Below are 56,904 nucleotides of genomic sequence, written 5' to 3' on the forward strand. Positions count from 1 at the left end.
CTCGGCGCGATGGTGGGCTGCGCGACCTACTTCGTGATCTCGGCCGACGAGGACAACGGCCTGCCCCCGCTGACGCTGGCCGCCGGTGGCCTGGTGGTGGGCACCGTGGTCCTCGGCGCGCTCGCGCTGGTCGGCCTGCTGCCGATGCGCGCCGCCACGACCTCGGTGGCGTACGCCGGCCACGAGGTCGCCTGGTGGTGGCCGTTGCTCGGCCTCGGGCTGGTCACCGCGGCCCTGTCCTACACCACGGGCATCGCCGCCGGCCGTCGGCTGGGCTCGCGCCTCGCGTCGTTCGTGGCGCTCAGCGAGGTGCTCGCCGGCATCTTCTGGGCGTGGCTGCTGGTCGCGCAGCTGCCCAAGCCGGTGCAGCTCCTCGGCGGCGTGCTGATCCTCGCCGGCGTGGTGGCGGTGAAGATGGGGGAGCGGACCGTGGGTCGTACCGAGCCGGTGCTCGGCTAGGACCTGCCACCGGAACCGCCGGGCCCCGTGCCGCGTCCCACCGGCATGACCTCCCGCTCCCTCCTCGTCCGTGTCCTGCTCCTCGTCGGGCTCCTGGTCCCGCTCGGCGCCTGCGGGACCGACGACACGCCCGGCTCGGTGGGTGGACCGTCCGGGACCCCGGGAACCACGGTCCCCGAGGGGTGGCGCACCGAGGTCTGGCACGACGCCTCGGTCCGGGTGCCCGCCGACTGGGGATGGGGCGCTGCGCCGGTGCGCATCGGCAACGACGTCGTCACCTGCGGTGACGGTCCGGCGGGCGGCGCGGCGTACGTCGGTCGCCCGATCATGCTCAGCGACCTGTGCCTGGGCGACCCCCTCGACGGGCCGCAGCCGACGGCCCCGTCCGTCTGGCTGGGGGCAGCGCTGGACCCCGGCACCGAGGACCTCGGCGGCGGCTGGGTGCGCGAGACGGTCGCGCAGGGAAGCACGACCGTGACGGTGACCAGCGACGACCCCGCCCTGCGTGAGCAGGTCCTGGGGTCGGTCGGCGGCCCGCTCGACTGCAAGCCGGTGCTCCACCGGCCCAGCCACCCCGACTCGATCGTCACCGAGGGGTACGGCGACCCGGTGAGCCTCGACGTCTGCCTCTACCGCAGCCTGCGCGACGACGACCCGCTCGAGCTCGTCTACGGCACGACGCTGGGCCAGGGCGCCGCGCGCGCGTTCGCGGACGCGCTCGCCGCCGCCGCACCCGCCGAGCCCGACTGCGGGCGTGACCTGCCGTTCGAGTGGGCGACCCTGCACCTGACCGGGCAGCCCCGGGGCGACCAGGACCTCGGCGGCGGCACCCAGGAGATGGCGATCGGCTGCGGGGTCGTCGAGTCCTCGCCGGGCGAGTTCCACGCTCTCGACGAGCAGGTGCTCGACGCGCTCCGGGTGCAGGGCCTCCCGTCGACGATGTTCGCCCTGATCGGGATGCTGGGCTGAGAGCGGCTAGCGGTCGTCCTGCTTCTTGACCACGATCTCGCGGGTGAGCATCAGGATCGCCGCGGCCGTCGGGATCGCCAGCAGGGCGCCGACGACGCCGAGCAGGGCAGCACCGACCAGGGCGGCGATCACCGTCACCGCTCCCGGCACGTCGACCGAGCGCGACATCACCCGCGGGTAGATCACGTAGTTCTCCACCTGCTGGTAGATCACGTAGAAGATCACGCAGAACAGGCCCATCTTCGGGTCCTCGGCGAAGGCGATCGCCGACACCACGACCGCGCCGAGGGTGGCGCCGATCATCGGGATGATGTCGAGCAGCGCCACCACGAAGGCGAGCGCCACGGCGTACTGGCCGAGGCCGATCGCGAAGAGGAAGACCAGCGAGCTGAGTCCGGCGCAGGTCGCGACGACGAACGCGCCGGAGACGTAGCCGCCCACGCTCTCGATGACCCGGTCGCCGAGCTCGCGCACCCGCTCGCGGCGCGTGGCCGGGGCGAGGCGGTAGAACGCGGTCTTGGTCGCCTCGAGGGAGGAGAGGAAGTAGAGCGTGAGCACGGTGACGATGAAGGCGTTGGCCAGCGCCGAGACCACGGCCAGGCCGACGCCGACCACCCCACCGAAGACCGAGCTGGCGTAGTCACCGGAGGAGACGTAGTCCTTGGCCTTGTCGACGATGTGGTACTTGTTGTCGAGGTCCTGGACCTGCCGGTTGTTCTGGAGGCGGTCGAACCACCCCGGTGCCTGGTCGGTGAGTGCGGCGATCTGGTCGCTGATCACCGGCACGATCGCGATGCCGAAGAGCGTGAGCCCGATCAGCACGCCGACGATCACCGTCAGCAAGGCGTAGCCGCGCCGAATGCCGCGACGTTGCAGGAACTCCACGACCGGGTTGAGCCCGGCCGCCAGGAACATCGCGACGACGATCAGGACCAGCACCCCGCTGATGCGGAGCACCTGCGAGCCGAGCCACCACGCGAGCAGGGCGCCGAGACCCGCGAAGAAGCCGAAGGCGAACGGCGAGTGGCGCAGCAGCGCCGGCACGGGGGCCGCACCGCCGGGCACGGCCAGCCCGGCGGCGCCGCCTGGCGCGCCGGGGGCTTCTCCGTCGTTGCCCTCCCGGCGGCCCGCGGCAGGAGCCCTGGAGGACCGGCGGGTCAACTCTCGTCCCCGAACCCGGCGACCACGTCGCGCAGCGAGGCCAGCTGGGCGGTGATCGCGTCGCGGCGCTTGGCCATCCGCTCGACCTCCGCCTTGATCGCGCTCAGCTCCCGCTTGGCGTCGGCCTGGCCGGACGCCGTGATCGAGTCGGCCTGCGTGCGGGCCGAGGCGACGATCTGCTCCGCCTCGCGGCGCGCCCGGTTGAGCGTGGCCTCCGCCTCGGACTGCGACTGCTGCCGGTGTGCGGTGGCCTGGCTGAGCGCCTCGCGGGCGCGGGTCTCGGCGGCGGCGGCCCGCTCCTCGGCCTCCTCGACCAACCGCTTCGTCTCCGCCATGGAGGTGGTGTGGTGCTCGACGGCCTCCTTGGCCAGCCGCTCCTTCTCCACCGCGAGCGTGCGACGCGCCTCCTGGACCTCGCGGTCGGCGGCGGCGCGGGCCTGCTCGGCCTCGCGCGTGGCGGTCACGCGCAGGTCGTTGGCCTCCTGCTGGGCGGCCAGCCGGACCTGGTCGGCCTCGCGCTTGGCCGCGGCGAGGAGGTCGTCGGCCTCGGCCTTGGCCATGGCCCGCTCCTGCTCGGCGTCGGCGATCATGCGGGCGCGGGTGTCGTCGAGCTCCTGGAGCTGCACGAGGCGCATGTCCTCGGCCTCGCGGCTGGCGTCGGCGCGGATCCCCGCGGCGTCGCGGGTGGCCTGCTCGCGGATCTCGTCGGCGTCGCGGTGCGCCGCCTCGCGGACGTCGGCGGACTCCTCCTCGGCGAGTCGCAGCATCGCGCTGGCGCGGCCGCCCAGGCCGGCGTAGGACGGCGCCTGCGCCTCCTTCATCTCCTGCTGGGCCTGCTCGAGCTGCTGCTGGAGCGCGGCGACCTGTCGCTCCGACTCGGTGAGGCTGCGCGAGAGGCCGGCCTTCTCGGAGGACAGCTGCTGGAACCGGGCGTCGACCGCGGCCTTGTCGTAGCCGCCGCGGCGCACCTGCGGGAAGGCCACGCCCGGCGAGGCCGGCGGCAGCGGGGGCCGGCCGGAGGCGGGGGCCGGGGCGGGGGCCGGGGCGGGCGCCGGGTTGGCGGCGGCCGGAGCGGTCGGCGCCGGCCGGACGGGTGCCGGAGCGGGTGCCGGGGCAGGTGCCGGGGCAGGCGCCGGAGCCGGGGCGCGGGTGGGTGGGGGTGCCGGAGTGGGCGCCGGGGCGGGCGCCGGGGCGGCCACGACCGGCTGCGCCCGCGTCTCGTCGTCCGCGCCGCCCGCCGGGGGCGCCGGGGGCGCCGGGGTCGCCGGGGTCGCCGGGGCGGCCTGCTGCTTCACCGCGGGCATCACCTGGGTCTTCGCCGCGTCGGCCGCGGGCACCGGCGGCACCGGCTGCCGGGCCGGCTTCCTGGCCGGCCGCTTGGCGGTCGGCGGGGCCGGTGCCTCGGTCGTCTCCTCGTTCGGCTCGTCGTCGAAGATGGACAGACCCTCGTCGCTCATGTGGCGGCACACCTTTCCCGGGATGAGGCTGGTTGTCGGGTCCAGTGTTGCACCGTCCGGGGAGGGCCGCGCCCCCCGGCTCGTCAGACCCCGCGGAAGCGGTTGATCGCGTCCACGTGCTGGCTGCGCATCTCCTCGTCGCGCACGCCGAGGCCCTCCTCCGGCGCGAGGCAGAGCACGCCGACCTTGCCCTGGTGGGCGTTCTGGTGGACGTCGAGGGCGGCCTGGCCGACCTGGTCGAGCGGGTAGGTGCCGGAGAGCGTCGGGTGGATCTTGCCCTTGGCGATCAGGCGGTTGGCCTCCCACGACTCGCGGTAGTTGGCGAAGTGCGAGGAGATGATCCGCTTGAGGTTCATCCACAGGTACCGGTTGTCGTACTCGTGCATGTAGCCCGAGGTCGAGGCGCAGGTGGTGATGGTGCCGCCCTTGCGGGTCACGTACACGCTGGCGCCGAAAGTCTCACGGCCCGGGTGCTCGAAGACGATGTCGATGTCCTCGCCGCCGGTCAGCTCGCGGATCCGGGCGCCGAAGCGCTTCCACTCCTTCGGGTCCTGGGTGTGGGGGTCCTTCCAGAACCGGTAGCCCTCCTCGTTGCGGTTGATCACCAGCTCGGCGCCCATCGAGCGGCAGATCTCGGCCTTGTCCTCGCTGGAGACCACGCACACCGGGGTGGCGCCGCCGTTGAGGGCGTACTGCGTGGCGAAGCCGCCGAGGCCGCCGGACGCGCCCCAGATCAGCACGTTGTCGCCCTGCTTCATGTCGCCGCCGTTCTTGCTGACCAGCTGGCGGTACGCCGTGCAGTTGACGAGGCCGGGGGAGGCGGCCTCCTCCCACGTGAGGTGCGCGGGCTTGGGCATGAGCTGGTTGGCCTTGACCAGGGCGATGTGCGCGAGGCCGCCGAAGTTGGTCTCGAAGCCCCAGATCCGCTGCTGCGGGTCGAGCATCGTGTCGTCGTGGCCGTCGGGGTCCTCGAGCTCCACCGAGAGGCAGTGGGCGACGACCTCGGTGCCGGGCTTCCACTTCGTCACGCCGGGCCCGGTGCGCAGCACCACGCCGGAGAGGTCGGAGCCGACCACGTGGTAGGGCAGGTCGTGCCGCTTGGTCAGCGGGGAGAGGCGGCCGTAGCGCTCGAGGAAGCCGAAGGTGGAGACCGGCTCGAAGATCGAGGTCCACACGGTGTTGTAGTTGATGGCGCTCGCCATCACCGCGACCAGCGCCTCGCCCGGGCCGAGCTCGGGCAGCGCGACGTCCTCGACGTGGAGCGACTTGCGCGGGTCCTTCTCCCTGGCCGCCATCCCCTCGAACATGTCCACCTCGTCCTTGTGGACGGTGGCGGCCCGGTAGTGGTCGGGGATGTCGAGGTGGGCGAAGTCGTCGGCCGGGGTGTCGCCGGCCAGGATCGCGTCGAGGATGTGCTGCACGTCGGCTCCTGTGTCGCAGGGTCGGGGGCTGGGACGGAGATTACCGACCGGTAACTCGGTCGGGGCGAGTCTGTGACGCGTCCCTCAGTGGGTGTCCGCACCCCGGGCGGGCTCGACGAGCTCGACCAGGACGCCGCCGGCGTCCTTGGGGTGGATGAAGTTCACCCGCGAGTCGGAGGTGCCGCGACGGGGTGCGTCGTACAGCAGGCGCAGGCCGCGCTCGCGCAGGATCCGGGCGACCTCCTCGACGTCGGTGACCCGGTAGGCCATCTGCTGGATGCCGGGCCCGCTGCGGTCGAGGAACTTCGCGATCGTGGAGGACTCGTCGAGCGGGGCGAGCAGCTGGACGCACGAGCCGGAGTCGCCGACGGCCATCATCGCCTCGGCCACGCCCTGCTCCTCGTTGACCTCCCGGTGGGCCAGGCGCATGCCGTAGGTGCCCTCGTAGAAGGCGATGGCCGCGTCGAGGTCCGCGACGGCGATGCCGACGTGGTCGATGGCGGTGAAGAGGTGCGCAGCGGGGGCGAGTCCGGGGTCCGGGGTCATGGCCACATCGTCGTACGGCGGCGTCCGTGGCCGCGACCCCGTGTGACATGTTCCACCCTCCCCCGCGCCGGACCCGGTGGGTAGGGTCGTCCCCAGATCCACCCCGTCGCTCAACTGGAGGCAGTCCCATGTCCGGATCCGTGATCGTCGCCGGAGCCCGCACCCCGATCGGCCGTCTGCTCGGGGGCCTCAAGAGCCTCTCGGCCGCCGACCTCGGCGGCGTCGCCATCAAGGGCGCTCTCGACAAGGCCGGGGTCAGCCCCGACCAGGTCGACTACCTGATCATGGGCCAGGTCATCCTCGCCGGCGCGGGCCAGAACCCCGCCCGCAGCGCGGGCATCGCCGCGGGTCTCCCGATGAGCGTTCCCTCGATCACCATCAACAAGGTCTGCCTCTCCGGCCTCAACGCGATCGCGATGGCCGACCAGATGATCCGCGCGGGCGAGGTCGAGATCGTGGTCGCCGGCGGCATGGAGTCGATGACCAACGCCCCGCACCTGCTGCCCAAGTCGCGCGAGGGCTTCAAGTACGGCGACACCACCCTCGTCGACTCGATGGCCTACGACGCGCTCTACGACCAGCTCACCCAGCAGGCGATGGGCGGCCTCACGGAGGACTTCAACGCCAACGGGACCAAGCTGACCCGCGAGGAGCAGGACGAGTTCTCCGCCCGCTCCCACCAGCGCGCCGCCGAGGCCTGGAAGAACGGCGTCTTCGACGACGAGGTGGTCCCGGTCGAGATCCCGCAGCGCCGGGGCGACGCCGTCGTCGTCTCGGCCGACGAGGGCGTGCGTGGCGACACCACGGCCGAGTCGCTCGGCAAGCTGCGTCCGGCGTTCAGGAAGGACGGCACCATCACCGCCGGCTCGGCCTCCCAGATCTCCGACGGCGCCGCCGCGGTCGTGGTGATGAGCAAGGCCAAGGCCGAGGAGCTCGGCCTCGAGTGGCTCGCCGAGATCGGCGCCCACGGCCAGGTCGCCGGCCCCGACTCGTCGCTGCAGATGCAGCCGGCCAACGCGATCCGCAAGGCCGCGGCCAAGGAAGGCATCGACGTCGCCGACCTCGACCTGCTCGAGCTCAACGAGGCCTTCGCGGCTGTGGGCATCGAGTCGGCCCGCGAGCTCGGGGTCTCCGAGGACAAGGTCAACGTCAACGGCGGCGCGATCGCGCTCGGCCACCCGGTCGGCATGTCCGGCACCCGCGTGGTGCTGCACCTCGCCCTCGAGCTCAAGCGCCGCGGCGGCGGCGTCGGCGCGGCCGCCCTGTGCGGTGGCGGCGGCCAGGGTGACGCACTGATCGTGCGCGTCCCCGGGGCGTGAGCAGGCGCAGCACCGGCAACGTCCCCGAGCTGGTCGAGCGCGCCCGCACGGGTGACGCCCGGGCGGTCGCCCGGCTGATCTCGCTGGTCGAGGACGAGTCCCCGCTGCTGCGGGAGGTGATGGCGGCGCTGGCCCCGCACGCGGGGCACGCGCACGTCGTCGGGCTGACGGGCTCGCCCGGCGTCGGCAAGTCGACCTCGACGTCGGCGCTGGTGACCGAGCTGCGCCGGGCCGGCAAGCGCGTCGGTGTGCTCGCGGTCGACCCGTCCTCGCCGTTCTCGGGCGGCGCGCTGCTCGGCGACCGGGTGCGGATGCAGGACCACGCCCTCGACCGCGACGTCTTCATCCGCTCGATGGCCTCGCGCGGCCACCTCGGAGGCCTGTCGTGGACGACGCCGCAGGCGCTGCGCGTGCTCGACGCGGCGGGGTGCGACGTGGTGCTGATCGAGACCGTGGGCGTCGGCCAGAGCGAGGTCGAGATCGCCGGGCTCGCCGACACCACGGTGGTGCTGCTGGCGCCCGGCATGGGTGACGGCATCCAGGCCGCCAAGGCCGGCATCCTGGAGATCGGCGACCTCTACGTCGTGAACAAGGCCGACCGCGACGGCGCCGACCAGGTGCGCCGTGAGCTGCGCTCCATGCTGGCCCTGGCCGAGCGGGCCGAGGGGGCGTGGCGCCCGCCGATCGTGAAGACGGTCGCCGTCCGGGGCGAGGGCCTCGACGAGGTCGTCGCCGAGCTCGACCGGCACCGCGCCTGGCTCGAGGAGTCCGGGGAGCTCGCCGAGCGGCGCACCCGGCGGGCCCGCGACGAGGTCGAGGCGATCGCGGTCACCGCGCTGCGCGCGCGGTGGGGTGACGTGCACGGCCGCAGCGAGCTCGACGAGCTGGCCGGGGCCGTGGTGCGCGGCCAGAGCGACCCGTACGCCGCCGCGGACGCCCTCCTGGAGGCCTTCACCGAGTGATCCTCGTCGGGCCGGCGCGCCGGGGCGCGTCGGGGTGCGCGGCGTGGTCCAGACCTGCTAGACACGGGGGTCGGAAACGTTCCTGATCGGGCAGAGGACGGAAGCTGGTGGCTGCCATCAACGCCAAGAGGGTGACCTTGTGGGTCCTGGTCGTCTTTCTCGGGTTCTGGATGTTCACCGACCCCCACGGTCTCGCCGAGGCCGCCAAGGCGGGCGGTAGCCAGACCTGGGACCTGACCCAGCAGCTGTTCGAGGCGGTCATCCGCTTCTTCGGCGCGCTGGACTGAGGGTCCTCGTGGGGAGGGCACGGTGAGGCGGCCCCAGCCGGCCACCGACCGCGACATCCGCAAGCACCTGCTGCGCGACGAGGGCGAGGTGGTGGTCGACGTCGTGCACCACCACTGGGCGGCCTACACGGTGCCGGTGCTGGAGGGGCTCGGCGCCTTCCTCCTGCTGCTGGCGACGGCGGTGGTGCCGGTGCAGCTCTCGACCGCGGTCTTCGTGATCGCGCTGGTGGTGGCGGCCGTCGCGGCGTGGGGCTTCGCGCGCGAGCGCCGCGACCGTTTCGTGGTGACCAACATGCGGGTCTTCCGGATCCACGGCGTGCTCGCCCAGCACCTGGCCACGATGCCGCTGAGCCGGATCCTCGACATCACGGTCAACAAGCCGCTGCACGGGAGGGTGCTCGGCTTCGGGCACTTCGTCTTCGAGTCGGCGGCGCAGGAGCAGGGCCTCCGCGAGATCCGCTACGTCGGGCGACCCGACGACCGCGACCTCGCCATCCAGCGGGTGGTCCAGCGGTCGGGCCTGCGCGGGCCGCGCGTCATCAACTAGACGCTGCCGCGACCGGGGCGGGGTCGTCCCCGGCCCTCGGTAGGGTGCCCGCATGCCCGGATCTGGGAGGCCTGGAGCCCGCCTGCCGTTCGACCCCATCGACGAGGCGGCCCGGCAGTGGGGACTGCGCTGGCCCGGGGTGCCGGCCATGCACGCGGTCACCTCCCTGATGCGCGTCCAGCAGCTGGTGATCGGCCAGCTCGACGCGCTGCTGAGGCCGCACGGGCTGACCTTCGCCCGCTACGAGGCCCTGGTGCTGCTCGTCTTCTCCTCGCGGGGCTCGCTGCCCCTGGGCAAGATGGGGGAGCGGCTGCAGGTCCACCCCACCTCGGTCACCTCGATCGTCCAGCGGCTCGACGCCGCGGGGCTCGTCGTACGACGTCGGCACCCGGAGGACGGCCGCGCGGTGCTGGCCGAGATCACCGAGGAGGGTCGGCGGCTCGTCGAGACGGCCACCCGCGACCTGGTCTCGGCCGACTTCGGCCTCGGCTCCCTCTCCGACGACCAGCTCGCCGCGCTGTCGACGCTGCTCGCGCCCGTCCGGCACGCGGCCGGCGACTTCTAGACGGTCGTCGTGGTCTCGGCCGACGACGTGCGCGAGGTGGGGCTGGCGCTGCCGCGCACGTACGAGGCGCAGGTCCGCGGGCGCTGGAAGCTGCGCGTGGGCCAGATCGTGTACGTCGCCTTCAGCCGCGACGAGCGCGACATGGGGTTCGGCTTCCCGCGGGCCGAGCGCGACGGCCTGGTGGAGTCCGATCCCGCGACGTTCTTCCTGCCCCGCACCGGCGACCTGCGCTACCCGTGGGTGTGCGCGCACCTCGACCGGCTCGACCACGACGAGATGCGCGAGCTGGTGACCGATGCGTGGCGCTTGTGCACGCCGAAGATGCTGCACGACCTGCCCGAGCTGCCCGCGCCCACGGCCGTGGTCTGGCACCTCGTCGAGCGGCGGGAGTGGGCCGAGGTGCGCGACCTGCTGCATCCCTACGTCCAGCTCACCGACGGCGACGTCGCGATCCGCGGGCGCGCCCGGCTGCTGGCCCATCTCAAGGACCACCCGACCCCGCGCCCGCCGCGCGCGGCCGAGGTCCGGGACGGGCAGCTCTACCGCTGGGTCCGCTGAGCCCCGCCGCCGGCTTGGTCCAGATAGTTGGACGTCCTACTATCTCGGTATGGTCCCGACAAGCCCGACCGACGCCCAGGACTCCACCGACGGGCAGACCGCCCGCCAGCGCTGGCAGGCCCGCTACGAGCAGTCGCGGGTGCGCGAGGCCGACTTCACGACGCTCAGCGGCGTCGAGGTCGACCCGGCGTACGGCACCGACGACTCCGAGTGGCCGGGCGACTTCCCGTTCACCCGCGGTCTCTACCCCACGGGCTACCGCGGCCGGACCTGGACGATCCGGCAGTTCGCCGGCTTCGGCAACGCCCAGCAGACCAACGAGCGCTACCACATGATCCTCGGGCGCGGCGGCGGCGGGCTCTCGGTGGCCTTCGACATGCCGACCCTGATGGGTCGCGACTCCGACGACCCGAAGGCGCTCGGCGAGGTCGGTCACTGCGGCGTCGCGGTCGACAGCGTCGCCGACATGGAGACGCTCTTCGCGGGCATCGACCTCGGTGAGGTCACCACCTCGATGACGATCAGCGGCCCGGCGGTGCCGGTCTTCTGCATGATGCTGGTGGCGGCCGAGCGGGCCGGCGTCGACACCTCCACGATCAACGGCACGCTGCAGACCGACATCTTCAAGGAGTACATCGCGCAGAAGGAGTGGCTCTTCACCCCCGAGCCCCACCTGCGCCTGATCGGTGACCTGATCGAGCACTGCGCCGAGCACATCCCGGCGTACAAGCCGCTCTCGGTCTCCGGCTACCACATCCGCGAGGCCGGCTCCACGGCCGCGCAGGAGCTCGCCTTCACGCTCGCCGACGGCTTCGGGTACGTCGAGCTCGGCCTCTCCCGCGGCCTCGACGTCGACGTGTTCGCCCCCGGCCTGTCGTTCTTCTTCGACGCCCACATCGACTTCTTCGAGGAGATCGCGAAGTTCCGGGCCGCCCGCCGGATCTGGGCGCGCTGGATGCGCGACGTCTACGGCGCCACGAGCGAGAAGGCGCAGTGGCTGCGGTTCCACACCCAGACCGCCGGTGTCTCGCTCACCGCGCAGCAGCCCTACAACAACGTCGTCCGCACCGGCGTCGAGGCGCTGTCGGCCGTGCTCGGCGGCACCAACTCGCTGCACACCAACGCCCTCGACGAGACCCTGGCGCTGCCCTCGGAGCAGGCCGCGGAGATCGCGCTGCGCACGCAGCAGGTGATCATGGAGGAGACCGGCGTCGTCAACGTCGCCGACCCGCTCGGCGGCTCGTGGTACGTCGAGGCCCTCACCGACCGGATCGAGGCCGAGGCCAACGCGATCTTCGACCGGATCCTGGCCATGGGCGGCTCGACGCTGACCCACGCCGACACCGAGGAGCTGGCCGCGACCATGCGCCGCTCCACGGGCCGGCGTGACGGCGGCGACTGGCCGGTCACCCAGGGCCTCCTGCGCGGCATCGAGGAGGGCTGGTTCATGTCCGAGATCGCCGAGGCCGCGTTCCAGTACCAGACCGCGCTGGAGAAGGGCGCGAAGAAGATCGTCGGCGTCAACTGCCACGAGGACTCCGTGACCCACGACCTCGAGATCCTGCGGGTCAGCCACGAGGTCGAGGTCGAGCAGGTGCGGGCGCTGGCCGCCCGGCGCCAGGCGCGCGACGAGGACGCCGCCCGCGCCGCGGTCGCCCGGATGGTCGAGGTCTCGCGCACCGAGGAGAACATGATCGAGGCGATGCTCGACGCGTGCCGTGCCGAGGCCACCCTGGGCGAGATCTGCGACGCCCTGCGCGCCGAGTGGGGCGAGTACCGGGAGCCCGCGCGCTTCTGAGCTCCACCCGCCACGGGAGGCGGCAGGAGCCGCTCGCGCGGGGGTTCCTAGGATGGGCGCCATGACCCAGCAGCCGTTCAGCCGCCCCGGAGCCGTCGACCTGTCGGGGCTCAAGCGCACCGCTCCCGCCACCACCGGCGGCGCCCCCGCGCCCGCGTCCGCGGGAGGTGCGCCGGCCGGGTCCTCGGCGTACGCCGTCGACGTCGACCAGACCAACCTGCAGGCGACCGTGGAGGCCTCGGTCACGGCGCCGGTGCTGCTGGTCTTCTTCTCGCGGACGCGGATGCCGGAGAGCGGCCAGCTCGCCGACGACGTCGTCACGCTGTCGACGGAGTTCGAGGGCCGGTTCCTGGCCGGGCTGGTCGACATCGACGCGGCACCCGAGGTGGCGCAGGCGATGCAGATCCCCTCGATCCCGCTCGTGGTCGCGGTGCTCGACGGCCGTCCGATGCCCCTGCTGCAGGACGTCGTCCCGCTGGAGGAGCTGCGCACGGCGCTGACCCAGGTGATGCAGCAGCTCACCGTGCAGGGCGTGACCGGCCGGCACCAGCCGCGGCACGGGCAGGTGGTCGAGAGTGACGGCGTCGAGGAGGTCGTCGACCCGCGCTACGCACCCGCGGAGGACGCGCTCGCGGCCGGCGACCTGCCGCGCGCGATCGCGGAGTACCAGAAGCTGGTCGACGCCAACCCTGCCGACGTCGAGGCCGCGGCCGGCCTGGCCCGCGCGCGCCTGATCGAGCGCACCCAGGACGCCGACCTGAACGCCGCCCGCGCGGCGGCCGCCGCGGCGCCCGACGACGTGGACGCGCAGATCCTCGTCGCCGACCTCGACCTCCTCGGCGGCCACGTCGACGACGCCTTCGACCGGCTGGTCGAGCTCGTGCGCCGCTCTGCCGGCGACGACCGGGACCGCGCCCGCGAGCACCTGCTCGGCCTCTTCGGCGCCGTCGGCAACGACGACCCGCGCGTCCTCCGGGGCCGCCAGAAGCTCGCGTCCGCCCTCTTCTGACGCTGACCCGCCGTTGGTTGACGGCGGGGTCAGCGGCCGGACTCGGTGTACGCCGGGCCGGCGCCGCCGACGTTGGCGAGCGCGGAGACGATCCGGCGGGCGGTGAAGTCGGCGCAGCGCTCCTCGACCTCCGTCAGGGTGCAGAAGGCGGCGTGCCGGATCTCGCGCTCCTGGCGCACGAGCTCGTCGAGCACGGCCTCGGGGTGGACGCCGCCGTCGAAGACCAGGCACAGCGCGTCGTCCCAGCCGCTCCATGGCGGGAGCCAGTCGGTGAGGAGCAGCGGTCCGGCCTCGAGGGAGAGGCCGAGCTCCTCGCGCACCTCGCGGGTCACGGCCAGCTGCGGTGACTCGCCGACCTCCACCACGCCGCCGGGGAGGTCCCAGTCGTTCTTGTAGGTGAGCTGGCAGAGCAGCACCCGCTCGTCGTCGTCGCGCACCAGCATCTGGCTGATCGCGCGCTTGCGGGGGAGGAAGGAGTTGAGCAGCGCCCGGAAGCCCTGCGGCTCGTGCACGGGCTCGTCGGTGACCAGGCGCGCGTAGACGATCCGGTCGACCGCCTCGCCCGACACCGTCACCCCGCGCATCACGCCCTCGCGGCGCATGCCCGACCAGGTCGCGACCCGCTGGGCGGTCTCGTCGTCGGGCGCCACCAGCGTCTCCACGCGCACGTGGGCGTCGAGGGCCTCCTCGACCACGCGTCGTACGACGTCCACGGCGGCGGGCAGGCCCTGGTGCTGCACCTCGTCGGCCCAGCTGACCCGGGCCACGCCCTCCGCCACCGTGGTCACGGTGGTGGGCTGCTCGGTCACACCAGTCACCCTAGCGAGCACGCGGTCAGGCCGCGGTGGCCGAGGTCGCCAGCGATGCGACGTGGTGCTCGAGTGCCGACACGGCCTCCTCCGGCGTCAGCCTGCCCAGGCAGGCGTGGAGTGTGAGGCCGTCCAGCAGCGCCAGCGTCCGGCGTCGTTCCTGCACCTCCTCGACCCCAACCAGTGCCAGCGCCCGGTCGACCACGAGGGCACGGTGCGTGTGGTGGTCGGTCAGGCGGCCGGCGAGGGGATCGTCACCCGCACCGGGCGCCGGCGTCGTCGGGTCGAGGTCCTCGGGCACGAAGCCGCGGTCGGCGATCGCGTGCTCGGCGCGGAGGGCGGCGGCCGTGTCCTGCTCGCCCACGACCAGGCGGCGCGCATCGAGGGCGAGGCGGAGCCACACGAGCTCCTCGGGAACCCTGGCCTCCTCGTCCGGCAGGAGCTGGCGCAGCAGGTCCAGCGCCAGGTCGGCTCCGGCCAGGCCGCGGGGGCGGTGCCACAGGGACCTCGAGCGGCGGCGCTCCACCTCGTCGAGGGCCAGTCCGCGCAGGTCAGCATCCTCGGCCAAGAGCCGGCGGACGCTGTTGACCGAGATGCCGAGTGCCGCGGCGACCGCTCGCCGGCTGAGTGCCTGCGGGCCGACGTCGCGCACCAGGACGAAGGCGGCGCGCCGGAAGAAGTCGAAGCGGGACGCGTAGTCGATGAGTCGGGGCACCCCAGAGTCCTACCGCGTCAGCCGTCGCGAGGAACGTGTGTCTCCACAGGCCTGCGCTCTGCCAGCGAGGAGGAACGCGGTGTTCCGGTTCCCGGGGCGCGCCCGCAGAGGTTCTGGAACAGGCCGTCTCACCACGCCGTGGTGAGCGTCGGCGGAAGCGGTGCGGGGTGTTCCAGATCCCGGGTCAGGGCTGGTGGCGCAGCCAGAGCGTCCCGAGCGGCGGCAGCGCGATCCGGGCCGAGGCCGGCTGCCCCTGGGCCGGGTCGTCCGCGGCCTTCACGGCGCCGAGGTTGCCGACGCCGCTCCCGGTGTAGGCCTCGGCGTCGGTGTTGAGCACCTCGGTCCAGGTGCCCGCGCGCGGCAGGCCGAGCCGGACGTCGTGCGGGGTCGCCGAGAAGTTGGCGACGCACACCAGCTCGGGGTCGTCGGCACCACCGCGGCGCACGAACGAGAAGACGTTGCGGCCGGCGTCGTTGGCATCGATCCACGAGAAGCCCGCCGGCTCGTGGTCATGCGTCCAGAGCGCGGGGGAGTCGCGGTAGACGCGGTTGAGGTCGCGCACGAGCGACTGCACGCCCCGGTGCTCGGGGTGGTCGAGCAGCCACCAGTCGAGCTCCCGCGACTCCGCCCACTCCGACTCCTGGCCGATCTCGGCGCCCATGAAGAGCAGCTGCTTGCCCGGGTGCGCCCACATGAAGGCGAGGAACGCGCGCAGGTTCGCCAGCTGCTGCCACCGGTCACCTGGCATCTTGCGCAGCAGCGAGCCCTTGCCGTGCACGACCTCGTCGTGGCTGATCGGCAGCACGTAGTTCTCCGACCAGGCGTAGGTGAGCGCGAAGGTCAGCTCGTGGTGGTGGTAGGCCCGGTGCACGGGATCGCGCTTGAGGTAGCCGAGCGTGTCGTGCATCCAGCCCATGTTCCACTTGAAGCCGAAGCCGAGCCCGCCACCGCTCGTCGGCCCGGTGACGCCGGGCCACGAGGTGGACTCCTCGGCGATCGTGGTGATACCGGGCACCCGCTTGTAGACGGTCGCGTTCATCTCCTGGAGGAACTGCACCGCCTCGAGGTTCTCGCGTCCGCCGAACTTGTTGGGCGTCCACTCGCCCTCGGGACGTGCGTAGTCGAGGTAGAGCATCGAGGCGACGCCGTCGACGCGCAGCCCGTCCGCGTGGAACTCCTCGAGCCAGAACAGCGCATTGGCGTAGAGGAAGTTGCGCACCTCGTGCCGGCCGAAGTTGAAGATGTGGGAGCCCCACTCCTTGTGCCAGCCGCGCTGGGGGTTGGGGTCCTCGTACAACGGGGTGCCGTCGAAGCGCGCCAGCGCCCACTCGTCGGTCGCGAAGTGACCGGGCACCCAGTCGAGGATCACGCCGATCCCGGCCTGGTGGAGCCGGTCGACGAGGAGCCGGAAGCCGTCGGGGTCGCCGAAGCGGGCGTCGGGCGCGAAGTACGACGTCACGTGGTAGCCCCACGAGCCGCCGAACGGGTGCTGCATCACCGGCATCAGCTCGACGTGGGTGAAGCCGAGGTCGGCGACGTAGCGGGGCAGCTCGTCCGCGAGCTGCTCCCAGGTCCACAGGTCGCCGCCGGGGTGGCGCTTCCACGACGCGAGGTGCAGCTCGTAGACCGACATCGCCTCGGAGACCGGCCGCCGCTGCGGCCGCTCGGTCATCCAGGCCTCGTCGCCCCAGGTGTAGGAGGACTCGAAGACCTTCGAGGCGGTCTGCGGTGGCACCTCCGCGAAGTACGCCATCGGGTCGGCCTTCTCGCGCCACTGGCCGTCGGCGCCGAGGATCGCGAACTTGTACGCCGTGCCGCTCCCGGCGCCGGGCACGAACAGCTCCCAGACGCCCGAGCGCCCGAGCTGGCGCATCGGGTGCTCCCGGCCGTCCCAGCTGTTGAAGTCGCCCTTCACGCGCACGCCCCGCGCGGAGGGAGCCCACACGGCGAACGAGGTGCCGTCGACCGTGTCGCCCAGCGGCCCGCGGTAGTGGTGCACCCGGGCGCCGAGCACGTCCCAGAGCCGCTCGTGACGGCCCTCGTTGATGAGGTGCAGGTCCATGTCGCCGAGCGTCGGCAGGAAGCGGTAGGGGTCCTCGACCTCGTGGGCCGCGCCGTCGTAGGTCACGCGGAGCCGGTAGCCCGGCACGTCGGTGAGGTCCTCGGCGCCGACCCAGATCCCCTCGTGCTCGTGGGCCAGCTCGACCTCGTGGTCGTCCCAGACCACGGCCACCGAGTCGGCGAGCGGCTTGAGGACGCGGAAGGTGACGCCGCCGTCGTGGGGGTGCGGGCCGAGCACGGCGTGGGGGTGCCCGTGCTCGCCGCGCACGACGAGGTCGAGCTCGCCCCTGTCGACGGGGGCGATGGCGGAGCTCATGCGGTGCCGATCCTCTCGATCGCGGTCAGGGGGATGTGCAGCCACGAGGGACGGTTGCGGGCCTCGTAGACGGCCTCGTAGACGGCCTTGTCGGCGAGGTACGCCGCGAGCAGCGCGCCCTCCTCGTGGTCGAGGCCGTCGGGTGCGTAGGCGTCGAGGAACGCCGACCGGTTGCGCGACGACCACTCGGTGGCGCGGAACTCACGCTGCGCGGCGACGTCCTCGCCGTCACCGTCGTCGTCGAGCGTCGTCGCGACCACGCGCGGGGCGTAGTCGAAGGACCGGAGCATGCCGGCGACGTCGCGCCACCGGGAGTCGGGCTCGGTGCGGTCGGCGAGCCGCCGGGCCGGCTCGCCCTCGAAGTCGACGATCTTCCAGCCCTTGACCGTGCGCAGGGTCTGGCCGAGGTGGAGGTCGCCGTGCACCTGCTGCACGCTGGCGTAGCTGACCGTCCGCACGGCGTCGAAGGTGCTGCGCAGCGGACCCTCGAACGGCGCGAGGTCGGGCACCGCGGTCAGCGCGTCGTCGAGCCGGCGGTGCATGGCGTCGGCCAGCGCACTCACCCGCTCACCGCGCCAGTCCTCGGTCGGGAAGCTCTCCCGGAGCGTGGCGTGCACCTCGGCCAGCGCCGTGCCCAGGCGCGAGGACTCGGAGGCGAAGTCGCCCCCGACCTCGTCGGCGTGGAGGTCGGCCTCCGCGAAGAGGTTGCGGACGCTGTTGAGCGCGAGGTCCCAGCCGTCGGTGGCCGTGCGCAGGAACTGCTGGAGCATCGCGAGGTGCAGCACGTCGTCGCGGTCGGCGCCCTCACCGGTCACGGCGTCGCACTCGAGCCAGCCGTAGAGGGCGGCGACGTGCTCGGAGCCGGCGCGGGTCAGCACCTCGTGCACGGTGATGTCGGGGTTGCGGCCCGGGGTCACCCGGCGGAAGACCTTCATCAGCGAGTCCTCGCCGAAGGCCACCGAGCTGTTGGACTGCTCGCCCGAGAAGAGCGTCGAGTGGACCTCGGTGTCGAGGTCGTGCCCCGGGAGACGGTGGAACCGCAGCGGCTCGTCGTCGGTGGCGTCCGCGTCGGGGGCCGTGGTGGCGAACCGGTCGAGCCAGCACGCCATCGCGGCGCGGTCGTGCACGGCGTCGTACACGAGTGCCTTGCCGAAGCTCTCGTCGTCCCAGGCGCCGAGCAGCGCGTGGCTGAGGTGCTCCTGCGGCTCGCCGTAGAAGGCCAGCGGGAGCTGGTAGTAGTCGACGTCGTCACCGTCGTCGTAGGCCACCTCGACCAGGTCGATGGCGACGCCGGGGCCGTCCTCCGGCAGCGTGCCGGTGGGGGTGTACGTGAGCACGCCGAGCCGGCGGACCGACGCGATCCGGCAGGGTCGCCCCTTGCCGCCGAACCACCGCGCGTTCTGGACGTACGGGAGCAGCGTGGTCTGCGGGTCGTCGGTCAGGTCGGTCACGGTGTCGTCCCCTCCCCGGTTGCCTGGTGCGTGAGTCGGAACCAGTAGAAGCCGTACCCACCGAGAGTGAGGAGATACGGCAGCTCGCCGATCGCCGGGAACGGGACGCCGCCGAGCAGCTCCACAGGCACCATCCCCTCCCAGGGGCGCAGGTCGAGCTCGACGGGCTGCGGGAACCGCGACAGGTTGTTGATGCACAGGATGATGTCGTGGCTGCCGTCCTCGCGGGTGTGCTCGCGGGCGTAGGACAGGATGCTCGGGTTGGAGCCGCCGAGGTCGGTGAAGCTGCCGAGGCCGAACGCAGGGTGGCCCTTGCGGGCGTGGATCATGCGGCGCGTCCAGTGCAGCAGCGAGGAGGAGTTCTCCAGCTGCGCCTCGACGTTCACGCTCTGGTAGCCGGTGACGGGGTCCTGGATCAGCGGCAGGTGCAGCCGTCCCGGGGTCGCGGAGGAGAAGCCGGCATTGCGGTCGGAGGTCCACTGCATCGGGGTGCGGACGCCGTCGCGGTCGCCGAGCCAGATGTTGTCGCCCATCCCGATCTCGTCGCCGTAGTAGAGCACCGGTGATCCGGGCAGCGAGAGCAGCAGCGCGGTGAACAGCTCCATCCGGTTGGTGTCGTGGTCGAGCAGCGGCGCCAAGCGGCGGCGGATCCCGATGTTGGCCTTCATGCGGGGGTCCTTGGCGTACTCGTCCCACATGTAGTCGCGGTCCTCGTCGGTGACCATCTCGAGGGTCAGCTCGTCGTGGTTGCGCAGGAAGATGCCCCACTGGCAGTTGTCCGGGATCGCCGGTGTCTGCTCGAGGATCTCCGAGATCGGGAAGCGCGACTCGCGGCGCACGGCCATGAAGATGCGCGGCATGACCGGGAAGTGGAAGCACATGTGGCACTCGTCGCCACCGCTCTCGAAGTCGCCGAAGTAGTCGACGACGTCGGCGGGCCACTGGTTGGCCTCGGCGAGCAGGACCCGGCCCGGGTAGCGCTCGTCGACGTGGCGGCGCACCTTCTTGAGGAACTCGTGGGTCTCCGGGAGGTTCTCGCCGTTGGTCCCCGGCCGCTCGTAGAGGTACGGGACGGCGTCGAGGCGGAAGCCGTCGAGGCCCATGTCGAGCCAGAAGTCGAGGGCCTCGAGGATCGCGTCGTGGACCCGGGGGTTGTCGAAGTTGAGGTCCGGCTGGTGGCTGAAGAAGCGGTGCCAGAAGTACTGCTGGCGGACCGGGTCCCACGTCCAGTTCGACGGCTCGGTGTCGACGAAGATGATCCGCGCCTCCTCGTAGAGCTCGTCGCTGTCGGACCAGACGTAGAAGTCGCCGTACGGTCCGTCCGGGTCGCTTCGGCTCGCCTGGAACCACGGGTGCTGGTCGCTGGTGTGGTTCATGACGAAGTCGATGATCACGCGGATGCCGCGCTTGTGAGCCTCGTCGAGGAAGAGGTGGAAGTCCTCGACCGTACCGCACTCCGGGAGGATGTCGGTGAAGTCGGCGACGTCGTACCCGCCGTCGCGCAGGGGCGAGGTGAAGAACGGCGGGACCCACAGGCAGTCGACGCCCAGCCAGGCGAGGTAGTCGAGCTTCTCGACCAGCCCGCGGAAGTCTCCGGTGCCGTCGGCGTTGGAGTCGCGGAAGGACCGGACCAGGACCTCGTAGAAGACCGCCGTCTTGAACCAGTCGGGGGTGTCGCCGATGACGTCGACGCTGGCGTGGCTCGGCGAGTCGCTCAACGGGTCCTCCTGACGCTCAGCACGTGAGCCGGTTCGCGGGCGGGGTCGAGCCGCACGTAGTTGTGCTGGCTCCAGGTCCAGTCCTGGCCGGTGATCTCGTCGTGGACGACGAACGAGTCGCCCCAGTCGAGGCCCAGCGCCGGCAGGTCGAGGTGCACCGTCGTCTCGCGCGCCGCGTGCGGGTCGAGGTTGATCACGCTGATCACCACGTCGTCGCCGGCGTGCTTGGAGAAGACGAGGACGTTCTCGTCGTCGCTGCTGTGGATCGCCAGGTCGCGCAGCTGCTGCAGCGCGGGGTGCTCGCGGCGGATCTCGTTGAGCCGGGTGAGGTACGGCGCGAGGGTGCGGCCCTCGGCCTCCGCGGCGTCCCAGTCGCGCACCCGCACCTGGTACTTCTCCGAGTCGAGGTACTCCTCGCTGCCGGGCCGCACCGCGACGTGCTCGAAGAGCTCGTACCCGGCGTACACGCCCCAGCTCGGCGACCCGGTCGAGGCCAGCGCCGCGCGGACCTTGAACGCCGCCGGCCCGCCGTACTGGAGGTAGGCGTGGAGGATGTCGGGGGTGTTCACGAAGAAGTTGGGGCGCATCATCGGCGACGTCTCGTGGGCCAGCTCGCGCAGGTAGTCCTCGATCTCCCACTTGGCCGTGCGCCAGGTGAAGTAGGTGTAGGACTGGTGGAAGCCGACCGCCCCGAGCCCGCGCATCATCGCCGGACGCGTGAACGCCTCGGCGAGGAACAGCACGTCGGGGTCGGTGCGCCGCACCTCGCGCAGCAGCCACTCCCAGAAGGCCACCGGCTTGGTGTGGGGGTTGTCGACGCGGAAGATCCGCACGCCGTGCGACATCCACAGCTTGACGACGCGCAGCATCTCGCGGCAGATGCCGACCGGGTCGTTGTCGAAGTTGAGCGGGTAGATGTCCTGGTACTTCTTCGGCGGGTTCTCCGCGTAGGCGATGGTGCCGTCGGCGCGGGTGGTGAACCACTCGGGGTGCGAGGTCACCCACGGGTGGTCGGGCGCGCACTGCAGCGCCAGGTCGAGCGCGACCTCGAGACCGAGGTCTCGGGCGCGGGCCACGAACGCGTCGAAGTCCTCGAACGTGCCGAGGTCGGGGTGGATCGCGTCGTGGCCGCCGTCCTTGCTGCCGATCGCCCAGGGGGAGCCGGGGTCGTCGGGGCCCGGGGTCAGCGTGTTGTTGGGGCCCTTGCGGTTGACCTCGCCGATGGGGTGGACCGGCGGGAGGTAGATCACGTCGAAGCCCATGGCGGCCACGGCGTCGAGCCGCTTGGCGGCGGTGCGCAGGTCGCCGGAGGTGACCTTCCCGGTCTCCTCGTCGCGGGTGGCGCCCTCCGAGCGGGGGAAGAACTCGTACCAGCTGCCGAAGAGCGCGCGCGGGCGATCGGCGTACGCCGGGAACGGGCCCTCGACGGTCAGGTGCTCGCGGAGCGGGTGGCGCAGGAGGACGTCGTCGAGCTCGGGGTCCTGCAGCGCGGCGAGGCGCGCCTCGACCGGTCGCTCGACGTCGCGGCAGACCTCGACGGCGCCCTCGAGCACCTCTCTGTCGGTGGCGGGCGCGTCGGCGGGCAGGTCCGCCAGCACGCGCTCGAAGAGGAGCCGGCCCTCGGTGAACATCAGCTCCACGTCGACGCCGGCGGGGATCTTGAGCCCGGCGGCGTGCTGCCAGGTGCCGAGCGGGTCGGACCAGGCGTGCACCTCGAACCTCCACGGGCCCTCGGCGTCGGGGGTCACCGGGGCGACCCAGCGGTCGGGCACGTCGCCGTCGCGCGTCATCCGCACGGGCGGGCGGGCCACGCCGTCCGGCCCGGTCATCACCACCTCGGCGCCGAGGGAGTCGTGCCCCTCGCGGAACACGGTCGCGCCGACGGGGAAGGTCTCCCCGCGGGTGGCCTTGGCCGGCTGGCGACCGAGGTCGACCAGGGGGGTCACGTCCATGACAGGAATGCGTCCGACCATGCGGCAACCCTTGCGAACTACCGGGGGCCACGCAAGCCGGGGCCAGGCGGCCGAGGCGTCCGGAGCGGCGTTCGGTCACGATTTCGCACCGCCGGTTGGAACGATCCAGAGAAGGGCGCTACCGTCGACCGGTGCGTGCCATCCGTCGGTTCACCGTCCGCCCCGTCCTCCCCGAGCCGCTCTCCGCGCTCGGCGACCTCGTCGGGAACCTGAGGTGGTCCTGGCACCACCCGACCCAGGACGTGCTGCGCGCCGTCGATCCCGAGGTCTGGGACGCCGTCGGGCACGACCCGGTGCGGATGCTCGGCGCCGTGCACCCCGAGCGGCTCGAGGAGCTCAGCCAGGACGGCGCCTTCCTCGACATGCTGTCGGCGGCCCGCGAGGACCTCGAGCGCTACCTCACAGCCGACCGCTGGTACCACCGGCGGGCCGGGGACGACGCGCCCCGCGCGATCGCGTACTTCTCGCCCGAGTACGGCATCACCGCGGTGCTGCCGCAGTACTCCGGCGGCCTCGGCATCCTCGCCGGTGACCACCTCAAGGCGGCCAGCGACCTCGGCGTCCCGCTGGTCGGCGTCGGCCTGCTCTACCGCCACGGCTACTTCCGCCAGGCCCTCTCGCGCGAGGGGTGGCAGCAGGAGACCTACCCGGTCAGCGACCCCGACGAGCTGCCCCTGACGCTGCTGCGCGAACCCGACGGCAGCCGGGCCACGGTGCGGATCACGCTGCCCGACGACCAGGAGCTCACCGCCCGGATCTGGGTGGCGCACGTCGGCCGCGTGCCGCTGCTGCTGCTCGACTCGGACGTCGAGGACAACCCCGATCACTTCAAGGCCGTCACCGACCGGCTCTACGGCGGCAACAGCGAGCACCGGCTGCGCCAGGAGCTGCTGCTCGGCGTCGGCGGCGTCCGCGCGCTGCGCGCCTGGTCGCGGATCACCGGCGCGCCGGAGCCGGAGGTCTACCACACCAACGAGGGCCACGCCGGCTTCCTCGGCCTCGAGCGGATCCGGGAGTTCACGGTCGACGCGGCCGGCCCGGCCCTCGACTTCGACACCGCGCTCGAGGTCAGCCGCGCGTCGACGGTCTTCACCACCCACACGCCGGTGCCCGCCGGCATCGACCGCTTCCCGCGCGACCTCGTCGAGCAGTACTTCGGCGGCACCAGCGCGACGCCCGGCGTGCCCGTCGAGCGGATCCTCGCGCTCGGCTCCGAGGACTACTCCGGCGGCGACCCGCAGGTCTTCAACATGGCGGTGATGGGCTTCCGGCTCTCGCAGCGCGCCAACGGCGTCTCCCAGCTGCACGGCCACGTCAGCCGCGGCATGTTCAACGGCCTGTGGCCGGCCTTCGACGAGGCCGAGGTGCCGATCACCTCGATCACCAACGGCGTGCACGCCCCCACGTGGGTCGGCCGCGAGGTCTTCGACCTGGCCGCCGCGCAGGGGATCACCGGTGCTGCCGACGACGCGATCGCCTCGTGGGACGGCGTCGACAAGGTTCCCGGGCGCGACATCTGGGCGACCAAGCGCGCCCTGCGGCTCAAGCTGGTGCAGGACGCCCGCCGCCGGCTCGAGGCCTCCTGGACCGAGCGTGGCGCCGCGCGTGCCGAGCTCGGGTGGATCGACCAGGCGCTCGACCCCGACGTGCTGACGATCGGCTTCGCGCGCCGGGTGCCGTCGTACAAGCGGCTGACGCTGATGCTGTCGGACCAGGAGCGGCTCAAGCGCCTGCTGCTGCACCCCGAGCGTCCGGTGCAGCTGGTCATCGCCGGCAAGTCGCACCCCGCCGACGACGGCGGCAAGAAGCTGATCCAGGAGCTCGTGCGCTTCGCCGACGACCCGGAGGTCCGGCACCGGATCGTCTTCCTGCCCAACTACGACATCGCCATGGCGCAGCCGCTCTACCCCGGCTGCGACGTGTGGCTCAACAACCCCCTGCGGCCCTACGAGGCGTGCGGGACATCGGGCATGAAGGCCGCGCTCAACGGCGGTCTCAACCTCTCGATCCTCGACGGCTGGTGGGACGAGTGGTTCGACGGCAACAACGGCTGGGCGATCCCGTCCGCCGACGGCGTCGACGACCCCGACCGTCGTGACGACCTCGAGGCCGCGTCGCTCTACGACCTGATCGAGCACGAGGTCGCGCCGCGCTTCTACGACGTCGACGGCGACGGCGTGCCCACGCGCTGGATCGAGATGGTGCGGCACACGCTCAAGTCGCTCGGCCCGAAGGTGATGGCCACGCGCATGGTCTCCGACTACGTGCGCCAGCTCTACACCCCGGCCGCAGTCACCGGCCGCCGCCTCAACTCCGACTTCCACGGTGCCGCCGAGCTGTCGGCCTGGAAGAAGAAGGTCAAGGGCGCCTGGCCGCACGTGCGGGTCGAGCACGTCGAGAGCAGCGGTGTCGGCGACTCGCCCGAGGTCGGCGCGACCCTCACCGTGCGGGCCTTCGTCTCGCTGGGCGACCTCACGCCCGACGACGTCGAGGTGCAGCTGCTGCACGGCGTGATCGACGACAACGACGAGCTCGTCGCCTCCGAGATCGTCACGCTCGAGCGCGCGGAGTCCTACGAAGCCGGCCGCCACCGCTACGACGGCACCGTCCGCCTCGTCCGCTCCGGCGCGTTCGGCTACACCGTGCGGGCCGTCCCGAAGAACGACCTGCTGGCCTCGCCCGCGGAGCTCGGGGTCGTCGCGCTGCCGGTGTGAGCGGCGGGGGGTGCAATTCGCGGGTTGACCCGCGAATTGGTCACCCTCGCCCGGAAACAACCATCCGACAGCGGACAATTCGGTACGTCGGTGGGACCAGTGGGACGGGTGTGACTCGGCCTAGTCCTGCCGCAGCACCAGCACGCTCCGCCCGTCGAGCGTGAGCACGTCGCCGGCCCGCACGGGAGTGCCGACGACCAGGGCCGGGTCGGTGCTGAGCACGATGCTCCCGGCGGTCACCCAGTCGTTGTCGGGCATCACGACGTCGACCGGGTCGGGGTCGGCGTTGAACCACAGCAGGAACGACGAGTCGTGCTCCTGCTGGCCGTGGGGGCCGGGGGAGCGGAGCGGGTCGCCGGAGACGAACATCCCGAGCACCTGCAGGTCGTCGTCGTACCAGTCGGCCTGCCGCAGCTCGCGCCCGCTCGGGTGCAGCCACGTGAGGTCCTTGGGCCCGCCCGGGATCGACGGCGTCCCGTCGAAGTGGTGCCGCTGCCGCAGGGTCTCGTGCTCACGCCGCAGCCGCAGCGCGGTCTTGGTGACGTCGTAGAGGTCGAGCCACGCGTCGTCCGGGCGCCAGTCGACCCACGAGATCTCGTTGTCCTGCACGTAGGCGTTGTTGTTGCCCCGCTGCGTCCGGCCCCGCTCGTCGCCGGCGGTGATCATCGGGACACCCGCGGAGAGGCACAGCGTCACCATCAGGTTCGCCGCCTGCCGGCGCCGCAGCGCCCGGATCTCCGGGTCGTCGGTCTCGCCCTCGACCCCGCAGTTCCACGACCGGTGGTCGTTGGTGCCGTCGCGGCCCTGCTCGCCGTTCGCCTCGTTGTGCTTGCGGTCGTAGGAGACCAGGTCGCGCAGCGTGAAGCCGTCGTGCGCGGTCAGGAAGTTCACCGAGGCGTACGGCGAGCGGCCGTCGTCGGCGTAGAGGTCCGAGGAGCCGGCCAGCCGCGAGGCCACCTCGCGCAGGTCGCCGGCGTGCGGGCGCCACAGGTCGCGGATGGTGTCGCGGTAGCGGTCGTTCCACTCCACCCAGGGCGGCGGGAACGAGCCGACCCGGTAGCCGTCCATCGAGACGTCCCACGGCTCGGCGATCAGCTTCACGTAGCGCAGCACCGGGTCCTGGTCGATCGTGGTGAGGAACGCGCTGCGCATGTCGATCTCGTGCCCGGTGCGCGCCAGCGCCGAGGCGAGGTCGAAGCGGAACCCGTCGACGTGCATCTCGGTGACCCAGTAGCGCAGCGAGTCGAGGATCAGCCGCAGCGCCGCGGGGTTGCTCGAGTCGACGGTGTTGCCGCAGCCGGTGACGTCCCAGTAGGCGTCGCCGAGCGTGCCGGAGCGCTTGTAGAAACCGACGTCGTCCAGCCCGCGGAAGGAGTACGACGGGCCGTCGGGCGGCCCCTCGGCCGTGTGGTTGTAGACGACGTCGAGCATCACCTCGATGCCGGCCTCGTGGAAGTTCTTCACCATCTGCTTGAACTCGGTGACCTGCTGCCCGTGCGTCCCCGAGGAGCTGTAGGCCGCGTGCGGTGCGAAGAAGCCGATCGGGTTGTAGCCCCAGTAGTTGACCATCCCGCGCGCCGCGACGGCCGGCTCGGTGAAGAACTGCTGCACCGGGAGCAGCTCGACGGCGCTGACGCCGAGGTCGCGCAGGTAGCTGGTGACCGTGTGGCTGCCCAGCCCGGCGAACGTCCCGCGCTGGTGCTCGGGGATCTCCTGGTGCAGCGCGGTGAAGCCCTTGACGTGCAGCTCGTAGAAGACCGTGTCGCGCCACCGGGTCCGCAGCGGCTGGTCGTCGCCCCAGTCGAACTCGTCGTGCACCACGACGCAGCGGGGCATGGCCGACGCCGAGTCGAGCCGGTTGCGCCCGCCGCTGCCGTCGTGGGGGAGCAGCTCGGGCCCCGGGCGCGGCTCGCCGTCGATGGCGCGGGCGTAGGGGTCGAGGAGCAGCTGGTGGGGGTTGAACCGGAGCCCGTGCCCCGGGTCCCACGGACCGTCGGCGCGGAAGCCGTACCGCTGGCCGACCGGCACGTCCGGGATCCGTCCGTTCCACACGCCGAGGGTGTGCTCGGTCAGCTGGTGGCGCGTCTCGTTCCCGTGGTCGTCGAAGAGGCAGACCCACAGGGCGGTCGCCTCGGGCGCCCAGACCGCGAAGTTGGTCGCGGTCGGCGTCCACGTCGCGCCGAGATGCTGGTGGGCGCCGGGCCACACGGGTGCCGTCTCGCCGCGGGCCTGCCAGCGCCAGGTGGAGGGACTCATCGGGGCCATCGTGGCAGACACCACGCCGTCCCGGGGCAAGGTCCCCACTACAGTCGGGGCGTTCCCGCCCCCGTCCGTGAGGAGTGTCCGCATGCCCGAGTTCTGCCGCCTGGAGGTCAGCGAGGGCGTGGGCACGATCCGGCTCGACCGGCCCAAGATGAACGCCCTCAACGTGCAGGTGCAGGAGGAGATCCGCGCGGCCGCCACCGAGGCCGCCGAGCGCGACGACGTCAGGGCCGTGGTCGTCTACGGCGGCGAGCGGGTCTTCGCCGCCGGCGCGGACGTCAAGGAGATGAACGACATGTCCTACACCGACATGGTCAAGCGCTCCGGCGCGCTCCAGTCGTCCTTCTCCACCGTGGCCCGGATCCCCAAGCCCGTCGTCGCCGCGATCACCGGCTACGCGCTCGGTGGCGGCTGCGAGCTCGCCCTGTGCGCCGACGTGCGGTTCGCGGCCGACGACGCCGTCCTCGGCCAGCCCGAGATCCTGCTCGGGATCATGCCGGGCGCCGGCGGCACCCAGCGCCTGACCCGCCTGGTCGGGCCGAGCAAGGCCAAGGACCTGATCTTCACCGGCCGCTTCGTCAAGGCCGACGAGGCGCTCGCGATCGGCCTCGTCGACCGCGTCGTCCCGGCCGACCAGGTCTACGACGAGGCGGTGGCCTGGGCGCGCACCTTCGTCGGCGGTGCGTCGTACGCGCTCCGGGCGGCGAAGGAGAGCATCGACCGCGGGATCGAGGTCGACCTCGAGACCGGCCTCGAGATCGAGCGGCAGCAGTTCGCCGCGCTGTTCGCCACCGAGGACCGTGCCACCGGTATGCAATCCTTCGTCGAGCACGGGCCGGGCAAGGCCCGGTTCCAGGGTCGTTGAGTCGTCCCTCGTCCGGCGCACGATTCTGAGAGGGTCGCTGTCATGGGGTCGCAGAAGGTCGCCGCGGTGCGCACGCGGGTGGCGCAGGTGGTCTGGCTGGTCTGCGTGGTCGCGGCGGTGTTCCTCGCCGCCGGCGCGCTCTGCGTGGCGCTGGACTTCAACAGCGACAACGCGCTCGTGCGCTTCGTCCTCGACGGCGCGGACTTCTTCGACCTCGGGATCTTCGGTCGCAGGGGCGGCATCAAGGAGTTCACCGGCTCCGACGCCGAGACCAAGAACGCCCTCTTCAACTGGGGGATCGCGGCCGTGGCCTGGCTCGTGGTGGGCCGGATCGCCGAGCGCCTGATCCGCCCCTGACCCGCGCCCGCCGCCGGTACGGCAGGCAAGCCACCTGAGGCGTGTGACCGACGACTCCCTGTGAGCGACCCCACCGGGCGACGTGTTCCACCGGTGGTTTCCCACTAGTAACCTCGCCAGCACCGACCGACTTCACAGGAGGGGCCGCGCGGCCACACCACCATGAACATTGTTGTCTGTGTCAAGCACGTGCCGGACGCCACCGCGGACCGGCACTTCGAGTCCGACCACACGGTCGATCGTGACGGCGTCGACGGCCTGCTCTCCGAGCTCGACGAGTACGCCGTGGAGCAGGCGCTCCAGCTCAAGGAGAAGTCCGAGACCCCCGACGACGTCACCGTGACCGCGCTGTGCGTGGGCCCGGAGAAGGGTGTCGACGCGGTCCGCAAGGCCCTCCAGATGGGCGCCGACCAGGGCGTGCACGTGGTGGACGACGCGATCGCCGGCTCCGACGCCGTGGGCACCTCGCTGGTGCTCGCCAGGGCCGTGGAGAAGATCGGGGCTGCTGGTTCTCCGGTGGACCTGGTGATGTGCGGGATGGCCTCGACCGACGCGGCGATGAGCGTGGTGCCGGCGATGCTGGCCGAGCGGCTCGACCTGCCGCAGGTGACGCTGGCCTCGGTGATCGAGACCCAGGGTGACCAGGTGCGGATCAAGCGCGACGGTGACTCGGCGACCGAGGTGATCGGCGCGACCATGCCGCTGGTGCTGTCGGTGACCGACCAGTCCGGCGAGGCCCGCTACCCGTCGTTCAAGGGGATCATGGCGGCGAAGAAGAAGCCGCTGGAGACCTACTCGCTCGCGGACCTCGGCGTGGACGCCGGCGACGTGGGCCTGGCTGCCGCGTGGACGCAGGTCGAGGAGACCACCGCTCGTCCGCCGCGCACGGCCGGCGAGATCGTGACCGACGAGGACGGCTCGGGCGCCAAGGCGCTGGCCGAGTTCCTCGCCTCCAAGAAGTTCATCTGAGGAGCGCAGAAGATGTCTGAAGTCCTGGTGCTGGTCGACCACGTCGACGGCGAGGTCAAGAAGCCGACCTACGAGCTCCTCACCATCGCCCGCCGCCTCGGCGAGCCCTCGGCCGTCTTCATCGGCCCCGCGGGCTCGGCAGCCGGTGTGGCAGAGAAGGTGAAGGCCTACGGCGCGGAGAAGGTGTACGCCGTCGACGACGCCGAGATCAAGAACTACCTGGTGGCCCCCAAGGCCGAGGCCCTTCAGCAGCTGGTCGAGAAGGCGAGCCCGGCCGCGGTGCTGATCCCCTCGACCGCCGAGGGCAAGGAGATCGCCGGTCGACTGGCGATCAAGATCGGCTCCGGCCTGATCACCGACGCGGTCGACGTCGCCGAGGGCGGCATCACCACCCAGTCGGTGTTCGCCGGCAACTACACGGTGGCCGCCAGGGTCACCACCGGCACGCCGATCATCACCGTGAAGCCCAACTCCGCCACCCCGGAGGAGGCGGCCGGTGCCGGCGCGGTCGAGGAGTTCGCCGCCACGGTGTCCGACTCGGCGAAGAAGGCGCAGATCGTGGCCTCCCAGCCGCGTCAGGCCACCGGGCGCCCCGAGCTGACCGAGGCCGCGATCGTGGTCTCCGGCGGCCGTGGCACCGGCGGTGACTTCAGCGAGGTCGAGGCCTTCGCGGACTCGCTCGGCGCTGCCGTGGGCGCCTCGCGCGCCGCGGTCGACTCCGGCTGGGTGCCCCACAGCTACCAGATCGGCCAGACCGGCAAGACCGTCAGCCCGCAGCTCTACGTCGCAAGCGGCATCTCCGGTGCCATCCAGCACCGGGCCGGCATGCAGACCTCCAAGACCATCGTGGCGATCAACAAGGACGAGGAGGCGCCGATCTTCGAGCTGGTCGACTTCGGCGTCGTGGGCGACCTCCACACCGTCCTCCCGGCCGCCACCGAGCAGGTCACCCAGCGCAAGGGCTGATCTCCACAGCCACCCCACGCTGACCCGCCGTTAACTAACGGCGGGTCAGCGTCATTTTGCCGGTCACCAGCGGCTGATCGTGAAGGCGAGGATGAAGCCGGCGGTGCAGAGCAGGCCGGTGAACAGGTGGGCCTCGTCGAAGGCCTCGGGGATCATCGTGTCGGCCACCATCGCCAGGATCGCGCCGGCGGCGAGGGCGGTGATCACGGCGAGGGTGCCGGCCGCGGCGCCCGCGAGCAGGAGGCAGCCGAGGGCGCCGGAGAGACCGCTGGCCACCGCGATCGCACCCCAGACGCCGAAGACGTACGACGCGGAGCGACCGCTGCGCTTCCACCCCGCGGCGCTGGAGAGCCCCTCGGGCACGTTGGAGATCACGATCGCGGCGAGCACGGCAGCGCTGACCGCCCCGCCCTCGAGCAGCGTCAGCCCGAGCACCACCGATTCCGGCACGCCGTCGAGGAGGGCGCCGATCGCGATCGCCGCGCCGCTGCCGGGAGCCTGGGCCTCGGTCGGCTGCCGGGTGCGCTTGCGGTGACGGGCGCCGCGCCGGGCGAGGACGAGGTTAGCCCCGACGTAGAGGACGGCGCCCACCGACAGGCCCAGCGCGGTGGGACCGAGCCCGCCGCTCACCTCGGCCTCGTCGACGAGGTCGAAGGCCAGCGCGGAGATCAGCACGCCCGCGCCGAAGGCCATCACCCCGGCGACCACCTGGCGCGGCACGGGGAGCAGCCACGCCACGGCGGCACCCACGAGCAGGGCGCTGCCCGACAGCAGCCCCCACAAACCCGCCTCGACCCAGACCGGCACGGAGATCACTGTCCCACCCCACGCAAGTGACGCCGGCCCGCCGTCGTGACGACGGCGGGCCGGCGGAGCAGTGCGGTGCGGGTCAGAACCCGCCCATGTCGTCCTGGACCAGGCCGACCTGGAAGGTGCGGACCCAGCGGGTCTCGCCCTTGCCGCCGATGCGGATCTTGCGGAGCGAGTCGTTGTTGGTCTCGTCGAGCTCGTAGAGGTTGCCGAGCGGGTTGGCCTCCACCGAGATGTAGTAGATGCCGTTGGGCACGTTCTTGATCCGGAACGCCTGGCCTGCCCGGTACTGGTAGTACGTGTCACCCGACCCCGACGAGAGAACCTCGCGGATCGAGAGCGCGTCGTACCCGCCGCAGGCGGTGGACAGATCGGTGTTCTCGGGACGCCAGTCGGCACCGTCGACGGTGAAGTCCACCGCGTCGGTGTTGGCCAGGCACCACGACTGCTTGGTCGACTTCACGACCTGCGACATGTCTGCGGCGAGCAGGTTGTACTGCGCGAAGTCCTCGAAGTGCCAGTGGTTGTGGTTGGCGGCGTGCCAGTGCATCTCCCCGACGGGCTGGTAGCCGACCTGGTTGCCGTCCTGGTCGAAGAAGTACTGGTAGGCGTCCATCGCGTCGGGGTCGGTCTCCGACCGGAAGCCGTCGACGACCAGCGGGCTGTCGCCGCCGTTCCAGGTGGTGGCGCCGAAGCGCAGCGTGGTGCCCTTGCCGCCGATCCCGATGCCGAACGCGGGGAGCGAGCGGAGGTCCGGGGCGGGACCGTCGGGCGCCGGCAGCGCGGACGGGCCGCTCGGGCGGTGGGCGGCGGGCCGGGGGGCCACGCCCTCGCCGGTCGTCGGCTGCGCCGCGACGCGGCCGTTGCCGTCGACCACCTTGACGCGGACGGTCTTGACACCGTCCACGTCCGAGATGCCGAGGGCGGTGCGCCAGGTGGGGCTGATGGCGGCGGTCACGTCGTAGCGGCCCGGCTTGAGGCGGTAGGACGACTCCCACTCCTCGGTGAGCGGCGCCGCCCAGCCCTGCTGGATGCCCATCACCGAACCGAGGGTGTAGGGGTTCCAGGGGCAGCTCTGGGGGTACGGCGAGTAGGCGCTGGCGTCGGGGCGGATCCGCTGGGCCGACCAGGTGTTGAGGCAGCTGTCCATGGTGCGGCTCAGCACGCTGCTGCCGTCGGAGACCCTGGTGATGTCGACGGACACGAAGCCGTCGAGCCCGCGGAATGTGCTGACGGTGCCCTCGGGGAGGGTGCCGCCGTAGGCGCCGGACTTCCAGCTCGTGGAGATCGGCGTATCGTAGTCGGCGGCCCGGGTGGACCAGACCTCGAACGGCGCCTGGTCGGCCACGAAGGCGAGACCGAAATTGCTGTAGACCCGGTCGCCGCGGCCGTAGCTCTCGACGGTGATCTTGTCGGGCGCGTGGACGACGATCGGAGAGTAGGGCGCCGGCTCCGCGGCCTCGGCGCCGCCGACGGCGACGAGGCTCAGGGTGGCGGTGGTGGCCAGCGCCGTGGTGACGCCGGCAAGAGCCGCCGTGGTGCGACGGCGAGACGTGTGGGACACGTGGATGTTCCTTCCCCCGGGGCGGACGGTCCGCCCCCCTTCGAGTGACAGACGCGCGGCGGGCCGGTTTGGTTGCCCGCCGGGCGGGACGGACCGGAACCGGCTCGCGTCCGGCGCTTACTCTCGCACCATGAGCAGCAGTTCGGCAGTGACCGCGGCGGCGACACGCGCGCGCGACGCGTCGTACGCACTCGCCACCGCAACGCGCGAGCGCAAGGACGCCGCGCTGCGCGCGATGGCCGAGGCCCTCGAGGAGGCCTCCGACGACGTGCTGCGCGCCAACGACGAGGACGTCACCCGTGCCGAGCAGGCGGGCACCCCGGCCAACATCGTCGACCGCCTGCGGCTGACTCCGGAGCGGGTTGCCGGCATGGCCCAGGGGCTGCGCGACGTGGCCGCGCTCCCGGACCCCGTGGGCGAGGTCGTGCGGGGCGGCACGCTGGCCAACGGTCTCGAGCTGCGCCAGGTGCGCGTGCCCTTCGGCGTGGTGGGGATGATCTACGAGGCGCGCCCCAACGTCACCGCGGACGCCGCCGGCATCTGCCTCAAGTCGGGCAACGCCGTGCTGCTGCGGGGCAGCTCCAGCGCCCGCCGCAGCAACGCCGCGATCGTGGCCGCCCTGCGCGACGCGGTGGAGGGCTCCGGGCTGCCGGCCGACGCCGTGCAGCTGGTGCCGGGGGAGGGCCACGACAGCGTCAAGGAGCTGATGCGGGCCCGCGGCCTGGTCGACGTGCTGATCCCGCGCGGAGGGGCCGGCCTGATCCGCAGCGTGGTCGAGGAGTCCACCGTGCCGGTCATCGAGACCGGCGTCGGCAACTGCCACGTCTACGTCGACGCCGCGGCCGACCTCGACCAGGCGCTCGCGATCGTGCTCAACGCCAAGACCCAGCGCACCAGCGTGTGCAACGCGGCCGAGTCGCTGCTGGTGCACGCCGACGTGGCCGGCGCCTTCCTGCGGCGCGTGATCGAGGCGCTCCAGGAGGCGGGCGTCACGGTCCACGGCGACGCGGCGTTCGCGTCGTACGACGGGGTGGTGGCGGCGACCGACGAGGACTGGGACACCGAGTACCTCTCCCTCGACATCTCCGCGGCCGTCGTGCCCGACCTCGACGCCGCGATCGCGCACGTGCGCGCGCACTCGAGCGCGCACAGCGACGCGATCGTGACCACCGACCAGCGGGCCGCCCGACGGTTCGTGGCCGAGGTCGACTCCGCGGCCGTGCTGGTCAACGCCTCGACGCGCTTCACCGACGGCGCCGAGTTCGGGTTCGGCGCCGAGATCGGCATCTCCACCCAGAAGCTGCACGCGCGTGGTCCGATGGGCCTGCAGGAGATGACCTCGACCAAGTACGTCGTCACCGGTGACGGGCACGTGCGCTGACCGGGGGCCGTGCCGGGTAGGCTGTCGGCCATGTCGCAGCTGATCGTCCTGGCCTCCACGTCCGTCGAGGATGCCGAGCAGGTCAACACCGCCCTGAGCTTCTTCATCGGTGGTTGCGTGCTGGCCGCGCTGCTCCTCCTGATGGGCGCGCTCCTGGCCTTCGGCGCCGGGCGCGATCACAGCTGAGCGCCCACGAGCCGCAGCGACCCGGGCCCCGACGGATCGGGGTCATGGGCGGCACCTTCGACCCGATCCACCACGGCCACCTCGTCGCGGCCTCGGAGGTGCAGGCGTGGTTCGACCTCGACGAGGTCGTCTTCGTGCCGACCGGTGCTCCCTGGCAGAAGGCGCACCGTGAGGTCTCGCCGGCCGAGCACCGCTACCTGATGACGGTGATCGCCACCGCTGCCAACCCGCGGTTCCGGGTCTCGCGGGTCGACATCGACCGCGACGGCCCGACGTACACGATCGACACTCTGCGCGACCTGCGCGCCCAGCGGCCCGACGCCGAGCTCTACTTCATCACCGGCGCCGACGCCCTGGCCGAGATCTTCACCTGGCGCGACGCCGCCGAGCTGTTCGAGCTGGCCAACTTCGTGGGCTGCACCCGCCCCGGCTACGACATGGACGCCGACGCGCTGGGCGGCATCCCGCCCGAGCGGGTCACCCTGGTCGAGATCCCCGCGCTCGCGATCTCGTCGACCGACTGCCGCGAGCGCAAGCGTCGCGGGGAACCGATCTGGTACCTGGTGCCCGACGGCGTCGTCCAGTACATCGCCAAGCACGACCTCTACCCGGAGGACCCGGAGGGAACCCCGTGACCGCCACCGACCACGCTCTCGAGCTCGTCCGCACGGCCGCCCGCGCGGCGTCCGACAAGCTCGCCCAGCAGATCATCGCCTTCGATGTCAGCGACCAGCTCGCGATCACCGACGCCTTCCTGCTCGCCTCGGCGACCAACGACCGGCAGGTCAAGTCGATCGTCGACGAGGTCGAGGACAAGCTCCGCGAGATCGGCGCGAAGCCCATCCGGCGCGAGGGTGAGCGCGACGGCCGGTGGGTGCTCATCGACTACGGCGAGATCGTGGTGCACGTCCAGCACGAGGAGGAGCGGCAGTTCTACGCCCTCGAGCGGCTCTGGCGCGACTGCCCGACGATCGAGCTGCCGGCCGACGTCACCTCCGGCGAGCGGTGACCAGGCGCGTCGTCCTCGTCCGCCACGGCCGGACGGACTGGAACCACCGCCTCCGGGTCCAGGGGCAGTCCGACTCCGCGCTCGACGAGGTCGGGCGTGCGCAGGCCGACGCGGTCGCTCCGGTGCTGGCCGCCCTGCGCCCGGTGCTGCTCTGGTCCTCCGACCTGGCCCGCGCGCGCGACACAGCGCTGACGATCGGCAAGGCCGCCGGCCTCGACCCGGTGTACGACGCCCGGCTGCGGGAGTTCTCGCTCGGCGAGCGCGAGGGGCTCACCCACGACGAGTACCGCGCCGCCGACCCCGAGGAGTTCGAGCAGTTCCGCCGGGGCCACTACGACACGGCCCCGGGGGCGGAGCCGGCGTCCGCGGTGCGTGAGCGGATGCGCGAGGTCGTCGGCGAGCTGCTCGCCGCCCTCGAGCCCGGGCAGACCGGCATCGCGGTCTCCCACGGCGGCGCCATCCGGGTGGCCACGGGCGCCCTGCTCGGGTGGCCCGACGACCAGTTCCACACCCTGCGCGGGCTCTCCAACTGCGGCTGGGTGGTGCTCGAGGAGCACCCGGAGGTGGGCGCCCTCCGGCTGGCGGCGTACAACCGGACCGCCCCGCCGACACCCGATTTCGTCCCCCGCCCGGGGGTTGGCTAGTATCTCCCGCGTTGCTCCGGCCGTGGCCGTGAACGACGACCTTGGGGCTGTGGCGCAGCTGGTAGCGCATCTGCATGGCATGCAGAGGGTCAGGGGTTCGAGTCCCCTCAGCTCCACCGAGTAGCAGCAGGTCAGAGGTGGCTTTCCCTTCGGGGGAGCCACCTCGACCTTTCTCTGGGTGGGCAGAGAGGGGGCAAGGCTCCTTCGGCAAGGCGGAACCTCTTGACCGCGTCAGGAGACTCCGACAGTGCACAACACGCAACTCAGAGGGGACCTCACTCGGGCGTCTGCTCGTCGGCCGTTCCGAGCGGGAGAGCTCTGATGGCCTGGGCCGAGCGGCACGGGGCCGGCTTCCGAGGCAGTTACCGCGACACCACGGGACGGAAGCGTCGTACCAAGACGTTTTCCACCAAGCGAGCGGCCCTGCAGGCTGCCAACGACGAGGAGTCGAAGGTTCGTCAGGGGCAGTGGTTCGACCCGCTGGCCGGGCGGACCACCTTCTCCGAGTACTTCGAGCGCGGTTGGCTCCCCAACCGCGGTGGTGAGATCCGGACGAAGACCGAGTACGAGTCGGCGTATCGCTCGAACCTGAAGGAGCACTTCGGGCACCTGCAGCTGCGTCAGATCCTTCCGTCGACAGTCCAAGGCTGGGTCAACAGGCAGGTCCTGGCCGGAGACGGCCCGCATGTCGTGCGTAGCCGCCACAAGGTGCTCCAGACGTGTCTGGCGGCTCGCAAGGGCGTCTCGGCACGGCGAGACCGACTGATCGACATCAACCCGTGTGAGGGTGTCCAGCTGCCGGTGCTTCCCGAGCGACGGGTGACCATCCTCGAGCGGGGGGAGTCCGACGCGATCATCGCGCCCCTGGATCCCTGGTGGCGGGTCATGCCGCTGTTGGCAGCCGAGTCGGGCCTGCGATGGGGCGAGCTCCTGGGCCTGACCGTGGAGGACTTCAAGCCCCTTCACTGCGTGCTCGTCGTGAGACGCACGATCGTGGAGGCCACGATCGCCCAGACCGGGACGGGTACCCGGTTTGCGTGGAAGCCGTACCCCAAGACTCGCCGCGTTCGAGAAGTTGTCGTCGCGAGCCACGTGGTCGCCGCGCTGAACACTCTGATCGCGGAGCGCGACCTCGGCCCCACCGATCGACTGTTCTCGATGCCGGATCGTGAACCGCCACCCCAATGGCACCCTCCGCTGAAGCTCGTGTGGACCCCGCTGCGCACCGAGCAGTGGCCCGAAGGTCTGCCGATCTCTGCGAGATTCCACCGGGAGGCGGTCTGGGCGCCTGCCGTCCGGGCCACGAACAGTCCCGAACGAACGTTCAGAGACCTGCGTGCGCTCTGGCCAGACGAGCGCTTGACTGCCGGCCGACCACAACTAGGAAGCTCAGGCCAAGGCACCGGTCCAGGGGTGTGCTTTGGCCACAGGTCAGGTGAGGTCGGCCTGCAACCTGGGACGAGCCGCGAGGGTCCGGATCGGCCTCTTGGCGAAGCCAACCCAACCGAGGACGTGTCCGACGACGGCGCTGTCAGCGGCGGCTTGTGTGCTCGGTGATGGCGCCGACAACCGGAAGCAGCTGGCGGCCGCGTGGAGCCCCTACCTCGAGGTGGCCCTCCGTGAACGCCTGGACGACGGCACGCCGGTCCTCGAGGTCGTCTTCGCTGTGCGCCCCGACCTCCGCGAACGCCTGTTGGCAGCTCTCCGGTGAGCTGCCCCGAGTGCGGGAAGCCGGTTCGCGTCGCCCCGCGCTGGCACGAGTGGGCCTGCTCCGACCCGGACTGCGTCAAGGCGCACGGGCCCGGCCCCGGCGGCGGTCACGCTCTGTTCGCCGGCATCGAGATCATCACCGACGCCGACCTCCCCCTGGGGGTCGCCGAGCTCCGCGACCAGGACGGGAACGTCGTCCAGCGCATCACGGGCACCGGCTGACCCGGGCTCAGCGGTGAGCCGCGGCGTACGCATCGAGCAGGTCGGCGCCGAGCCGGCCGCGCACCACCTCCGGGGCCAGGCCCTCCTTGACGGCCGAGACCTTGACGTCGTGAGCGGAGACGCGGAGCAGGACCAGCTGCCGGGTGACCCGGTCGTTCGCCCGCATCCCGGTGACGATGGTCCCTACCGCGGCCTCCGGATGTTGCCTAGCGTGCGGAACGGGGAGGAGGGAGGGGAAGGTCATGTGGCGTCCTCAGGTGATGGCGTTCCTGCTCGTGTCGGCGGTGGCGATCCTGACTCCGGGAGGTGCAGGCGCAGCGGTCCCGACCGGTGGCGTCGGCCTCGACCCCTCGCCGTGCCCCGCGGGCACGGCGGTGGTCGCGGTCGTGTGCGACGAGACGGCGTTCCTGACCGGCAGCGAGATCGAGGCGCGGGTGACGTTCGACCAGCCCCGGGCCTTCGACCCCGCCCGGAAGGTGGTGCCGTTCGACGGCATGAAGTTCGTCTCCTGGGGGTCGTCGAACCCCTACTGGACCGTCGACGGGACGCTCTACCGCAAGTTCAGCGAGGACACGGACAACCCCAACGCGTCGGTCTACTTCGCCGGACGCGGCTCCGTGACCGACTTCGGCTTCCGGCTGCACCCGTTCGGCTACCCCAACCAGTTCGTGGTCCGGGTCGTCGGCGTGGACGGCAGCCGCACCGACCTGACGCTGCCCCGGGACACCGGTGACGTCTACCTCGGGCTGTCCAGCGCCGTCGGGCTGCTCAAGGTGAAGGTGATCCAGATGCCGTACCGGGCCGACGGCGTCGCGGTCAACTTCGGCTTCGACGACGTCGCGCGCGGGGCGATCACGCCCGCGACCGGCTGAGCTGCTGCGGACACGTGGGTCGGTGCCGGCCGCTCAGGAGAAGAGGCTGAGCTGGACCAGCGCGGCGGCCTCGGCCGACGCGGTGACCGTGTCGTCGCCCCGGAGCGCGTACACCGTCAGCCGGTCGAGCGTCGGGTCGGCCGCGGATACCCGGACGGTCGCGGGCAGGCCGTCGGCCACTACCGCCCCTCCCTCCGCGCTCACGGAGACCACGTCGTCCGACGTCGTGCCGAAGAGGACCACGTCGTCGCCCGTGCCGTCCGCCGTGCCGAGAGCGTCGGCCAGGTCCGCGTCCACCCGGGTGAGTCCGGTGCCGGGTCAGGTCGTCCACGAGGACGTGGTCGTTGCCGCCGAGCAGCCGGAGCCCGGCCGGGATCAGTAGCGCACCCGCACCGACCCGTCCGCCGGGTCAGGGGTTCGAGTCCCCTCAGCTCCACGACGACGATGAACCCCGGTGAAGGCGCAGAGCGCTCTCACCGGGGTTCTCGTCGTCGTGGAGGGAGCTGGGGCACGGGGCAGAGGTGCCCACGGTCGCAGGCAGCCTCACTGCTGTCGCTGCCGCGCCCCGGGTGCAGGAGCGGGGGGTACCTGGCAGGGCGCGGTGTCGGTGGGGTCACCAAAGCTGCGCCGGCAGTCGCCACCGGAGCAGCTACCCAGCTGGCTCAACCGCTCCGCCATCTGTTGCAGGAGGGCCTGGCACGCGGGGAGTCCCGCGAGGTTGTCGAGCTGCTGCGGGTCGGTCTGGTTGTCGTAGAGCTCCTCCTGCCCGTCCCACCAGTGGGCGTAGGTCCAGTCCCGGGTGGTGACGCCACGCCAGTACCAGCCGTACTCCCGGAGCGGTTCACCGTTGGCCCCGCCCTGGATCAGCTGGGTGTCCGGCGCGGTTGCAGTGCCCCGGAACACCGGGAGCATGTTCATCCCGTCCAGGCCCTCCGCGCTGTCGACCTCCCTGAGGATCCCGGCTGCCGCGAGGAAGGTGGCCGTGATGTCCACCATGTTCAGCGCCTGGTCGATGACCTTGCCGGCAGGGACCCCTGGTCCACGCATCAGGAACGGGACACGCAGCGCCTCCTCGTACGGGAGATTCTTGCCGAGGAGCCGGTGCTCCCCGAGCAGGAAGCCGTTGTCGGACACGTAGGCGATGATGGTGTTGTCCAGCTCGCCCAACCGGCGGAGCTGGTTGACGGCCTCGGCGTTCGCCTCGTCAACGGCCTGGAGCGCGCGTATCCGGTGCTGGAACAGCCAGGTCACGCGCGCAGGGTCGGTCCTACCGGGCTGCAGGGGCTTGTCGCTGACGTCGGCCTCGTTGAAGGACGCCTTCCCCAGGCTCGGCGGGACCTCGTCGTTGAACAGCCCGTGGTACCTCTTGGCGGCCAGCGGGGGCATGCCCGTGACCGTGTTGTTGATGGGCCTCCTGTTGTGCGGAGCGACGTGGGAGACCCACAGGAACCAGGGCTGGTCGTGTGACGCGAATTCCTTGAGGTAGGAGCGGGTGTAGTCCGCGTTGATGTCGATCACGTACCGCTGCGGATACTGACGTTGGTGACCGTCGTTGACGTAGTGGGTCCCGAAGTACGAGTACGTGCCCAGCGTCGTCGGGTTCCAGTGGTCGTATCCCGGCAGCTCCGGCTTTCCGCTGTCGGGGTACTTGTTGAGCATCTTCCCGACGAAACCGGTCTGGTAGCCGGCACGGTGGAGCCACAGTCCGATCTGGTGACGGGCGTTGCCTGCCTGGATGAATGCCTTCCAGCCGCCCAGTGGACCCTCGTTGTACCGGACGCCGTTGTTCTGGGCGTACTCCCCGGTGAGCACCTCGGCGCGTGCCGGGCAGCACAGCGGGTGAGGGCTGAGGAAGTCGGTCACCTGGACGCCGGCGCGACCGATGAGCCGCAGCGTGCGTGGCATGAAGCGCAGGTCGTAGGTGGTCTGGTCGTCGCTCATGATGAGCAGGATGTTCGGCCGCTGTGCCTGCGCCGCCGTCACGGTCTGCGCCGTCGCTCCGGGCTGCGCCGCCGTCACGGAGTCGGCCTGCGCCAGGGTCGATGGCGCGACGGGTCCCGCAAGGGCGAGAAGAGATGCGGCCGCTGCCGCAACCAGTCCGGCTCTGAACACGTCGCCTCCCCGTGGTGCGAGACCGCAGGAACTTCCTTTCGAAGGTAGGGACAGCGTCCGCCTGCGGGCTACCGCCCAAGGTCCTCACGGTCCGGGACCCGGGTCACCTCGCTGGACCAACCCTGCCATGGGGCGAGCGGTGACGCACGCCCCACGCAGCTGCGAAGAAAACGTGAAGATCCGGGCGCGGGGGCGCTGGAGGCCGGAGGATCAGCCTCCGGCTGAACGCGCGTGCGAGAGGGAACCGACGTGACCGCACCCCGGTGCACCCGGCCCCGCACGCACACCGGTGCCGGGGCCCTGGCGGCGTTGGCGGTGACAGGCGGCCTCCTCCTCGCCGGCTGCGGCGGTGTCGCCCCGGAGGGCGCGGCCGACGAGCGGCCGGAGACCCGGGCTGCGCCCGCGCCGACGGGTACGTCGGGCGGGCTCGCCGTCGACCCGGCCACGACCGACGACCCCTCCGACGCCTCCGTGACGACTCCCGAGGCGGCCCCGCGCGAGGTGACGGTCGCCGTCGCCGGCGACCTGCTCTGGCACGACACCGTGTGGGAGAGCGCGGAGGAGGACCACCGACGTACCGGTGCGGGCGTCGGCGGCATGGACTTCGGACCGATGTTCCGTGCCCTGGCGCCGGTGGTGCAGGACGCGGACCTGGCGGTGTGCCACGAGGAGGTTCCCTTCGCCCCCCGGGGCGGGCCCTACCTGGGCTACCCGGTGTTCGCGGCGCCGCCGCAGATCGCGAGCTTCATCGGCGACTTCGGCTGGGACGCCTGCACCACGGCGTCCAACCACAGCGTCGACCAGGGCTTCACCGGCCTGGCCCGGACCGCCACCCTGCTGGACCGCCAGGGAGTGGCCCACGTGGGCACCTTCCGCACCGCTGCCGAGCGCCGTCAGCCGGTGCTGCTGCAGGCTGACGGCGTGACCGTCGGCCTGGTGCAGGGCACCTTCGGCCTCAACGGGCTGCCGCTGCCGGCCGAGCAGCCGTGGTCGGTGTCGATGTGGGACGCCGACAACCTGCTGGCGCAGGCGCGGGCCGCCCGCCGTGCCGGTGCCGACGTGGTGCTCGTCGGCGTGCACTGGGGCTCGGAGTACGTCCACGAGCCCACCCCCGAGCAGGTCGCGCTGGCCGACCGGCTGACCCGGTCGCCGGACGTCGACCTGGTGTACGGCGAGCACGCGCACGTCGTGCAGCCGATCACCAAGGTCAACGGGAAGTGGGTCGCCTACGGCCTGGGCAACATGGTCGCCCAGAACGAGGTGAGCCGACCGGAGACCTACCAGGGCATCAGCGCGACGTTCACGTTCGCCGAGCAGCCGGACGGCTCGTTCGAGGTCTCCCGCGCGGCGTACGTGCCGACGGCGTGGAACCACTACACGCCCGGCAACCCGATCCGCATCACCACCGACCCCACGCCCGGCCAGCTCGCGCAGATCCGCGACGCGGTGCACCTGCTGGGCGGCACGGGCGGCCTGCAGGAGGACTGACCGCTACCGTGTGCCCGTGGGCGGGGGCGCGACGCGACGGGACACGACGCTGGCGGCGCTCGCGCTGGCCGCACTGCTGGTCACCGGCTGCAGCAGCAGCGACCGGGGCGCCGGCGGCGACGCCGGAGGCTCCACAGCCACCACCTCCGGCCCGGCCCCGGAGCTGGCCTCGCTCGCCGAGCGGTGCCTCTCGCAGATCCCCGAGCCCGACCTCGTCGAGCGGCAGCAGATCGACGACCCGCGGGGCCTGCACCTGGTCGCGGGCGTCTTCCTACCCGACGGCGAGGACGCCGAGGCCGCGGTGGTCCTCCTGCACCAGATCGGCGGCGCCGGCCTGTGCGGCTGGGGTCCGTGGGCCACCCACGCCGCCCACGCGGGTGTCGCGGCGGTCGCCATCGACCTCTGCGGGTACGCCCAGTCGCGCTGCGCCGCGCGGTGGAACACCGACCCCGCGACCCAGGTGGAGGTCGCGGCCGACTGGGCGCGGGAACAGCTGGGTGTCTCCCGCGTCGTGGTCGCCGGTGCGTCCATGGGCGGGTCGCAGACCGTGCGCGCGGTCGCGGACGGCGCGCCGGTGGACGCGTGGGCCGACGTCTCGGGGCCGTCGGCGTGGGACGGCGTACCGCTGTCGAGCGTCGCCGCACGCGTCGACCGGCCCGGCCTGGTGGTCTACGCGCGTTCCGACGGCGCGGCGGAGTTCCGCGCGGCGCGGCAGCTGGCCCGGCGCACCGGTGCGACCTTCGTCGAGGGCCGCGCGGGTCACGGGTGGGAGCTGCTCACCCGGATCCAGGACGGCGAGCTGACCCCGGTCGGCCGGACGCTGCTGGAGCTCGTCGAGGGGCGGTGAACCCGCCGCTCAGGAGACGGGGCGGTAGGCGCAGGAGGCCTTGGTGTCCTTCGCCCTGCCCTCGGCGCCGACCTTGCGTTGGTGCGCGCCGGGCTCGTCCGAGAGGTTGCGCTGCACGACGTCCCGCATCCACGTGAAGTCGGGCGACGCCGAGTTGAAGCGGTCGGAGGCCTCGAACACCACCGACTTCACCTTGGCGTCCTTGACCTTCCAGGCCAGCTGGCTGAAGGCGGGCAGCACCTCTTGCGGCAGGTCGGTCACCACGATCTGCTTGCCGACCTCGGCGAGGTCCTGGTAGTTGCGGATCAGCGTCACCGGGTCGGAGGCGTCGATGAGGGCGTCGATCATGCAGCGCTGGCGGTTCATCCGCTCGTAGTCGTCGGAGCCGTAGCGGCCGCGGGCGAACCACAGCGCGTGGTAGCCGTCGAGGTGCTGGTCGGGGCCGGGTTGCAGCCACGCGACCGGCGGCACGCCGCGGTCGGTGCTGCCCTTGATCGCCACCGGCTCGTTGATGTTGACGGTGACGCCGCCGATCGCGTTGACCACGTCGCGGAAGCCCTCGAGGTTGACCAGCACGTAGTAGTCGACGGGGATGCCGAGCGTGCCCTCGACCGCCTGCTTGACGGCGTCGGCGCCCTCGTTGTCGCTCTTGCCCAGGATGTGGGGGTGGAGGGCCGGCACCTGCCCGTAGACCGCGTTGAGCATGTACGACGCAGGGTCGCCGGCGCCCGTGAAGCCGGTCGGGTAGACGTCGTGCAGCGGGCTGTCCTCGGGGAACTGCGCCAGCATCATGTTGCGCGGCAGGCTGAACATCACCGTGTCGCCGGTGTGGGTGTCGGTGCTCATCAGGATCACCGAGTCGGTGCGCACGCCCTCGCGGCCGTCACCGCCGTCGCCGCCGAGGAGCAGCACGTTGACGCGGTCCTGGCCGGCCCACGGGTCGTCGCGGCTGATGCCCCGCGGGGTGGTCGGGCTCTGGTTGTCGGAGAAGACCGAGTCGACGAGGTCGGCCTGCACCATCGCGTAGCGGGCGCCGACGAAGAGCGGGGCACCGAGGGCCAGCACCAGCACGGCCACGAACACGTTGCCGACGGCCGTGTGCCACCGCGGGCGGCTCGTGGGACGCGCCTGCCGGTAGGTCAGGTAGACCGTGGCCGCCCACAGCAGCACGCCCACCACCAGCAGCAGTGCCACCCACCGCAGCCGCGTCGGGTCGACCGCGAGGTCGAGCACGGTGGAGAGGTTCGCGTAGTGGTACGACGCCCACAGGGCGCCGAGCGCGACCGGGCAGAGGATCGCGAGGCCGAGCGCCCGCCGGCCGGTCCACACGAAGCCGGACCCGGGGAACAGCGCCCCGGCGAGCGTGACCGCGAGGGTGCCGGGCAGCCCCCGGGTGCGGCGGAAGGCCGGTTGCGTGGTGGCGCGGCGGGCGCCGCCCACGGCGTGCGCGCCGGTGGTGGGGGAGCGGTGGCTGCGCGGGCGCGGGGTCGGGCGCAGCCGCGCCAGCAGACCCTTGCGGGGGGCGCGCCGACGGCCCGGCTCCCTCCCCTGGCCGGGCGCGATCGCTGCCGACGACTCGGCCATGTCTTCCCTCGCTGCGGTCGCGCGGCCCATCCACCACGAGGGCCGCGTACGGCGCCGAAAATACCAGTGGTACCCCGCGACCGGAGCATTACCGCGACGTCTGGACCAGTCGTGCCGCGTGCCGTGCCGTCCGGTCAGGTGATGGTCATGCCGCCGTCGACGGCGAGGGTCTGGCCGGTGACGTACCCGCCGGCGTCGGAGGCCAGGAAGACCACCGCCGCGGCCAGCTCGGCCGGGTCGCCCTTGCGGCCCACTGGGATCCTCGGCGCCTGCGACTCGAGGTAGCCGGGCGGGTACTGCTCGGTCATCTCCGAGGTGAAGAACCCGGGGGCGATCGCGTTCACGCGGATCCCCTTGCGCCCGGTCCACTGCTGGGCCAGGTCGCGGGTCAGGCCGATCAGCCCGGCCTTCGACGCGGCGTACGCCGCCTGCGGCAGGCCGGCGGTGGTGAGCCCGAGGACCGAGGAGATGTTGATGATCGACGACCCCGGCTGCATCACCCGGCCGCAGGCCTGCGCCATCCAGTAGCAGCCGTTGAGGTTGACGTCGATGACCTGCCGGAACTGCTCGGGCGTCTCGCGGGTCGCGGGGACCGCCGTCCCGATGCCGGCGTTGTTGACGAGCACGTCCACCCGGCCGAGCTCGGCGACGGCCGCCTCGACCAGCGCCGTGCAGGAGTCGGGGTCGGAGACGTCGGTGGCGACGGCGAGGGCGCGGCGGCCGGTGGCCTCGACGAGGCGCGCGGTCTCGGCGAGCCGGTCGGCACGCCGGGCGCCGAGCACCACGTCGGCGCCGGCCTCGGCCAGCCCCTGGGCGAAGGCGACGCCGAGCCCGGAGGAGGCGCCGGTGACGATCGCGACGCGGCCGTCGAGTCGGAAGAGGTCGGGGACGGTCATGTTGCGAGACTAGGGGCATGGAACCCCTCCCCGGCCAGGTGATCACCGTCTCCGCTCGCGGCTGCGACCGGACGCCGACGCGTACGCCGACCACGCGGCGCGGATCTCCGCGCTCGCCCGCACCATGCCGGGCTATGTGGAGCACAAGGGCTTCACCGCCGAGGACGGCGAGCGCGTGACGGTGGTGACCTTCGCCGACCGCGCCTCCCACGAGGCGTGGGCCCGTCACCCCGAGCACCGCGAGGCGCAGCGCGCCGGGCTGCGCGACTACTACGAGGAGTACTCGATCGCCGTCGGCGAGGTCGACCGCGCGAGCGCGTGGACCCGGTCCGCGCTACCATGAGCGGCATGCGGAGGACCCTGCTCCTTACCTAGCCGCGTCGGTGCGCACACCTCGACGCGGCTGCCCCTCGTGCCTGAGGGGCTTTTTTGTGCCCCGAGCAGATTCCGCCCTTCGACAGAGCTGAGAGAGACGAGATGAGCGAGCAGAACGCCGCCGAGGCCCGCGAGACCTACGACGTGGCGGCCGTCGAGGCCCGGTGGCTGCCGGTGTGGGAGGAGCTGCAGCCCTTCCGCGCCGACGACGACAGCCCCCGCGAGAAGCGCTACGCGCTGACGATGTTCCCCTACCCGAGCGGCGACCTGCACATGGGTCACGCCGAGGTGTTCTCGCTGCACGACGTCGTGGCGCGCTACTGGTGGCAGCGCGGCTACGAGGTGCTGAACCCGATGGGCTTCGACTCCTTCGGCCTGCCCGCGGAGAATGCCGCGATCCGCAACGACGAGCACCCCGCGACCTACACCTACGGCAACATCCAGACCTCGATCGAGTCGTGCAAGCACCTGGCGACGTCGTTCGACTGGAGCCGCACCTTCAACACCTCCGACCCGGAGTACTACCGCTGGACCCAGTGGCTGTTCCTGAAGCTGCGCGAGCAGGGCCTGGCCTACCGCAAGAAGTCGCCGGTCAACTGGTGCCCCAACGACCAGACCGTGCTGGCCAACGAGCAGGTCGTGCAGGGCATGTGCGAGCGCTGCGGCGCGGAGGTCACCAAGCGCGACCTGACCCAGTGGTACTTCCGGATCACGAACTACGCCCAGGAGCTGCTGGACGACCTGGACGTGCTGGCGCCGACCTGGCCCGACCGCGTGGTCACCGCGCAGCGCAACTGGATCGGGCGCTCGGAGGGCGCGCACGTCGACTTCGCCGTGCCCGGCCGCGACGAGCCGCTGACGGTGTACACGACGCGGCCCGACACGCTGTTCGGCGCGACGTTCATGGTGGTCGCCGCCGATGCTGCCCTGGCCCAGGAGCTGGTGACCGAGGAGCAGGCGCCGGCGCTGGCGTCGTACCTGGAGGAGGTGCGCAAGGCCTCCGAGATCGACCGCCTGGCCACCGACCGGCCCAAGACCGGCGTCTACCTGGGCGTCGACGCGGTCAACCCGGTCAACGGTGAGGCCATCCCGATCTGGGCCGCCGACTACGTGCTGGCCGACTACGGCACGGGCGCGATCATGGCCGTGCCCGCGCAGGACCAGCGCGACTGGGACTTCGCCACCAGGTTCGACCTGCCGATCGTGCGCACCGTGCAGCCGCCCGAGGGCTGGGAGGGTGAGGCGTACGTCGGCGACGGGCCGGCGGTGAACTCCGCCAACGACTCGGTGTCGCTGGACGGCATGGGCGTCGACGAGGCCAAGCGCACGATCATCGCGTGGCTGGAGGAGCGCGGCGTCGGGCGCGGCACGGTGAACTTCCGGCTGCGCGACTGGCTGCTGTCGCGGCAGCGCTTCTGGGGCCCGCCGATCCCGATCGTGCACTGCGACACGTGCGGCGAGGTGGCGGTGCCCGAGGACCAGCTGCCGGTCCGGCTGCCTGAGGACCTGAAGGGCGCGGACCTGAAGCCCAAGGGCGTCTCGCCGCTGGCGGCCGCCGAGAACTGGGTCAACGTCGAGTGCCCGCAGTGCGGCGGCCCGGCCAAGCGTGACTCGGACACGATGGACACCTTCGTGGACTCGTCGTGGTACTTCCTGCGCTACTGCTCGCCGCACGACGACCACCAGGCCTTCGACACCGACCTGGTCAACGCCTGGGGTCCGTGCGACATCTACATCGGCGGCGTGGAGCACGCCGTGCTGCACCTGATGTACGCCCGCTTCGTGACCAAGGCGCTGGCGGACATGGGCCTGGTCGGCTTCCGCGAGCCCTTCGCGGCCCAGCTGAACCAGGGCTTCGTGATCAACCGTGGCAAGAAGATGAGCAAGTCGCTGGGCAACGGCGTCAGTCTGGGGGAGCAACTACGCGAGTACGGCGTGGACGCGATCCGGCTGACCTTGGTCTTCGCGGGGCCGCCGGAGGACGACATCGACTGGGCGGAGATGTCGCCGAGCGGGTCGCTGAAGTTCCTGCAGCGGGCGTGGCGGCTGAGCGGCGACGTGACGTCGGCGCCCGGCACCGACCCGACGACCGGGGACGTCGGCCTGCGGCGGGTCACCCACAAGACCGTGCACGAGTGCGGGGGCCTGATCGAGTCGCACCGCTTCAACGTCGCCGTCGCGCGGACCATGGAGCTGGTGAACGCCACCCGCAAGGCGATCGACAGCGGCTGCGGCCCCGCCGACCCCGCGGTGCGCGAGGCGGTCGAGGCCGTGGCGGTCCTGCTGTCGCTGGTCACGCCGTACGTCGCGGAGGAGATGTGGCAGCGGCTGGGGCACGAGCCCACCGTCGCCCGCGCCGGATGGCCGGTCGTCGACGAGGCGCTGCTGGTCGAGGAGTCGGTGACCGCGGTCGTGCAGGTGCAGGGCAAGGTGCGCGGTCGGCTGGAGGTGTCGCCCGACATCTCCGAGTCCGACCTGGAGGCACTGGCACTGGCCGATGCGGCTGTCGTGCGTGCCATCGACGGCCGGCCGGTGCGCAAGGTGATCACCCGCGCGCCGAAGCTGGTCAACGTGGTGGTCTGAGCGCCAGCACCTCGTAGGTGTGCCAGTGCTTGGCGACGCCGAGGGCGGTCGGGCGGTCTTCCTCTGCCTCGTCGAGCTCGAGCACCTCGAGCCCGTCGAGCATCTCCTCGAGCTGGGCACGGGTGACGGTGGTGACGCCGGGCTCACCGGTCCAGTCGTCGCGGTCGCCGAAGATCGTCACGGCGAGCACGCCGCCCGGCACGAGCGCGCCCCGGGCGCCGGCCCAGGCCGCGGCGAGGTCGTCGGCGAAGGGGAGCGCGAAGCAGCTGAGGACGAGGCGGGAGGCGGGCAGGTCGACGGCAGAGAGCTCCGCACGGCGGGCCTCGACCCGGTGCGGCTCCACCCGGCCCTCGGCGACCAGGGCCTCGAGCAGCGCGCGGGTGCGTCGTACGCCGTCGGCGGAGCCGTCGACTGCGAGGACCCGCCACCCGGCGGCCGCCAGCGCGGCCGCCTCGGTGCCGTCGCCGCAGCCGAGGTCGACGGCGTGGTCGTCGGCCGAGGGCGGCCCGGTGACGGTCATGGCCCGCGCCAGCAGGGGCCGCGGCTCGCGGCCGGCGAGGGCGTCGTAGTAGGCGGGCCAGGCGTCGTCCACCTGCCGCACGCTAGGGCATGACGTGCCCTCGGCGCCGGACAGTGGCGGTGACCGGGGCGTCCTGTCGCTAACCTGCGCTCGTGCCCCGGATCGCCCTCGTCACCGACTCGACGGCCTCGCTGCCCGAGGACGTCGTCGCCGAGCGCGGGATCACGGTCGTGCCGGTGCAGGTGGTGATCGGCGCTGCGGTGCACGACGAGGGCTCGGAGGGGGCGACGCCGGAGACGGTGGCCGCCGCGCTGCGTGACTTCCGCCCGGTGAGCACCTCCCGACCCGCGCCGGCGCGGATGCTCGCGGCCTACGAACAGGCCGCGGCCGACGGGGCCGACGTGGTGCTGTCGGTGCACCTGTCCGGCGAGATGAGCGGGACCTTCGAGTCCGCGCAGCTCGCGGCCCAGCAGGCGTCGGTGCCGGTCGTGACCGTCGACAGCCGCCAGGTCGGGGTCGCGACGGGGTACGCCGTGCTGGCCGCCGCCGACGTGGTGGACGCGGGCGGCACGGTCGAGGAGGCCGCCACCGCCGCGCGCGAGCGGGCTGCCGCGAGCGCCTCGCTGTTCTACGTCGACACGCTGGAGTACCTGCGCCGCGGGGGCCGGATCGGTGCGGCTGCCGCACTCTTCGGCGGTGCGCTCGCCGTGAAGCCGCTGCTCCAGATCGCCGACGGCAGGGTCGCGACGGTCGAGAAGGTGCGCACGGCGGCGCGCGCGCTGGCTCGCCTCGAGGAGCTGGCCGTGGCCGCGGCCGGGGAGGCCGAGGTCGACGTCTGCGTCTCCCACCTGGCCAGCCCCGAACGGGCCGCGCAGCTGGCGAGCAACCTCGGCGAGCGGCTCGAGGGGCAGCTCGCGGGCGAGGTGTGGTGCAGCGAGCTGGGCGCGGTGCTCGGCGCGCACGTGGGGCCGGGAATGCTGGCCGTCTGCGTGGCCCCGCGGGTCTGAGTCCGCCCGACGGCCCGCGAGACGTCCACAGGGGCGTCCCGTGACCGCACTGTCCACAGGTCGCCCGGCACGGGCCGCCGGGCGAGGGCGCGGCTGCCTAGCGTCGCGGTCATGAGCAGTCGACGACCACGCCCGGCGCACCAGGAGGCGGTGCAGCGCCGTCTCGCCCTGCTCAGCGCAGAGCTGGCCGGCCTGCGCGACGAGACGGCCGACGACGACGTGGTGGGCGGTCGGTCGGGCGGCCGCGGCGGCCCGGGCGGCGCGGGGGGTCGCCCGGACCGGCCCGCCGACCCGGTGCTCGAGCACACGCGGGTGGCGTCCTCACGGCGGGCAGCAGTGGTGCTCGCTCCTCCGCCCCACCCGGCCGCACCGGACGGGTCGGACGGGTCGGACGGTGCGGATGAGGGCCCACGGGCCCTGCCGGTGCCCGGCCGGCACGCGGCCCGGCGGCCGGGCACCTGCGCGACGCTGGTGCCGGCGACGCTGCGGGGGCGTTTCGCACTGAGCCCGGCGACCCTCGCGCTGGTCGCGGTGCTGGCGGCTGTCGGTCTGGCCGTGACCTGCTGGGTCGTGGTGCGGGCCGACGCCCGCCCCCTCGCGGCACCCCGCCTGTCCAGCGGCGGGCTCGCCACCCCCGTCGTGCCGGCCACGCCGGCCGAGGCGGTCGTGGCCGGGAGCGGCACCGCCTCCGCGGGCGCGGGTGGGGCGATGTCGGGCCCGGCCGCGGGGCAGGTCACGGTCGACGTCGCCGGGAGGGTGCGGCGACCGGGGATCGTCGTGCTGCCAGCCGGCTCCCGGGTGGTCGACGCCCTCGAGGCCGCGGGCGGGGCGCGGCCCCATGTCGACCTCTCCTCGCTCAACCTCGCCCGGCTGCTCACCGACGGCGAGCAGATCGTGGTCGCCGTGGGTGCACCCGTCGGGGCGGCCGGCCCCGTGCCCACCTCGACGGCCGCGCCGCCGACCGGCGCCGCGCTGGTCAACCTCAACACCGCCGACGAGTCCCAGCTCGACACCCTGCCCGAGGTGGGCCCGGTCACTGCGGGCGCCATCGTCGCCTGGCGGACCGAGCACGGCGGGTTCACGGCGGTCGAGGAGCTGCTCGAGGTCGACGGCATCGGCGACGCGACGCTCGCGCAGATCGCGCCCTACGTGACGGTGTGACGTGGGCCCGCCGGAGGAGTCGACGAGGTCGCCGCCGTCGGGGTTGCTGCCCGACCTGCGGGTGCCGCTCCTGGCGCTCGCGGCCTGGGCAGGTGGGCTCGCGGGCTACCTGCTGCCGGCGCCGGGGGTGCTGGCAGGTGCCGTGGCCGCCGGGCTGGTGCTGCTCGGTCGTGGTCGGCGGTGGCGCGCCGGGCGGCGCTGGACGGCGACCGGGCTGCTGCTGGCCTTCCTCGCGGTGTGGGTGGGGGCCGTGGCGCGGCAGTCCCAGGCGGAGCAGAGCCCGCTGGGGGTGCTGGCCGACGAGGGGGCCGCCGTGACGGTGGTGCTCACGGTGACCACCGACCCCCGGGCGTTCGACGGCGGTCACGGCACGCCGGGCGTGCTGGCGCGCGGGACGGTCACCGAGGTCACGGGGCGCGGGGAGACCCACCGGCTACGGGCGGCGGTGCTGGTGCTCGGTGGGCCGGAGTGGGCCGGCGTCCGGTTGGGCAGCACGGTGCGGGCGACCGGCCTCGTGCAGCCGGCGGACGGCGAGGGGCTGGCCGCGGTCCTGTCGACGCGCACCGCGCCGGAGGTGCTCGCCGGTCCGGGGCTGTGGTGGCGGGCGGCCGACGCCGTGCGCGACTCGCTGCGCGACTCGGTGGCGCACCGGCCCGACGACCAACGAGCCCTGGTGCCGGCGCTGGTCGCTGGTGACGACGGCGGCCTCGACCCGGAGGTGGCCGAGGACTTCCGGCGCACCGGCCTGACCCACCTGCTCGCGGTCTCCGGCACCAACCTGACCCTGGTCGTGGGCTTCGTGCTGCTGCTCGCGCGCTGGCTCGGCGTGCGCGGCCGGTGGCTCGTGGTGGTGGGGGCGGCCGGGATCGCGGGTTTCGTCCTGGTCGCGCGCACCGAGCCGAGCGTGCTGCGGGCGGCCGCGATGGGGACCGTCGGGCTGCTGGCGCTCGGGCGCGACGGGCGCCGGCGGGGCACACGGGGGTTGGGTGTGGCCGTGGTCGGCCTGCTGCTGGTCGACCCGGGGCTGGCGCTGACGGCGGGGTTCGCGCTCTCGGTGGTGGCGACGGCGGGGATCCTGCTGCTGGCGCCCGGGTGGCGCGACGCCCTGCGCCGGTGGCTCCCGGGCTGGGCGGCCGATGCGGTCGCGGTGCCGACCGCGGCGCAGCTGGCCTGCACGCCGCTGGTGGCCGCGCTGTCGGGTCAGGTGAGTCTCGTCGCCGTGGTCGCCAACCTGCTCGCCGCGCCGGCGGTGGCACCGGCCACGGTGCTCGGCCTGGCAGGGGCTCTGCTCGGGCTGCTCTGGGGGCCCGCCGGCACCGTCGCCGGGACGCTGGCGTCGTGGTGCGTGGCCTGGATCGTGCTGGTGGCCCGGGTCGGCGCCGACCTGCCGGGTGCGGCCGTCGGGTGGGGGACCGGCGCGCTCGCGCTCGCCCTGCTCACCGGTCTGTGCCTGGTGGTCGCGCTGGCGGGGCCGTTCCTCGTGCGGCGTCGTTCGACCGGGACCGCGTGCGCGGCCCTGCTGGTGGTGGTCGTGCTGGTGCGGCCCCCGAGCCCAGGGTGGCCGCCGGCGGGGTGGGTGGTGGCGGCGTGCGACGTGGGGCAGGGTGACGCCCTGGTGCTGCGCGCAGGGCCGGGCTCGGCCGTGGTCGTGGACGCCGGCCCCGACCCCGCGGCCGTCGACGACTGCCTGCACCGCCTCGACGTCACCGAGGTGCCGCTGGTCGTGCTGACCCACTTCCACGCCGACCACGTCGACGGCCTGCCGGCGGTGCTGTCCGGGCGGGGGCCGACCGAGGTCGACGTGACCTCGCTGGCCGACCCCGTCGCCGGTGCGCAGACGGTGGCGGAGGAGGCCGACGAGGCGGGCGCGGCGGTGCGGGTCGCGTCGTACGGCGAGACCCGCACCGTCGGCGACGTCACGCTCCAGGTGCTCGCGCCGGGGCCGGGCCCGCCGCGACTGTGGGCGGGAGACGACAGCGCTCCCAACGACGCCAGCGTGGTGCTGCTCGCCGAGGTCGACGGCGTCCGGGTGCTGCTGCCGGGCGACCTCGAGGCCGGCGGGCAGGCCGCCCTGGCCCAGGCCTGGCCCGGTCTGGCCGTCGACGTGCTCAAGGTGCCCCACCACGGCAGCCGCTACCAGGACCTGCCGTTCCTGACCGGGCTGGGCGCCCCGGTCGCCCTGGTGAGCGTGGGGGCCGACAACGACTACGGGCACCCGGCGAGCTCGACGGTGAACGCCCTCGAGGGTGCGGGCGCGCAGGTGCTGCGCACCGACCTCGACGGCGACCTCGCGGTCGTGGTCGACGACGGTGGGCTCGGCACGGTGACCGAGCGCTGAGGCGTCCGCGGCCCTCGCCGCCGCTGTCCGCGGCGTGTGCGAGGCTGGCCCCACCATGGCCGCCACCGCCCCGTCCACCCGCTCCTCCGCGCCCGCTCCCGACGAGGTCCTGGGGCGGGTCACGCTGATCACCGGCAAGGAGGAGTTCCTCGGCGAGCGGGTCGTGGCCGGGGTCCGCGAGGCCTGTCGGGCCCACGACCCCGAGGCCGAGCTGTCCGAGACGCAGGCCTCCGAGCTCACCATGGCCACCCTCGGCGAGATGGCCGCGCCGTCGCTCTTCTCGAGCACCCGCTGCGTGGTGATCCGCCAGCTGGAGGACCTGCCCGACGAGTCGGTCGACGGCCTGCTGTCCTACGCCGCCGACCCCGCCGAGGACGTCGCCCTGGTGCTCGTGCACGGCGGCGGGCAGAAGGGCTCCGGCGTGCTCACCAAGCTGCGCAAGGTCAAGTCGGTCGTCGAGCACCGGTCGGCCGAGCTCAAGCCGTCGGAGGTCGCCGGGTTCGTCGCGGCCGAGGTGCGCCGCCACGGGGGGCGGATCGACCGCGAGGCGGCCGACGTGCTGGTGGAGTCGATCGGGCGCGACCTGCGGGCCCTGTCGGGCGCCGCGCAGCAGCTGGTCGAGGACTTCCCGGGCGAGACGCTCACCGAGGACCGCGTGAAGCAGTACTTCGGCGGGCGGGCCGAGGTGAAGTCGTTCGCCGTCGCCGACCTCGCCTTCGCGGGGCAGCGGGCGCCCGCGCTCGAGGCCTTGCGCTGGGGGCTCGACACCGGCCTCGAGCCCGTGCTGGTCACCAGTGCCTTCGCCGGCAGCGCCCGGGCGCTGGCCCGCTACCTCGGCGCGAGCTCGAGCATGCGCGACAACGAGCTGGCGGCCCTGCTCGGCGTGCCGCCCTGGAAGATCCGCACGATCCGTGACCAGGCCCGCTCGTGGACGGCGCCCGGCGTGGCCCGGGCGATCCGGGTGATCGCGCAGGCCGATGCCGACATCAAGGGCGCCGCGCACGACGCGTCGTACACCCTGGAGCGGATGGTGCTGACCATCACCGGCCTGCGCCACGGCCACTGAGCGCGACCCGACCCCGAAATGACGCTGACCCGCCGTTAACTAACGGCGGGTCAGCGTGAAGTGCGTGGCCTCAGAGGGAGGCGGCCTTCTTGGCGATCGCGGACTTGCGGTTCGCGGCCTGGTTCTTGTGGATGACACCCTTCGAGGCGGCCTTGTCGAGCTTGCGCGAGGCGTCGCGGGCAGCGGCCACGGCGGCGTCCTTGTCGCCGGCCTCGGCGGCCTCACGGAACTTGCGCACGGCCGTCTTCAGGGCGGACTTGACCGACTTGTTGCGCTCGTGCCGGACGATGTTCTGCCGGTTGCGCTTGATCTGGGACTTGATGTTCGCCACTTACTGCGCCTTCGTCGTAGGTGTGTGGAGTGCTGGTCGAGAAGCCTGTGATGTGGTCGGCGCAGGCGGCGCCAGACCGACGAGCAAGACTAGCAGCGCCCCGCGGAGCCGCCCAAATCCGCCGGTCACCGCCACCCCCGGCGTTCGCAGAGCCAGTCCCAGCACACCTGTCCCTGCCAGCGCTGGTGCTCGCGGATGAAGGGCGACGACCGCGGCACCGGCTCGTCGGCCTGGCGGAGGAAGTAGCCGGTGACGAGCGCCAGCACCGCGTCGACGTGCTCGCGCGGCACGTCGCGCAGCAGCGGGCGCCCGGCGATCACGGTCTCGACGTCGACCCCGTCGCCACGCGGGCCGATGAGCAGGAAGACGGAGTCGAGCCAGGCGGCGCCCGCGGTCGGCCAGTTCCAGTCGCAGAACCACACCTTGCCGGCGCCGTCGATGAGCACGTTGTCGTCCCGGACGTCGGTGTGCACGACCGTGTCGCCCGCGCAGCCCTCGGCGAACCCCGCGGCCAGGGCCGCCGCCTCCTCGAGGTGCGGCAGGTCGGGCTGCGTGGTTCGCAGGTGGTCCCAGAACGACGGCCAGTCGGCCAGCTCGTCGACGAAGGCGTCGAGCCCGAGCCCCTCCGGCGCCGGCGTCAGCTGCTCGGCCACCATGGCCAGGGCGTCCAGGCAGGCGCCCAGGTCGTCCGCGTCCCACGGCCGGGCGGGGTGACGCGCCTCGACGTGCTCCACGCCGAGCACGACCCAGTCGTCGTCGAGGAACCAGAGCAGGCGCGGGGCGGCGACCTCCGGAGGTAGGGCTGCCAGCTTGCGGGCCTCCTCGCGGTAGGAGTCGGCGAACATCCGCTGCGCCTTCACCGACGCGGCCTTCACGAAGTGCCGGCTGCCGTCCTCGCAGGTGAGGACCGACGCGAAGCCCGGGGTGAAGCCGGCACCCTGCGACACCGCCTCGACCACCGGGGAGCCGCAGTGCCGCTCGACGTAGGCACGCAGGTTCGGCGGGAGGTGGGGCCACTCCAGGCGCCGGGCGGTGCGGCCGGACGGGACCGGGTAGGCACGGGAGGTGGGGGCGGGCGACGTCACGGCTCCATCCTCGCGGCACCGCGACGCAACGGGCGAACGGTTTGCCGCGCGTCGTGCGGGTACCGGGCCTCGTGCGGGGATTCCCGCACGAGGAGAGGGGGAGTCGTGGACGACACGCACGAGGTGCTGGGGGCCGAGCAGGAGGGGTGGGTCGCGCTCGCGGACAACCCGGTGCGGGCGACCGCGTTCTGGGAGCACCACCTCGACGACGAGGTGCTGTTCCTGCTGCCCGGCGGGGTGCGGATCGACGAGCGCGACGCAGCGCTCGAGGCCATGGCCGGCCCGCCCTGGTCGTCGTACCGGCTCGACGACCTGCGCGCGCTCCGGCTCGCGGACGGCGTCGTCGTGGTGGGGTACGCCGTGAGCGCGCGGCGCGAGGCCGGGTCGCCGTACGACGCGCTGGTGTCGAGCACCTGGGTCTGGCGCCCGGGCGGCTGGCGGCTGAGCGTGCACCAGCAGACGCCGGCCTGAGCCGACGCGCTCCGCGGCGGACCGCCGCCGGGCGCCCGTGGCGCCACGGGGATGCGGGAGCCCGGTGCCCTGCATGGGAGGATGGGCGCCCGCACCGAGACCGTCCGACACCCGTCCGAGAGAGCACGTGCCCACGACGACTGCGCCGCAGCCCGGCCACACCGATCCCGCGATCATCCGCAACTTCTGCATCATCGCGCACATCGACCACGGCAAGTCGACCCTCGCCGACCGGATGCTGCAGCTGACCGGGGTGGTCGACGAGCGGAGCGCGCGTGCGCAGTACCTCGACCGCATGGACATCGAGCGCGAGCGCGGCATCACGATCAAGAGCCAGGCGGTCCGGATGCCGTGGACGGTGCCGGCCGACAACGACGCGGGCGCCGAGCCCGGCACCTACGTGCTCAA

Annotated in this window: 54 protein-coding genes and 1 tRNA gene (2 of these 55 running past the window's edge); 34 read left to right on the forward strand and 21 right to left on the reverse strand. The window is 72.6% G+C overall.

Going from position 1 to position 56,904, the window contains the following annotated elements:
• Positions 1-459, forward strand: the 3' end of a protein-coding gene (locus ACFPGP_RS17320) for an EamA family transporter (protein ID WP_378592046.1). It extends 516 nt beyond the left edge of the window; 459 of the gene's 975 nt are visible here — the last part of the coding sequence; its start codon lies beyond the left edge, outside the window; its stop codon occupies positions 457-459.
• 45 nt (positions 460-504) lie between these two features.
• A complete protein-coding gene (locus tag ACFPGP_RS17325; protein WP_378592047.1) occupies positions 505-1,428 on the forward strand; it encodes a hypothetical protein in 924 nt (307 codons plus the stop codon).
• 6 nt (positions 1,429-1,434) lie between these two features.
• Here ACFPGP_RS17325 and ACFPGP_RS17330 read toward each other — a convergent pair whose 3' ends face one another.
• From ACFPGP_RS17330 to mce, 4 genes are all read right to left on the reverse strand, one after another.
• Entirely contained in the window at positions 1,435-2,589 is a 1,155-nt protein-coding gene (locus ACFPGP_RS17330) for an AI-2E family transporter (RefSeq protein ID WP_378592048.1), read from the reverse strand.
• A complete protein-coding gene (locus tag ACFPGP_RS17335) occupies positions 2,586-4,046 on the reverse strand; it encodes a coiled-coil domain-containing protein (RefSeq protein ID WP_378592049.1) in 1,461 nt (486 codons plus the stop codon). Before ACFPGP_RS17335 ends, ACFPGP_RS17330 begins: the two co-directional genes overlap by 4 nt.
• An 83-nt stretch (positions 4,047-4,129) precedes the next feature.
• Positions 4,130-5,467: a crotonyl-CoA carboxylase/reductase gene (ccrA, locus tag ACFPGP_RS17340; RefSeq protein WP_378592050.1), complete on the reverse strand. Its 1,338-nt coding sequence runs from the start codon at positions 5,465-5,467 to the stop codon at positions 4,130-4,132.
• A gap of 84 nt (positions 5,468-5,551) precedes the next feature.
• On the reverse strand, positions 5,552-6,013 hold the full coding sequence (gene mce, locus ACFPGP_RS17345) for a methylmalonyl-CoA epimerase (protein ID WP_378592051.1): 462 nt from the start codon (positions 6,011-6,013) through the stop codon (positions 5,552-5,554).
• Between the two features lie 128 nt (positions 6,014-6,141).
• On the opposite strand from mce, the gene ACFPGP_RS17350 reads away from it, so the two are divergent.
• The 8 genes from ACFPGP_RS17350 to ACFPGP_RS17385 all read left to right on the forward strand — a co-directional run bounded on the left by ACFPGP_RS17350 (position 6,142) and on the right by ACFPGP_RS17385 (position 13,058).
• Positions 6,142-7,332 carry an acetyl-CoA C-acetyltransferase gene (locus ACFPGP_RS17350; protein WP_378592052.1) on the forward strand — a complete coding sequence of 397 codons (1,191 nt, stop codon included), beginning with the start codon at positions 6,142-6,144 and terminating at the stop codon, positions 7,330-7,332.
• A complete protein-coding gene (gene meaB, locus ACFPGP_RS17355; RefSeq protein ID WP_378592053.1) occupies positions 7,329-8,294 on the forward strand; it encodes a methylmalonyl Co-A mutase-associated GTPase MeaB in 966 nt (321 codons plus the stop codon). Before ACFPGP_RS17350 ends, meaB begins: the two co-directional genes overlap by 4 nt.
• A gap of 107 nt (positions 8,295-8,401) precedes the next feature.
• Positions 8,402-8,581 (forward strand): hypothetical protein, encoded by a 180-nt coding sequence (locus ACFPGP_RS17360; RefSeq protein WP_378592055.1) that lies wholly within the window; start codon positions 8,402-8,404, stop codon positions 8,579-8,581.
• A gap of 22 nt (positions 8,582-8,603) precedes the next feature.
• Positions 8,604-9,128 carry a PH domain-containing protein gene (locus ACFPGP_RS17365; protein WP_378592056.1) on the forward strand — a complete coding sequence of 175 codons (525 nt, stop codon included), beginning with the start codon at positions 8,604-8,606 and terminating at the stop codon, positions 9,126-9,128.
• 52 nt (positions 9,129-9,180) lie between these two features.
• On the forward strand, positions 9,181-9,693 hold the full coding sequence (locus tag ACFPGP_RS17370) for a MarR family winged helix-turn-helix transcriptional regulator (protein ID WP_378592057.1): 513 nt from the start codon (positions 9,181-9,183) through the stop codon (positions 9,691-9,693).
• Between the two features lie 9 nt (positions 9,694-9,702).
• Complete coding sequence (locus ACFPGP_RS17375; protein WP_378592058.1) at positions 9,703-10,251, forward strand: MmcQ/YjbR family DNA-binding protein; 549 nt, start codon at positions 9,703-9,705, stop codon at positions 10,249-10,251.
• 49 nt (positions 10,252-10,300) lie between these two features.
• Positions 10,301-12,049 carry an acyl-CoA mutase large subunit family protein gene (locus ACFPGP_RS17380; protein ID WP_378592059.1) on the forward strand — a complete coding sequence of 583 codons (1,749 nt, stop codon included), beginning with the start codon at positions 10,301-10,303 and terminating at the stop codon, positions 12,047-12,049.
• Positions 12,050-12,110: 61 nt separating this feature from the next.
• Positions 12,111-13,058, forward strand: coding sequence for a co-chaperone YbbN (locus ACFPGP_RS17385; protein WP_378592060.1), 948 nt, complete (start codon positions 12,111-12,113; stop codon positions 13,056-13,058).
• 29 nt (positions 13,059-13,087) lie between these two features.
• On the opposite strand, the gene ACFPGP_RS17390 is transcribed toward ACFPGP_RS17385, so the two are convergent.
• The 6 genes from ACFPGP_RS17390 to ACFPGP_RS17415 form a co-directional block, all read right to left on the reverse strand.
• Positions 13,088-13,867, reverse strand: coding sequence for an NUDIX hydrolase (locus tag ACFPGP_RS17390; protein ID WP_378592061.1), 780 nt, complete (start codon positions 13,865-13,867; stop codon positions 13,088-13,090).
• 25 nt (positions 13,868-13,892) lie between these two features.
• Positions 13,893-14,582: a hypothetical protein gene (locus ACFPGP_RS17395; RefSeq protein ID WP_378592062.1), complete on the reverse strand. Its 690-nt coding sequence runs from the start codon at positions 14,580-14,582 to the stop codon at positions 13,893-13,895.
• A gap of 184 nt (positions 14,583-14,766) precedes the next feature.
• Positions 14,767-16,959 (reverse strand): 1,4-alpha-glucan branching protein GlgB, encoded by a 2,193-nt coding sequence (gene glgB, locus ACFPGP_RS17400; RefSeq protein WP_378592064.1) that lies wholly within the window; start codon positions 16,957-16,959, stop codon positions 14,767-14,769.
• Positions 16,956-18,410, reverse strand: coding sequence for a maltokinase N-terminal cap-like domain-containing protein (locus tag ACFPGP_RS17405; protein WP_378592065.1), 1,455 nt, complete (start codon positions 18,408-18,410; stop codon positions 16,956-16,958). The genes glgB and ACFPGP_RS17405 overlap by 4 nt, the downstream gene beginning before the upstream one ends.
• Positions 18,407-20,128 (reverse strand): maltose alpha-D-glucosyltransferase, encoded by a 1,722-nt coding sequence (treS, locus tag ACFPGP_RS17410; RefSeq protein ID WP_378592066.1) that lies wholly within the window; start codon positions 20,126-20,128, stop codon positions 18,407-18,409. Before treS ends, ACFPGP_RS17405 begins: the two co-directional genes overlap by 4 nt.
• The gene (locus tag ACFPGP_RS17415; protein WP_378592067.1) at positions 20,125-22,080 is read right to left on the reverse strand and encodes an alpha-1,4-glucan--maltose-1-phosphate maltosyltransferase; all 1,956 of its coding nucleotides are present in this window, start codon (positions 22,078-22,080) and stop codon (positions 20,125-20,127) included. The genes treS and ACFPGP_RS17415 overlap by 4 nt, the downstream gene beginning before the upstream one ends.
• Before the next feature lie 152 nt (positions 22,081-22,232).
• On the opposite strand from ACFPGP_RS17415, the gene glgP reads away from it, so the two are divergent.
• A complete protein-coding gene (gene glgP, locus ACFPGP_RS17420) occupies positions 22,233-24,815 on the forward strand; it encodes an alpha-glucan family phosphorylase (protein ID WP_378592068.1) in 2,583 nt (860 codons plus the stop codon).
• A gap of 120 nt (positions 24,816-24,935) precedes the next feature.
• Here glgP and glgX read toward each other — a convergent pair whose 3' ends face one another.
• Entirely contained in the window at positions 24,936-27,071 is a 2,136-nt protein-coding gene (gene glgX / locus ACFPGP_RS17425) for a glycogen debranching protein GlgX (protein ID WP_378592070.1), read from the reverse strand.
• 91 nt (positions 27,072-27,162) lie between these two features.
• Between glgX and ACFPGP_RS17430 the strand changes: the two genes are divergently transcribed.
• The 4 genes from ACFPGP_RS17430 to ACFPGP_RS17445 all read left to right on the forward strand — a co-directional run bounded on the left by ACFPGP_RS17430 (position 27,163) and on the right by ACFPGP_RS17445 (position 30,234).
• Positions 27,163-27,942 carry an enoyl-CoA hydratase/isomerase family protein gene (locus ACFPGP_RS17430; protein ID WP_378592071.1) on the forward strand — a complete coding sequence of 260 codons (780 nt, stop codon included), beginning with the start codon at positions 27,163-27,165 and terminating at the stop codon, positions 27,940-27,942.
• 42 nt (positions 27,943-27,984) lie between these two features.
• Entirely contained in the window at positions 27,985-28,299 is a 315-nt protein-coding gene (locus ACFPGP_RS17435; RefSeq protein ID WP_378592072.1) for a hypothetical protein, read from the forward strand.
• A 189-nt stretch (positions 28,300-28,488) separates the two neighbouring features.
• Entirely contained in the window at positions 28,489-29,268 is a 780-nt protein-coding gene (locus ACFPGP_RS17440) for an electron transfer flavoprotein subunit beta/FixA family protein (protein WP_378592073.1), read from the forward strand.
• Between the two features lie 12 nt (positions 29,269-29,280).
• A complete protein-coding gene (locus ACFPGP_RS17445) occupies positions 29,281-30,234 on the forward strand; it encodes an electron transfer flavoprotein subunit alpha/FixB family protein (protein ID WP_378592074.1) in 954 nt (317 codons plus the stop codon).
• Positions 30,235-30,297: 63 nt separating this feature from the next.
• Here ACFPGP_RS17445 and ACFPGP_RS17450 read toward each other — a convergent pair whose 3' ends face one another.
• Positions 30,298-31,041, reverse strand: coding sequence for a ZIP family metal transporter (locus tag ACFPGP_RS17450; protein WP_378592075.1), 744 nt, complete (start codon positions 31,039-31,041; stop codon positions 30,298-30,300).
• An 82-nt stretch (positions 31,042-31,123) separates the two neighbouring features.
• Entirely contained in the window at positions 31,124-32,608 is a 1,485-nt protein-coding gene (locus ACFPGP_RS17455) for a lysyl oxidase family protein (RefSeq protein ID WP_378592076.1), read from the reverse strand.
• Between the two features lie 130 nt (positions 32,609-32,738).
• Here ACFPGP_RS17455 and ACFPGP_RS17460 point away from each other — a divergent pair, with 130 nt between their 5' ends.
• The 8 genes from ACFPGP_RS17460 (at position 32,739) to ACFPGP_RS17495 (ending at position 37,760) form a co-directional block, all read left to right on the forward strand.
• Positions 32,739-33,989, forward strand: coding sequence for a glutamate-5-semialdehyde dehydrogenase (locus tag ACFPGP_RS17460; RefSeq protein WP_378592077.1), 1,251 nt, complete (start codon positions 32,739-32,741; stop codon positions 33,987-33,989).
• A 30-nt stretch (positions 33,990-34,019) separates the two neighbouring features.
• Entirely contained in the window at positions 34,020-34,175 is a 156-nt protein-coding gene (locus ACFPGP_RS17465; RefSeq protein WP_378592078.1) for a hypothetical protein, read from the forward strand.
• Positions 34,172-34,810 (forward strand): nicotinate-nucleotide adenylyltransferase, encoded by a 639-nt coding sequence (gene nadD, locus ACFPGP_RS17470; protein WP_378592133.1) that lies wholly within the window; start codon positions 34,172-34,174, stop codon positions 34,808-34,810. Before ACFPGP_RS17465 ends, nadD begins: the two co-directional genes overlap by 4 nt.
• On the forward strand, positions 34,807-35,184 hold the full coding sequence (gene rsfS, locus ACFPGP_RS17475; protein ID WP_378592079.1) for a ribosome silencing factor: 378 nt from the start codon (positions 34,807-34,809) through the stop codon (positions 35,182-35,184). Before nadD ends, rsfS begins: the two co-directional genes overlap by 4 nt.
• On the forward strand, positions 35,181-35,828 hold the full coding sequence (locus tag ACFPGP_RS17480) for a histidine phosphatase family protein (protein ID WP_378592080.1): 648 nt from the start codon (positions 35,181-35,183) through the stop codon (positions 35,826-35,828). The genes rsfS and ACFPGP_RS17480 overlap by 4 nt, the downstream gene beginning before the upstream one ends.
• A gap of 43 nt (positions 35,829-35,871) precedes the next feature.
• Positions 35,872-35,944, forward strand: a tRNA-Ala gene (locus ACFPGP_RS17485).
• 205 nt (positions 35,945-36,149) lie between these two features.
• Positions 36,150-37,385 carry a tyrosine-type recombinase/integrase gene (locus ACFPGP_RS17490; protein ID WP_378592083.1) on the forward strand — a complete coding sequence of 412 codons (1,236 nt, stop codon included), beginning with the start codon at positions 36,150-36,152 and terminating at the stop codon, positions 37,383-37,385.
• A 150-nt stretch (positions 37,386-37,535) separates the two neighbouring features.
• A complete protein-coding gene (locus ACFPGP_RS17495) occupies positions 37,536-37,760 on the forward strand; it encodes a hypothetical protein (RefSeq protein ID WP_378592084.1) in 225 nt (74 codons plus the stop codon).
• Positions 37,761-37,767: 7 nt separating this feature from the next.
• Here ACFPGP_RS17495 and ACFPGP_RS17500 read toward each other — a convergent pair whose 3' ends face one another.
• Positions 37,768-37,926, reverse strand: a complete 159-nt coding sequence (locus ACFPGP_RS17500; RefSeq protein ID WP_378592085.1) for a hypothetical protein — start codon at positions 37,924-37,926, stop codon at positions 37,768-37,770.
• 76 nt (positions 37,927-38,002) lie between these two features.
• Between ACFPGP_RS17500 and ACFPGP_RS17505 the strand changes: the two genes are divergently transcribed.
• Positions 38,003-38,632 carry a hypothetical protein gene (locus tag ACFPGP_RS17505; protein ID WP_378592086.1) on the forward strand — a complete coding sequence of 210 codons (630 nt, stop codon included), beginning with the start codon at positions 38,003-38,005 and terminating at the stop codon, positions 38,630-38,632.
• Between the two features lie 33 nt (positions 38,633-38,665).
• On the opposite strand, the gene ACFPGP_RS17510 is transcribed toward ACFPGP_RS17505, so the two are convergent.
• Both ACFPGP_RS17510 and ACFPGP_RS17515 read right to left on the reverse strand, forming a co-directional pair.
• Positions 38,666-38,929, reverse strand: coding sequence for a hypothetical protein (locus ACFPGP_RS17510; protein ID WP_378592087.1), 264 nt, complete (start codon positions 38,927-38,929; stop codon positions 38,666-38,668).
• A 246-nt stretch (positions 38,930-39,175) separates the two neighbouring features.
• Positions 39,176-40,744, reverse strand: a complete 1,569-nt coding sequence (locus ACFPGP_RS17515; protein WP_378592089.1) for a sulfatase family protein — start codon at positions 40,742-40,744, stop codon at positions 39,176-39,178.
• A gap of 249 nt (positions 40,745-40,993) precedes the next feature.
• Here ACFPGP_RS17515 and ACFPGP_RS17520 point away from each other — a divergent pair, with 249 nt between their 5' ends.
• Together ACFPGP_RS17520 and ACFPGP_RS17525 are read left to right on the forward strand one after the other, a co-directional pair.
• Entirely contained in the window at positions 40,994-42,232 is a 1,239-nt protein-coding gene (locus tag ACFPGP_RS17520; RefSeq protein ID WP_378592090.1) for a CapA family protein, read from the forward strand.
• A 16-nt stretch (positions 42,233-42,248) separates the two neighbouring features.
• Positions 42,249-43,079 carry an alpha/beta fold hydrolase gene (locus ACFPGP_RS17525; RefSeq protein WP_378592091.1) on the forward strand — a complete coding sequence of 277 codons (831 nt, stop codon included), beginning with the start codon at positions 42,249-42,251 and terminating at the stop codon, positions 43,077-43,079.
• A gap of 9 nt (positions 43,080-43,088) precedes the next feature.
• On the opposite strand, the gene ACFPGP_RS17530 is transcribed toward ACFPGP_RS17525, so the two are convergent.
• Together ACFPGP_RS17530 and ACFPGP_RS17535 are read right to left on the reverse strand one after the other, a co-directional pair.
• On the reverse strand, positions 43,089-44,663 hold the full coding sequence (locus ACFPGP_RS17530; protein ID WP_378592093.1) for an LCP family protein: 1,575 nt from the start codon (positions 44,661-44,663) through the stop codon (positions 43,089-43,091).
• Positions 44,664-44,797: 134 nt separating this feature from the next.
• Complete coding sequence (locus ACFPGP_RS17535; RefSeq protein ID WP_378592094.1) at positions 44,798-45,559, reverse strand: SDR family NAD(P)-dependent oxidoreductase; 762 nt, start codon at positions 45,557-45,559, stop codon at positions 44,798-44,800.
• A 61-nt stretch (positions 45,560-45,620) separates the two neighbouring features.
• Between ACFPGP_RS17535 and ACFPGP_RS17540 the strand changes: the two genes are divergently transcribed.
• Entirely contained in the window at positions 45,621-45,902 is a 282-nt protein-coding gene (locus tag ACFPGP_RS17540) for an antibiotic biosynthesis monooxygenase family protein (protein ID WP_378592134.1), read from the forward strand.
• 134 nt (positions 45,903-46,036) lie between these two features.
• On the forward strand, positions 46,037-48,517 hold the full coding sequence (gene leuS, locus ACFPGP_RS17545; protein WP_378592096.1) for a leucine--tRNA ligase: 2,481 nt from the start codon (positions 46,037-46,039) through the stop codon (positions 48,515-48,517).
• On the opposite strand, the gene ACFPGP_RS17550 is transcribed toward leuS, so the two are convergent.
• The gene (locus ACFPGP_RS17550) at positions 48,501-49,109 is read right to left on the reverse strand and encodes a class I SAM-dependent methyltransferase (protein WP_378592097.1); all 609 of its coding nucleotides are present in this window, start codon (positions 49,107-49,109) and stop codon (positions 48,501-48,503) included. The two genes, leuS and ACFPGP_RS17550, sit on opposite strands and share 17 nt — an antisense overlap.
• Before the next feature lie 80 nt (positions 49,110-49,189).
• Between ACFPGP_RS17550 and ACFPGP_RS17555 the strand changes: the two genes are divergently transcribed.
• The 4 genes from ACFPGP_RS17555 (at position 49,190) to holA (ending at position 54,609) form a co-directional block, all read left to right on the forward strand.
• A complete protein-coding gene (locus tag ACFPGP_RS17555) occupies positions 49,190-50,044 on the forward strand; it encodes a DegV family protein (protein WP_378592099.1) in 855 nt (284 codons plus the stop codon).
• 111 nt (positions 50,045-50,155) lie between these two features.
• Positions 50,156-51,205 carry a ComEA family DNA-binding protein gene (locus ACFPGP_RS17560; RefSeq protein WP_378592100.1) on the forward strand — a complete coding sequence of 350 codons (1,050 nt, stop codon included), beginning with the start codon at positions 50,156-50,158 and terminating at the stop codon, positions 51,203-51,205.
• Between the two features lies 1 nt (position 51,206).
• Positions 51,207-53,543 (forward strand): ComEC/Rec2 family competence protein, encoded by a 2,337-nt coding sequence (locus ACFPGP_RS17565; RefSeq protein ID WP_378592101.1) that lies wholly within the window; start codon positions 51,207-51,209, stop codon positions 53,541-53,543.
• 55 nt (positions 53,544-53,598) lie between these two features.
• The gene (gene holA / locus ACFPGP_RS17570) at positions 53,599-54,609 is read left to right on the forward strand and encodes a DNA polymerase III subunit delta (RefSeq protein WP_378592102.1); all 1,011 of its coding nucleotides are present in this window, start codon (positions 53,599-53,601) and stop codon (positions 54,607-54,609) included.
• A 70-nt stretch (positions 54,610-54,679) separates the two neighbouring features.
• Here the strand turns inward: holA and rpsT are convergent, their stop codons facing one another.
• Positions 54,680-54,940, reverse strand: coding sequence for a 30S ribosomal protein S20 (gene rpsT, locus ACFPGP_RS17575; RefSeq protein ID WP_378592103.1), 261 nt, complete (start codon positions 54,938-54,940; stop codon positions 54,680-54,682).
• Positions 54,941-55,065: 125 nt separating this feature from the next.
• The gene (locus ACFPGP_RS17580; RefSeq protein ID WP_378592105.1) at positions 55,066-56,025 is read right to left on the reverse strand and encodes a phosphotransferase; all 960 of its coding nucleotides are present in this window, start codon (positions 56,023-56,025) and stop codon (positions 55,066-55,068) included.
• 105 nt (positions 56,026-56,130) lie between these two features.
• Between ACFPGP_RS17580 and ACFPGP_RS17585 the strand changes: the two genes are divergently transcribed.
• Positions 56,131-56,496, forward strand: a complete 366-nt coding sequence (locus ACFPGP_RS17585) for a DUF4440 domain-containing protein (RefSeq protein ID WP_378592106.1) — start codon at positions 56,131-56,133, stop codon at positions 56,494-56,496.
• A gap of 73 nt (positions 56,497-56,569) precedes the next feature.
• On the forward strand, positions 56,570-56,904 hold the beginning of the coding sequence (gene lepA / locus ACFPGP_RS17590; protein WP_378592107.1) for a translation elongation factor 4. The gene runs 1,600 nt beyond the window's last position; 335 of the gene's 1,935 nt are visible here — the first part of the coding sequence; its start codon is at positions 56,570-56,572; the stop codon falls past the right edge of the window.

The organism is Nocardioides taihuensis (assembly GCF_042657275.1).
Taxonomy (GTDB): Bacteria; Actinomycetota; Actinomycetes; order Propionibacteriales; family Nocardioidaceae; genus Nocardioides; species Nocardioides taihuensis.

Excerpts from the sequence above, each read along its gene's own strand:
- holA (WP_378592102.1), top strand. The coding sequence starts at position 53,599 with ATGGCCGCCACCGCCCCGTCCACCCGCTCCTCCGCGCCCGCTCCCGAC.
- ACFPGP_RS17435 (WP_378592072.1), top strand. The coding sequence starts at position 27,985 with ATGGGGTCGCAGAAGGTCGCCGCGGTGCGCACGCGGGTGGCGCAGGTG.
- ACFPGP_RS17415 (WP_378592067.1), bottom strand. The coding sequence starts at position 22,080 with ATGGACGTGACCCCCCTGGTCGACCTCGGTCGCCAGCCGGCCAAGGCC.
- ACFPGP_RS17460 (WP_378592077.1), top strand. The coding sequence starts at position 32,739 with ATGAGCAGCAGTTCGGCAGTGACCGCGGCGGCGACACGCGCGCGCGAC.
- ACFPGP_RS17325 (WP_378592047.1), top strand. The coding sequence starts at position 505 with ATGACCTCCCGCTCCCTCCTCGTCCGTGTCCTGCTCCTCGTCGGGCTC.
- ACFPGP_RS17445 (WP_378592074.1), top strand. The coding sequence starts at position 29,281 with ATGTCTGAAGTCCTGGTGCTGGTCGACCACGTCGACGGCGAGGTCAAG.
- ACFPGP_RS17560 (WP_378592100.1), top strand. The coding sequence starts at position 50,156 with ATGAGCAGTCGACGACCACGCCCGGCGCACCAGGAGGCGGTGCAGCGC.
- ACFPGP_RS17535 (WP_378592094.1), bottom strand. The coding sequence starts at position 45,559 with ATGACCGTCCCCGACCTCTTCCGACTCGACGGCCGCGTCGCGATCGTC.
- ACFPGP_RS17530 (WP_378592093.1), bottom strand. The coding sequence starts at position 44,663 with ATGGCCGAGTCGTCGGCAGCGATCGCGCCCGGCCAGGGGAGGGAGCCG.
- ACFPGP_RS17335 (WP_378592049.1), bottom strand. The coding sequence starts at position 4,046 with ATGAGCGACGAGGGTCTGTCCATCTTCGACGACGAGCCGAACGAGGAG.
- ACFPGP_RS17385 (WP_378592060.1), top strand. The coding sequence starts at position 12,111 with ATGACCCAGCAGCCGTTCAGCCGCCCCGGAGCCGTCGACCTGTCGGGG.
- ACFPGP_RS17490 (WP_378592083.1), top strand. The coding sequence starts at position 36,150 with ATGGCCTGGGCCGAGCGGCACGGGGCCGGCTTCCGAGGCAGTTACCGC.
- mce (WP_378592051.1), bottom strand. The coding sequence starts at position 6,013 with ATGACCCCGGACCCCGGACTCGCCCCCGCTGCGCACCTCTTCACCGCC.
- ACFPGP_RS17500 (WP_378592085.1), bottom strand. The coding sequence starts at position 37,926 with ATGCGGGCGAACGACCGGGTCACCCGGCAGCTGGTCCTGCTCCGCGTC.
- ACFPGP_RS17465 (WP_378592078.1), top strand. The coding sequence starts at position 34,020 with ATGTCGCAGCTGATCGTCCTGGCCTCCACGTCCGTCGAGGATGCCGAG.
- ACFPGP_RS17380 (WP_378592059.1), top strand. The coding sequence starts at position 10,301 with ATGGTCCCGACAAGCCCGACCGACGCCCAGGACTCCACCGACGGGCAG.
- glgX (WP_378592070.1), bottom strand. The coding sequence starts at position 27,071 with ATGAGTCCCTCCACCTGGCGCTGGCAGGCCCGCGGCGAGACGGCACCC.
- leuS (WP_378592096.1), top strand. The coding sequence starts at position 46,037 with ATGAGCGAGCAGAACGCCGCCGAGGCCCGCGAGACCTACGACGTGGCG.
- ACFPGP_RS17370 (WP_378592057.1), top strand. The coding sequence starts at position 9,181 with ATGCCCGGATCTGGGAGGCCTGGAGCCCGCCTGCCGTTCGACCCCATC.
- ACFPGP_RS17430 (WP_378592071.1), top strand. The coding sequence starts at position 27,163 with ATGCCCGAGTTCTGCCGCCTGGAGGTCAGCGAGGGCGTGGGCACGATC.
- ACFPGP_RS17350 (WP_378592052.1), top strand. The coding sequence starts at position 6,142 with ATGTCCGGATCCGTGATCGTCGCCGGAGCCCGCACCCCGATCGGCCGT.
- glgB (WP_378592064.1), bottom strand. The coding sequence starts at position 16,959 with ATGAGCTCCGCCATCGCCCCCGTCGACAGGGGCGAGCTCGACCTCGTC.
- ACFPGP_RS17505 (WP_378592086.1), top strand. The coding sequence starts at position 38,003 with ATGTGGCGTCCTCAGGTGATGGCGTTCCTGCTCGTGTCGGCGGTGGCG.